This is a genomic window from Pseudacidovorax sp. DMC4 (assembly GCF_056314265.1).
On record NZ_JBQUYR010000004.1, the window covers coordinates 334693 to 390201 of the forward strand.

Genomic DNA, 55509 nt, shown 5'->3' on the forward strand with positions numbered 1-55509 from the left:
TCGGACCCTAGGCTGCCTCCATGCGGATCCTGCTGGTCGAAGACGATGCCTCGCTGGGCGCCACCGTGCAGTCGTGGCTGCAGATGGATGGCCACGCGGTGGACTGGCTGCTGCGCGGCGACCAGGCCGTGACGGCGCTGGCCACGCACGACTACCAGTGCGTGCTGCTCGACCGGGGCCTGCCCGGGCTCGATGGCGACGGCGTGCTGCAGGCCCTGCGCGCCCGTGGCGCCACATTGCCCGTCCTGCTCATCACCGCTCGCGACACCCTGGCCGACCGCGTCGAAGGCCTGGACCTGGGCGCCGACGACTACCTGGTCAAGCCCTTCGACCTCGAAGAACTTTCCGCCCGTGTGCGCGCGGCGCTGCGGCGCGAAGCCCGGCAGCCCACGCCAGTGCTGCAGCATGGGGGCGTCACGCTCGACCCGGTCGCCAAGCGCGCGACGCGGGACGGCGCCCCCGTGTCGCTGACGGCGCGCGAGTTCGCCGTGCTCGAAGCGCTGATGCGCCGACCCACCCACATCCTCAGCCGCGCGCAGATCGAGGAGGCGCTCTACGGCTGGGGCGAAGAGGTGGAAAGCAACGCCATCGAGGTCCACATCTACAACCTGCGGCGCAAGCTGGGCAGCGGCTTCATCACGACGGTGCGCAACCAGGGCTACGGCCTGGCGCCCGCATGAGGGCGGACCGCCCCTGGTCCCTGCGCCGCCGCCTGCTGGCCACCGTCGTGGCCGCCAGCGTGGTGGTCTGGCTGGTCAGTCTGGCCATCGTCATCCAGGTGGCCTGGCATGGCGTGAGCGAGACCTTCGACGAGGCGCTGGAGGAAAGCGCCCAGCTCGTGCTGCGCCTGGGCCGCGAGCCCGCCACGGCGGCGGCCGGCGCGCGCAGCGATGGGTTGCGCCTGCGCATCTACTACCAGCTGGTGTCGCCCGACGGCCGCGTGCTGCAGCGTGGCAAGGACGCGCCGGCGACGCCCTTCGTCGCACAACTCGCGGGTGACGACGAGCACTACAACGTGCGGGTGGACGGCCACTACTGGCGCGTGCATGTGCGGCGCGACCCCGCCACCGGTCTGCAGGCCCAGGTCGGCCAGCCCTGGGAGGAGCGACTGGACCTGCTGGAGGACATCGCCGAGCGACTGGCCTGGCCGGCGTTGGGCCTGCTGCTGCTGCTGGTGGCCGTGTGCTGGTTCGCCATCCGCCGGTTTCTGCGGCCGCTGGAGACGGCCGCCGCCGGCATCGCCGCCAAGTCGCCGCAGGACCTGACGCCCGTCGACGCGCAAGGCATGCCGCAGGAGCTGCGTCCCATCCTCGGCGCGCTGGACGGCCTGCTGGCCCGCCTGGGGATGGCGATGGAAAACGAGCGCCGCTTCACCAGTGACGCCGCGCACGAGCTGCGCACGCCGCTGGCCGCCCTGCGCAACCGCGTGCAACTGCTCGCCCGCCAAGGCCACCTGCCGGCGGAGGAAGCGCAGCAGTTGCGGGCCGACGTGGACCGCAGCACGCAGCTGGTCGAAAGCCTGCTGGCGCTGGCGCGGCTGGACCCGGTGAAGACGTTGGAGGCGGTCGAGCCGGTGTCGCTGGCGCCCCTGGTGGACGAGGCGCTGGCCGGCGCCGGGCCGGGCCGTGGCGGCCCCGGCGCGGCGCCTGCCGACACTGTGCGCGTCGGGACGGCACTGTCGGTTCCGGTCATCGTCGGCCATCCAGCGCTGCTGGCCACGCTGGTGCGCAACCTGATCGACAACGCCCGCCGCTACGGCGGCCCCGACACGCGCATCCGCGTGGAAAGCACCGCCTTGCCTGGCGGCGGCGCGCGCCTGGCCGTGCGCGACGACGGGCCCGGCGTGCCGCCTGCGCAGCGCCGGCGGCTGGGCGAGCGCTTCTTCCGCGTGCTGGGCAGCGGCCAGCCGGGCAACGGGCTGGGCCTGTCCATCGTGGCGCGCATCGCGGCGCTGCACGGGGCGCGGCTGCATTTCGAGGAAGGGTTGGACGGGCAGGGGCTCTCGGCCATCGTGGACTTCCCGCCACGCTGACACGCACCGAGGCCATCAGTTGGCCTTCATCTTCGGGCCGCCCAATGGCTTCACTGGCCCGGGATTCCGGGCACAGCCTTCGTCCCGTCGGATTCGTCCAGCCGAACCGGCTTCGTCCCACCCTCTTCAGGAGCCTTGCACCATGCGTTCTTCCATCCTCGCCTCGACCCTCGCCCTCTCGCTGCTGGCCGCCGGTACGGCCGGCGCCGCAGGCAGTGCCGCCTCCGCACAGAGCGCCGCGCCGACCCTGGTGGCCGCAGCGACCGGCGGCTACAGCGGCCCCAGCACCGTGCCCGTCAGCACCGTGCGCCAGTTGCTCGACAGCGGCCGTGACGACCAGCAGGTGCGGCTGCAGGGCCGCATCGTGTCGCACGATGGTGGCGAGAACTACACCTTCGCCGACGACACCGGCCGCATCCGCGTGGAAATCGAGCCACAGCACTTCCCGGCCGGCCGCACGCTGGGCGCCGAGCAGCGCGTGGAACTGCACGGCGAATTCGAGAAGGGCCTGCGCACCACCGAGGTGGAGGTCGAGCGCCTGATCGTCCTCAACTGAGGAAGTCGCGCAGCGCGAACAGCACCGCGTCGGGCGCCTCGCTCATCAGGGCATGGCCGGCCTTCACCGTCACCACGCGGGCCCCCGGCGCCTTGTCGCGCAGCGCCTTGGTGGCGCGCGGCGGTGTCATCTGGTCGGCGCCGCCCAGCAGGAAGAGCACCGGGCAGCGTACCTTCTCCATCGCCGCCTCCCCGCCCGCATAGTCGTTGCAGGCCTTGAAGCCGGTGTGGAAGACGTTGACGGCCGTGTTGCTCGCCAGCACCCGCCGCATCAGCGCCCGCGATCCGCCCATCAGCCAGGTGCCCGGTCCGAGCGAGGAGGGCGGCGGCGCCAACATGGAATGCGAGAACACGTTGACCATGTCGATGGCCTTCTGCGGCGCGTTCAGCGAACTCTCCAGCAGCGCTGGCGACACCACCATCGGATAGGCCGTGCCCACCAGTGCCAGATGCGTGATGCGATCCGGCGCCCGCGCCGCCGCCTCCAGGGCGATCAGCGAGCCGAAGCTGTGGCCCACCAGCGCGGCGCGCCCCACGCCAGCGGCATCGAGCAGCGCGAGCACGAAGTCGGCCGCCGCCTCCACCGAGGCGGGCGGCGCGCCCTCACTCCGGCAGTGGCCGGGAAGGTCCACCGCCAGCACGTTCCAGCCGTGGTGCGCGAACCAGCGGCTCTGCAGGATCCACACGCTGTGGTCGTTGAGCACACCGTGGATGAAGACGACGGTGGGCCTGGCGGCGTCGAAGGGCTTGCCGCCGGTATAGGCATAGGCGCGGTGGCCGTTGACCTGCAATTCCATCTCAGGCTCCCGCTTTCTCGGCAGCCTTGAGGGCGCGCTTGAGGTCGTCGATCAGGTCGTCCGCATCCTCCAGACCGATCGACAGGCGGATCGTCCCCTGGCCGATGCCGGCGCCTGCCAGCGCCTCGTCGCTCATGCGGAAGTGCGTGGTGCTGGCCGGATGGATCACCAGCGAGCGGCAGTCGCCCACGTTGGCCAGGTGGCTGAACAGCCGCAGCGCCTCGATGAAGGCCTTGCCCTGCGCCCGGCTGCCCTTGATGTCGAAGCTGAACACCGCCCCCGCGCCGCGCGCGCCGCCGCGCAGCAGGCGACCGGCCAGTGCATGGCTGGGGTGCGATTCCAGCAGCGGATGCCCCACGCGCGAGACGAAGGGGTGGCTGGCCAGGAACTGCACGACGCGCTCGGTGTTGGCCACGTGGCGCTCCATGCGCAGCGGCAGCGTCTCGATGCCCTGCAGGATCAGCCATGCCGTGTGCGGGCTCATGGCCGCGCCGAAGTCCCGCAGGCCTTCGCGGCGCGCGCGCAGCAGGAAGGCGCCCACGGTGCTCTCCTCGCTGAACACCATGCCGTGGAAGCCGTCGTAGCCTTGCGTCAGCTCGGGAAAGCGGCCGGAGGCCTCCCAGTCGAAGCTGCCGCCGTCGACCAGCACGCCGCCGATCACCGTGCCGTGGCCCGACAGGAACTTGGTGGCGGAGTGGTAGACCAGGTCCGCGCCCCAGTCGAAGGGCTTGATGAGGTAGGGCGAGGTGAGCGTCGAATCGACCAGCAGCGGCACCTTGGCCTCGCGCGCGATCTGGGCGATGGTGGGAATGTCCAGCACATCCAGGCCGGGATTGCCGACGGTCTCGCCGAAGAGCAGCTTCGTCTCGGGGCGGATGGCGGCGCGCCAGCCGTTGATGTCGCCGGGCTTGACGAAGGTGGTCTCGATGCCGAAGCGCCGCATCGTGTAGTGCAGAAGGTTCTGCGAGCCGCCATAGAGCGCCGTGCTGGCCACGATGTGCGAGCCCGCGCCCATCAGCGTGGCCACGGCCAGGTGCAGTGCGGCCTGGCCGCTGGCGGTCGCGATGGCGCCGATGCCGCCTTCGAGCGCCGCCACCCGTTGCTCCAGCACCGCATTGGTCGGGTTGCTGATGCGGCTGTAGACGTGGCCCGCGCGCTCCAGGTTGAACAGCGCCGCCGCATGGTCGCTGGACTCGAAGACGAAGGAGGTCGTCAGGTGGATGGGCACCGCGCGGGCGCCGGTGGCCGGGTCGGGCGCCGCGCCGGCATGCAGCGCCAGGGTGTCGAAGCCGGGGTCGGAATAGCCGCTCATGGCTGGGCTCCGAGCATGGGGCGTGCGCAAAGGCGAGGTATCAAGCGTGTCTCCTTGTCAGTACCTGCGGGCTGGCCCTGAGAAAAGTGTCGAGGCCGGGCGCCAGTCGCAAGGGATTGTGGGCTATATTTTCAGGACGGTTTCTTGAGGAGCATCCCGATGAAAGTCAGCGACATCCTGCGCGTGAAGGGCAACACGCTCTACACGATCGGCCCCGACGATCCGCTGGCCGAGGCGGTGGGCATCATGGCGGACAAGGACATCGGCTCGCTGGTGGTCATGTCCCATGGCGACCTCGTCGGCATGCTCACCTTCCGCGAGGTCATCCTGCAGCTCCAGCGCAACGGCGGCGCCATCGGCGACACCCGGGTGCGTACGGCCATGGACGATGCGCCGCTGACCTGCACCAACGGGACCGACCTCGACGAGGTCCGCCGCATGATGCTGGAGCGCCATGCCCGCTACATGCCGGTGATGGACAAGCGGATGCTGATGGGCGTGATCAGCTTCTACGACGTGGCGAAGGCCGTGGTGGACAGCCAGAACTTCGAGAACAAGATGCTCAAGGCCTACATCCGCGACTGGCCTGCGGAAGAAGAGAACGCGCAGAACCAGCCCTCGCTCTGAGGCGAGGCCGCGTCAAGACAAGCCGCGTCGCCTGCTCGGGTACGCGGCTTTTTTGCGGCCGTGTGGAGGCGACAGAAGGACGTCACCCCAGTTCAGCGGCTTGATGGATTGTTTCGCGCACCTGCGGATAGATCTGCGCATTCCACTTGCTGCCGCTGAACACGCCGTAGTGGCCCACGCCCGCCTGCAGGTGGTGCGCCTTGAGGTAGGGCCGGATGCTGCTGCACAGGTCTTGCGCCGCTACCGTCTGGCCCACGGCGCAGATGTCGTCGCGCTCGCCCTCCACGGTGAGCAGGGCGGTGCGTCGGATGGCCCGCGGGTCGACGCGGCGGCCGGCGACGGTGAGTTCGCCGCGCGGCAGGTCGTAGGTCTGGAAGACCCGCTCCACCGTCTCCAGGTAGAACTCGGCCGGCAGGTCGTTGACGGCGAAGTACTCCTCATAGAAGGTGCGGATCGCCTGGGCCTTGTCCATTTCGCCCTCGACAAGATGGGCATAGAGGCGGCGGAACTGCTCCTTGTGCCGCTCCATGTTCATGCTCATGAACGCCGACAGCTGCACGAAGCCCGGGTAAACCCGGCGCATGAAGCCGGCATGCGGCAGCGGCACATGGCTGATCAGGTTGCGCTCGAACCAGTCGATGGGCCGCTCGGTGGCCAGCCGGTTGACCTGGGTCGGGTTGATGCGGCAATCCACCGGCCCGGCCATCAGCGTCAGGCTGCGCGGGGCGGCGGGGTCGTCGTCCTCGGCCATCAGTGCGGTGGCGGCCAGGGCGGCCACGCAAGGTTGGCACACCGCCACCAGGTGCACGCCAGGCCCGACCGCGCGCAGGAAGTCCATCAGCTGCAGCGTGTACTCGTCCAGGCCGAAGCGGCCATGGGCCAGCGACACATCGCGCGCGTTGTGCCAGTCGGTGATGTAGACGTCGTGGTCGCGCAGCAGGGTGCGCACCGTTTCGCGCAGCAGGGTGGCGAAATGGCCCGACAACGGTGCGGCCAGCAGCACGGGGGGCTCCGCTGGTGCATCGGCCGGCCGCAATTTGCGAAAGCGCAGCAATGTGCCGAAAGGGGCCTGGAGGGCCTTTTCCTCGACCACGGGCACGGCCTCGCCGTTGGTCGTCACCTCGCGGATGCCGTAGTCGGGACGCTGGTGGGTGAGCTTGAGCCGGTCGAAGACGTCCATCGCCGCCGACAGGCGCCGGGGAATGGTGCGCTCGTTGCCCGCGGCAAAGAGGGCATGTCCGAAGAAGTGCGACAGCTGCCGCAGCGGCGACAGCAGGTCGGCCTGCATTTGATAGGCCTGGTACAGCATGCCCCGGTCAAGGCAAGTTGCGGGCCAAGCCGGTGCACAGGCCGGCTGCGGCCCATGCACTGTTCTGGCACAGGCTTTGCACTGCTGCCGGTGGAGTCACCGACTGGAGCATTCGACATGGCCAAGGCCGTTCTCACCATCAGCAGCAAGAACTACGGCGCGTGGGCCCTCCGCGGGTGGCTGATGTGCAGGCTGGCGGGTCTGGATTTCGTCGAGAAGGTCATCCCGCCCGACGATCCGGCCATGAAGGCGGAGATGCTGTTGCTGTCCTCGTCCATGCTCGTGCCCTCGTTGGAGCATCGGGGCATCCGGGTGTGGGACACCATGGCCATCGGCGAGTACCTGCACGAGAACTTCCCCAAGGCCGGCCTGCTGCCAACCGATGCAGCCGCCCGCGCCCACTGCCGGGCGATCTGCGGCGAGATGCATTCGGGCTTCTCAGCCCTGCGCGGCGCCTTGCCCATGAACATCAAGGCCCGCTTCAAGGACTTCAAGGTGTGGTCGCGCGCACAGGCCGACATCGACCGCATCGTGGCGATCTGGCGCGAATGCCTGTCGACCTATGGCGGCCCCTTCCTCTTCGGCGATCGGCCGGGCCTGGCCGATGCGATGTATGCGCCGGTGGTGACGCGCTTTCGCAGCTACGGCGTGGCGCTGGACGACCTGTGCGCGTCCTACAGCCAGCAGGTGCTGGAACTGCCGGCCATGCGCGAATGGATGGCCGCGGCCCTGCAGGAGCCCGAAGAGATCGACGAGCTCGACGCGGAGTTCTGAGCGCGTGCCGGCGCCTGGCGTGGCCAGGCGGGCAGGGAAGAAAAGTGCTCAGTCGCGGGCCGGCCGAATCGCCGACTTGGGCCGGAATGCCTTACAGACGTCGTCGTGCGTTTCGAGGTAGGGCCCGCCGATCAGGTCGATGCAGTAGGGCACGGCCGCGAAGATGCCGGGCACGATCTGGCTGCCATCGGCCGCCTTGAGGCCCTCCAGCGTCTCGGCGATGGACTTGGGCTGGCCGGGCAGGTTGATGATCAGGCTGCGATCGCGGATCACCGCCACCTGGCGCGACAGGATCGCCGTGGGCACGAAACGCAGGCCGATCTGCCGCATCTGTTCGCCGAATCCGGGCATCTCCTTGTGCGCGACGGCCAGCGTGGCCTCGGGCGTGACGTCGCGCAGGGCGGGGCCGGTGCCGCCAGTGGTCAGCACCAGGCTGCAGCCGGCATCCACCAGCTCGACCAGCGCGGCGCTGATGCGCTCGGCCTCGTCAGGAATCAGCCGCGGCTCGAAGGCGATGGGGTTCTTGAGCGCCCGCGTCAGCCAGTCCTGCAGCGCGGGCAGGCCCTTGTCCTCGTAGACGCCGCTGCTGGCGCGGTCGCTGACCGAGACGATGCCGATCCTGACCGGCGCGAAATCGGCGCCGTCCATCAGGCGTCTTCCTCGCGCGACTGGGCCGCGGCCTGGTCGGCATGGTCGTCGTCCCCATGCACCGACAGTTGCTCGCGGATGCGCTGGAACAGCTCGCGGAAGGCCTTGCCCTGGCGGGGCGCCTCGCCGGGCTTGCCGGCCTGGTGGTCCTTGCGGGCTTGGCGCACCAGGGCCCGCATCTGCTGGGCGTCCGTGCCCGGGTGCGTCTCGATCCAGGCGCCCAGGGCATCGTCGTCGGCCAGCAGGCGCTCGCGCCATTGCTCGGCCTCGTGCAGCATGGCGGTGGCATGGGCGGGGCCGCGGGCCTGCTCGTCGAGGGCGGTGCGCACGGCCTCCAGCGTCTCGGGGTCCAGCTTGCGCATCAGCTTGCCTACGAACTGCGACTGCCGCCGGCGGCCTTCGAAGTTGGTGATGCGGCCGAGTTCCTTGAGGGCTTCGATGAGCCGATCGGGCAGTCGCAGGCGCTCGCGGGCTTCGCCGCGCAGCGTGAGCAGGGCCTCGCCCAGCGCCTGCACTTCGGCGCTTTCGCGCTTGAGGTCGGTCTTGCTGGTCTCGATGCCGCCCTTGAGCTCGCGCTTGTATTCGATGTCGAGTTCGCTGCCTTCGGCGACGAACTGGCCACGGACGAAGTAGCCTTTTTTGGGTTTGCGGGGCATGGCGGGGGAATTGGGTGCGCCGCCCGGCCATCGGGGGCGCGTCGCTATCATTGTCCCTCACATGAGCACCACCACTTCGCGCGCGGAAAGCGGCTTCGCCTACAGCCGAGATTACTTCGAGAACCTGGTCGACACCGCCCTGGCCCATGCCAAGAAGCTGGGTGCCACCGATGCCGGCGCCGAGGCGTCCGAAGGCTGCGGACTGAGCGTCTCGGTGCGCAAGGGTCAGCTCGAGAACGTGGAGCGCAACCGCGACAAGTCGCTGGGCGTCACCGTCTACGTGGGGAACCGGCGCGGCAACGCCAGCACCTCCGACTTCTCGGAAGCGGCCATCCGCCAGACGGTGCAGGCGGCCTACGACATCGCGCGCTTCACCGCCGAGGACCCGGTCGGGGGCCTGCCCGACGAAGCGGACATCGCCAAGGACCATCCGGAGCTCGACCTCTTCCATCCCTGGGCCATCGACAGCGAAGGCGCCGCCAGGCTGGCGCTCGAATGCGAGGCGGCGGCCCTGGCCACCGACCGGCGCATCACCAACAGCGAAGGCGCGGGCGTGTCGGCCCAGCAAAGCCATTTCTTCAGTGCGCACACGCATGGCTTCCGCGGCGGCTATGCCAGCTCGCGCCATTCGATCTCGGTCGCGCCCATCGCTGGGCGCGGCGACGACATGCAGCGCGACGCCTGGTACAGCTCAATGCGCTCGGCGGACGAACTGGCCTCGCCGCAGGCCGTGGGCCGCTATGCGGCCGAGCGGGCGCTCAGCCGCCTGAAGTCGCGCAAGATCAAGACCACCGAATGTCCGGTGCTGTTCGAGTCGCCCCTGGCTGCGGGCCTGCTGGGCGGCCTGGTGCAGGCCGTCAGCGGCGGCGCGCTGTACCGGCGCAGTACGTTCCTGCTGGATTCGCTGGGCAAGGACGTGCTGCCCTCGCACATCGACGTGACGGAAGACCCCCACATCCGCCGCGGCAAGGGCAGCGCGCCCTTCGATGACGAGGGTGTGATCACCCGCGCGCGCACCGTGGTCGACGCCGGACGGCTGGAGGGCTACTTCCTGTCGACCTATTCGGCCCGCAAGCTGGGCATGAAGACCACGGGCAATGCCGGTGGCTCGCACAACCTGACGCTGCGCTCGCGCCTGACCGACCCGGCCGACGACCTGGACGCCATGCTGCGCAAGCTGGGCACCGGCCTGTTCGTCATCGAGCTGATGGGCCAGGGCGTCAACTACGTCACCGGCGACTATTCGCGCGGCGCGAGCGGCTTCTGGGTCGAGAACGGGCAGATCGCCTTCCCGGTGCAGGAGATCACCATCGCCGGCAACCTCAAGTCGATGCTGATGGGCATCCAGGCCGTGGGGGCCGACGCCTACAACTACGGCGCCAAGACGGTCGGGTCGATGCTGATCGACCGCATGAAGGTGGCCGGGGCCTGAGGGTTCAGGCGCTGCGCGCCGCCTCCGGCAGGGCCGTGAGGTGCGCGAGCAGCGTGCGCGCCTGAGGCGACAGCGTCGCCTCGTCGCGCACGCAGGCCCGCAGTTGGCGGCCTGCCCATTCATCTGCCAAGGGCACCCGCGCCAGTGCCATGGTGCGCGCGCACCGCGCTGCCGCCGTGTGCGGCACCACCCCGGCGCCGATGCCCTGCGCGGCCATGCGGCACACCGCGTCGAAACTGCGCACCCGCGCCCGGTAGCGCGACGGCAGCCCGGCTGCACGGATCTGGCGGCTGATGTGTTCCTGCAGCGGATTGCCGGCGGCCAATCCCACCCATTCCGCATCGCCCAGCTCGGAGAGCGCTGCGCGGCGCCGACGGGCCAGCGCATGGCCGCGCGGCAGCACCAGCACCAGGTCGTCGCGGCGGAAGGCGTGGTCTTCCAGGCCGCCGAAGTCGGCGAGCTGCGAGGCAATGCCGATGTCCGCCAGGCCGGCGCGCACCGCATCCGCTACATCGGCGCTGGCGCGTTCGTCCAGGTCCACCGAGACCTGCGGATGCGCCGCCAGGAAGTCGGCCAGGGGACCCGGCAGGTGCTCCATCAGCGCGGCGGTGTTGGCCAGCAGGCGCACGCGGCTGCGCAGGCCCTGGCCGTGCTCGGCCATCTCGCCATACAGGCACTGCATCTGCGCCAGCACTGTGCGGGCATGGTGCAGCAACGTGCGGCCCGCCTCGGTGGGTGTCACGCCCGCCGCATGGCGATGCAGCAGCGGGCCGCCCAGCGCCTGCTCCATGCCGCGCACCCGCTGGCTGGCGGAGGCCAGCGTCATGGGGGCTCGGTCGGCGCCGCGGGTGAGGCTGCCGGCCTCGACCACGTGGACGAAGAGGCGCAGGTCGGTCAGGTCGAATCGCATGGGGCACAAGTTAGCACGCGAGGGCGGCCGCGGGGGTGGCCGGCGGCCGCCCTCAGGCATGGCCATAGGGGGCTGCGTTTCTTCCGCATTGGCGGGGAGCGGCCGGGGCGGCCAGACTTCGGGCCTTCACCCACTGCGTCGCCCTTGCCGACCCTCACGCCATGGCCCGTCCTTGCCACCCGCCGACTGCTGCATCGACCGGCCACGTGCGCCATGTCGGCTGAGCTGTCCTCGGGCCCATTCTGGGCGCTGACCGCCGGCGTCTTCGTGCTCGCCGGGGCCGTGAAGGGGCTGCTCGGCCTGGGCCTGCCCACGCTGTCGATGGCCCTGCTCGCGCTCTGGATGCCGCCGGCCCAGGCGGCGGCGCTGCTGGTGCTGCCGTCGCTGGTGACCAATCTCTGGCAGGCCGGACCCTGGCGCGAGGCCTTGGCGCTGCTGCGCTGCACGATGGGTCTGCAGGTCGGCATGGCTGCAGGCACGCTGGGCGGACTGGCGGTTTGGGGCCCGCCTTCGGGTCGCAGCGGCGTGCTGCTGCTGGGGCTGGCGCTGATGGCCTATGCCGCCTGGGGCCTCGCCGGCCGTGCGGCGAGCTTGACGCCTGCGCAGGCGCGCTGGATGGGGCCGGCGGCCGGCTTGTTCACCGGCGTTCTGACAGCGCTCACCGGCGTGTTCGTGTTGCCCGTGGTGCCCTATCTGCAGGGCCTGGGGCTGCCGCGGGCCGCGTTGATGCGGGCGATGGGCCTGTCTTTCAGCACCTGCACACTGGCGCTGGGCATCGGGCTGGCGGGCAATTCGGACGGCGTGCCGGCCGCGTCGTGGTGGCCTTCGCTGGCCTTGCTGGTGCCGGCCTGGCTCGGCATGGCGCTGGGGCGGCGTCTGCAGGCGCGCCTGCCGTTGCCGGTGTTCCGGCGCTGCTTCTTCGCCGGGCTCGCGCTGCTGGGCGGATGGATGGTGCTGCGCGGGGCAGTCTGAGCGGATGCGGACTGGGCGCAGGCCCCGAACGGCGGCGCGCGTTCAGGCCCGCAGCGCCTGCCAGACCCGCTCGATGGCCTGCCGGTAGGGCAGGGTAAAGCCGTCCAGCGGCTCCTGCGGCGTGAGCCAGCGGAAGTCGAACACCAGACCGTCCTCTTCCGGGCTTCCGTGGGCGGTGTGTTCGAAGCGCTCGGGCAGCGGCGCGTCGATGCGCAGCAGGAACAGATGCCACAGCTGCTCGTGCGTGTGGTCGTTGCCCTCGTGGCCTGCGGCGCAATGGCGCAGCAGCGTGCCCAGAGGCTGGAGCGGGCCGTCGAAGCGCAGGCCGGATTCCTCCAGCAGTTCGCGGCGGACTGCTTCTTCGGGTGACTCGCCGGGCTCGATGGTGCCCTTGACCAGTTGCATGCCGCGGTCCCCCGGATGGTGGAAGACCAGCAGCCGGCCGCGCGCGTCCACCACGCAGGCGCAGGCCTTGCCGATGGGGGCGACGGCCGGCGTGTCCATGCAATCAGCCGGCGAGTGCGGCCTTGACCGCGGCACTGACCTGGCCCATCTCGGCCTTGCCCGCCAGGCGCTGCTTGGCGGCGCCCATCACCTTGCCCATGTCGCCGGGCCCGCTGGCGCCCAGCTCGGCCACGATGGCCTTGACCTCGGCGTCGATTTCGTCGGCGCCCAGGCGCTGGGGCAGGTAGGCCTCGAGCACGGCGACCTCGGCGGCTTCCTTGTCGGCCAGTTCGGTGCGGCCGGCCTGGGTGAAGGCGGTGATGGAGTCCTTGCGCTGCTTGATCATCTTGTCGATCACGGCCACGACGGCGGCGTCATCCAGCTCGATGCGCTCGTCCACTTCCTTCTGCTTCATCGCGGCCAGCAGCAGGCGGATGGTGCCCAGGCGCTCGGCTTCCTTGGCGCGCATGGCGGTCTTCATGTCTTCGGTGATGCGGGCCTTGAGGCTCATGGTGCGTCCTTGCTGGGTGAAGAAGAGGGAGTGGGAAAAAGACGAAAGCCGCGGCAGGTTTCCCCGGCGCGGCTTGCTTGGTGCGCGACCGGCGGCGTCGAGGACGTGCCGGTGTTGCCTGCAGATCGATCAGTACAGCTTCTTGGGCAGCTGCATGCTGCGCACGCGCTTGTAGTGGCGCTTGACGGCCGCGGCCTTCTTGCGCTTGCGCTCGGCGGTCGGCTTTTCGTAGAACTCGCGGGCGCGCAGGTCGGTCAGCAGGCCGAGCTTTTCGATGGTGCGCTTGAAGCGGCGCAGCGCGACGTCGAAGGGCTCGTTTTCTTTAACGCGGATGGTGGTCATTGATTCAAAGAGATGTTGAATGTGACCAGGGAAGATCGAGGCCCCCGGCCGGTGGTCCTCAACTCGAAAGATTTGCGGCCCGCTGAGGGGTAGGCCAAAGTTAGCCGGCTAATGTAGCAGATTTAGGAGCGCCGCTCAAGCTGCCTCGGGTGCTTGGCGGCGCGTGCCTGGCGCGACGCCGGAGACGATGGGGCTGAGGCGCCGTATCCCCGGCAACCCGCGTCGTCGTGCTGCGCCAGCGGTGGCCCGGCGCGCTCAGCCGGCCTGCAGCGCCTGCGCGCAGGCGTGTGCGCTGGCCCAGGCCCACTGGAAGTTGTAGCCGCCCAGCCAGCCGGTCACGTCCACCGTCTCGCCGATGAAGAAGAGGCCGGCCTGGCGCGCGGCTTCCAGGGTCTGCGAGGACAGCTCGCGCGTGTCCACGCCGCCGGCCGTGACCTCGGCCTTCTTGTAGCCCTCGGTGCCGTCGGGCACCAGCGACCAGCGGCTGATGCGCTCGGCCAAGCGGGCCAGTGACTTGTCGGCCGCCTCGTTGATGGGCCGCTGCAGGCCCGGGTCCTCGCCGGTCCAGGCATCGGCCAGTCGCGAGGGCACCAGCGTCGCCAGTTCGTTCGCCACCCGCTTGCGCGAATCGCGCTTCGCCTCGGTCAGGCGGGCCTGCACGTCGGTGCCCGGTGCGAAGTCCAGCGTCAGCGGCGTGCCGGGCTGCCAGTAGCTGGAGATCTGCAGGATGGCCGGCCCCGAAAGCCCGCGGTGGGTGAACAGCAGGTCCTCGTCGAAGCGCATCCGCGCCTTGCCGCTGCCGGTGCTGATGGCGACCGGCAGCGCCAGGCCGGCGAGTTGCGCATAGGGCGCCCAGGCCTGGCCGCCGAAGGTCAGCGGCACCAGCGCGGGCCGCGGGGCGATGGTCCGCAGGCCGAACTGCGCCGCGATGCGCCAGCCGAAGTCGGTGGCGCCGATCTGCGGGATGGCCAAGCCGCCCGTGGCGATGACCAGTTGTGGCGCCTCCACCGGCCCCCGTGCGGTCTGCAGCCAGTAGCGGCCAGCCCCGGCGTCGAAGGCGACCGACTGCACGGCGCAGGGCTGCCAGCGTTCGACCCGGCCGTCGGCGCATTCGGCCAGCAGCAGATCGATGATCTGCTGCGAGGGCCCGTCGCAGAAGAGCTGGCCCTTGTGCTTCTCGTGCCAGGCGATGCCGTGGCGGTCCACCAGCGCGATGAAGTCGGCGGGCGTGTAGCGGGCCAGGGCCGAGCGGCAGAAATGCGGGTTCTCGCCCAGGTAATGGCGCTGCGGCGCGCGCGGGTCGAGTTCGCGGTTGGTGAAGTTGCAGCGGCCACCGCCGGAGACGCGGATCTTCTCGGCCACGCGCTCGGCATGGTCGATGAGCAGCACGCGCAGGCCGCGCTGGCCGGCCTGCGCCGCGCAGAAGAGGCCGGCGGCACCGGCGCCGATGACGATGGCGTCGAAGTTGGAGGACATGGGGCGCGCAGTATCCGTTGCCCGGCGGGGCTGCAAGTTGCTGAGGTCGGCGTCGCCCGGCGCGAAGTCGGCCGCGCAGGTCCTCATCGATGCCGGCCGAGGCTGACCTCTGCCGGAGCGGCGCGGAACGCTTCGGTTCAGGTCCCGAAGCGTGACGAGGCCGTGTCGCCGACCGCCACCATGCCGCGCAGCACATCCCCCACCACGATGATCGACGGGCTGCCCAGGCCACTGTGCGCCAGGTCGGCGGCCAGCGTGCCCAGCGTGCTGCCCATCTGACGCTGCTGGGGCAGGCTGGCGTGTTGAACCACCGCCACCGGCGTGGCGGCCGGCAGGCCGCCGGCCAGTAACTGCTGCTGGATGTGGGCCGCGCCGGCCACGCCCATGTAGATGACCAGCGTCAGGCGTGCATCCCGGGCCGTGGCGGCCAGGGCGGCCCAGTCGGTGCTGTCGTGGCGCGCGGCGTCGACCGCGCCGGTCTTGGCATGGCCGGTGACGAACACCACGCCCGCCGCATGGTCGCGGTGGGTCAGGGGCACGCCCAGCGCCGTCACCGCGGCCAGGCCGGCGGTGATGCCGTTGACCACCTCGCAGGCGATGCCGGCCTCGCGCAGGTGCTCGACCTCCTCCCCGCCGCGGCCGAAGACGAAGGGATCGCCGCCCTTGAGGCGCACCACGGTCTCGCCTTCCTGCACGGCGGTGATCATCAGCTTCTCGATGAAGGCCTGCGGCGTGCTCTTGCAGCCGCCGCGCTTGCCGACGTGCACGATGCGCGCGTCGGGCCGGGCCCACTGCAGGATCTCGTCGTTGACCAGGTCGTCCACCAGCAGCACGGTCGCGGCCTGGATGGCCTTCACGGCCTTGAGGGTGAGCAGTTCCGGATCGCCCGGGCCAGCACCGACGAGGGTGCAGCGGCCAAGGGGGCGGGAGGCGTTCGTGGGCGTGTTCATGCGTGGGCGGCCAGCTGGCGGATGTGCGCGACCTGGGCGGCGATCGCATCGGGAAGGGGCAATTCGCCCGCCAGCACGCGGCGGGTGTAGGCGGCGGTGGCGACGGCGTCGAGTTCGGCCGGCAGGCCGGGGATCTCGGCCAGTGTGCCGGGCTGCTGCGTCTGCAGCGCCTGGCGCTGGCCGCGCACGAAACCTTCGACGTGCAGGGTGCGGCGCGGATCCACCACCACCTCGCCTTCGAGGCCGCGCGAGAGCATGGCTGTCATGCCCAGCAACTCGAACAGCTCGGTCATCACCGTGCCGAAGGCGGGATGGGTGTAGCTGCCCACCACCACCGCCGGGCCGGCCACCGGCTGCATCAGCTTGACCACGCTGTGGCCCGCGTTGCGCAGGCCGACCACGCGGCGCACTTCCAGCAGGCGCTTGAGGCCGCCGTGCAGCAGGCCGGTGTCGACCACGGCGATCTGGCCGGTGTCCAGCGGCGTCAGCGTCGTCGCTTCGGCATGGCCCAGTTCGGCCAGCACCTCGGCGGCCGTGACCCGGCTGCTTTCGGTGCGGCTGCCGTGCACCAGCACCGGCAGGCCTTCGCGGGCCAGCAGCAGCGCCAGCAGGGGCGTGAGCACGGGCAGCCGGCGCGCGCCGTTGTAGCTGGGTAGCACGACCACCGGGCCGGCCAGGCTCTGCAGGCAGGCCAGCCGCGCATGGGTGGCGTCGAGAAAGCCGGCCATCTCCTGCGTGGTCTCGCCCTTGACGCGCATGGCCAGGCAGAACGCACCGATCTCCAGGTCGGTGACGCTGCCGTCCAGCACTTGGCCGAAGAGGTCCGCCGCCTGTTCGCGGGCGAGGGGCTTCGCACCGCGGGCGCCGCGGCCGATGTCCTTGATGTAGTGCGCAATGCTTCCCATGGGTGTCCGGATTGTCCCGCAGCGCTTATGCCGGAATGCGAGGGCGCTTATGCCGCCTGGCGATGCAGGCGCACCGGCGTCTCGCGCACCATGCGGCGCAGTTCGGGCACGCAGGAGCCGCAGTGGGTGCCGCAGCGCAGCGCCTGTTGCAGGCTGGCCAGGCGCTCGCCCTCGCTGCCGTCGCAGGCCGCCAGGTGCTCGCCGATGGTCTGCTCGGCCACGCCGAAGCAGTTGCACACGGTCTTGCCGCGCGACACCACCGCCACCGGCGCCGTCGCCTGGTACGACAGCAGGCGACGGCCGAAGGCCTGAGCCGGCAGCCGGTCCTGGATCAGCGTCTTGAGCCAGCCCTCGGCGCGGGTGTCGCCAGCCAGCAGCACGGCGCGCACATGGGCGATTTCACCGTCGCGCTGCAGCCGCACGGCGCGGCGGTGGCCGCGGGCCGGGTCGGCGTAGCGCAGGGCCTGACCGTCGCCCAGGCCGAGCAGGGCCTCGATGCGGTCGACCAGCGCGGCGGGCGGTGGCCTGTCGGCTGCGGCGCGCAGCAGCACTCCGCCTTCGCCGCCACCGGCACCTTCGTCGCCGAAGGGCACGCAGCTGACGAAGCGCAGGTCGCGGGCCGCTTCGCGCAGCGCCTGCCGCACGGCCAGGGCCCGGTCGGCCGGCAGCCAGGCGATGCCCAGCAGCGTCCAGGGCAGGGCCAGGCGGCGGATGCGCACGGCCGCGTGCTTGAGTTCGGGCTGCTTGGAGGTGGGGCAGAAGGTGGGCGTCGTCAGGCCGTTGACGCCGGTCATCTCCCGGCCCTGCGGGTCCCGGCCGCCGAGGAACTCCTCGCCCCAGTGCATCGCGAGGAAGGTCTGCGCCGGCGCCAGCGTGGCATCGGGCTGCACCGGCAGCACCGCGCTGCCGCGGCGGGAGCTGACCTCGACCAGGTCGCCGGCCGCCAGGCCTTCGCGGGCCATGTCCTGCGGGGCCATCTGCAGCGCCGGCTCGGCCACATGGCCGAACAGCCGGCCGAGCGTGCCGGTGCGGCTCATGCCGTGCCACTGGTCGCGCAGGCGGCCGGTGTTGAGTGCATAGGGCCAGTCGGCGTCGCGTGCCTCGGCCAGCGGGCGCCAGGGCTCGGGGCTGAAGCGGGCGCGGCCGTCGGGCGTGGCGAAGACGCCGTCCTGGTACAGGCGCGCCGTGCCGGCCGCTTGCCCTTCCGGCATGGGCCACTGCTGCGGGCCGAGTTCGTCCAGCAGGGCGTAGGAAAGGCCGGTGATGTCCAGGTCGCGGCCACGGGTGGTGGCGCGGTGCTCGTTCCAGACCTGCTCGGGCGTGTCGTAGGCGGTGAGGGCGTGCGTGGCGGGTGCCAGTGCCTGCAGGGCCAGCCGCGACTGCAGCCGCCGGCCGAAGTCGGCCGCGATGGCCCAGTCGTGGCGCGCCTCGCCGGGCGCCGCGACGGCGGGCCGCACGCGCGAGATGCGCCGCTCGCTGTTGGTGACGGTGCCGTCCTTCTCGCCCCAGGTGGTGGCGGGCAGCAGCAGGTCGGCGAAGGCAACCGTGGCGGTGGTGGCGAAGGCTTCCTGCAGCACGACGAATTCGCAGCGCTCCAGCGCCCGACGCACCAGCGCCTGGTCGGGCATGGACTGGGCGGGGTTGGTGCAGGCGATCCACAGCGCGCGCACCCGGCCTTCGGCGGCGGCACGGAACATCTCGATGGCGCTCAGGCCCGGCGTGGCCGGGATGGTCGGAACGCCCCAGAAGGCAGCCACCTCGGCCCGGTGATCGGCATTGGCCATGTCGCGGTGAGCGGGAAGCAGGTTCGACAGACCACCCACCTCGCGCCCGCCCATGGCATTGGGCTGGCCGGTCAGCGAGAAGGGGCCGGCACCCGGTTGGCCGATCTGGCCCGTGGCAAGGTGCAGATTGATGAGCGCCGCGTTCTTGTCCGTGCCGTGCGAGGACTGGTTCAGTCCCATGCAATACAGGCTGAGCGTGGGCGCACGGCGCGCCGCATCGCCGGTGCCGCCGGTGGCGAACAGGCGCGCGGCTTCCACGATGTCGGCAATGGGCAGGCCACAGATCTCGCTCACGCGCTCGGGGGTGCAGTCCTGCACCGTTGCGCGCAGCGCCTCTAAGCCATGGGTGTGGGCGTCGATGAAGGCGGCGTCGGTCCAGCCTTCGCGCAGCATCACATGCAGCAGGCCGTGGAAGAGCATGACGTCGCTGCCCGGTTGCAGCGCCAGGTGCAGGTCGGCGATCTCGCAGGTGTCGGTGCGGCGCGGGTCGACCACCACGATCTTCATGGCCGGATTGGCGCGCCTGGTCTCCTCGATGCGGCGGAAGAAGATGGGATGGGCCCAGGCCGTGTTGCTGCCGGCGATGAACAGGCAGCCGGCGTCCTTCACGTCGTCGTAGCAGGCAGGCGGAGCGTCGGCGCCCAGTGTCCTCTTGTAGCCGGCCACGGCGCTGCTCATGCACAGGCGCGAGTTGGTGTCGAGGTTGTTGGTGCCGATGAGGCCCTTGGCCAGCTTGTTGAAGACGTAGTAGTCCTCGGTGAGCAGCTGGCCCGACAGGTAGAAGCCGACGGCATCCGGGCCGTCCTCGGCGATCACGCGCGCGAAGCGATCGGCGGCGAGGTCCAGCGCCTCGTTCCAGCCGATGGCGTGGGGCGCTTTGCCGCGCGCGGGTCGCAGCGCCGGTGCCAGCAGCCGCGTCTGCTGCGCGATGGCGGGCGAGGCCGTCAGGTGCAGCGTGCTGCCCTTGGTGCACAGGCGGCCGAAGTTGGCAGGGTGGGACGGGTCGCCGCGCACGCCGGTGATGCGGTCGCCTTCGGTCTGGATGAGCACACCACAGCCCACGCCGCAGTACGGACAGGTGGAGCGCGTTTCCTCAGCCATGCGCCGGCTCCCCGAAGATCAACTGCTCGCGCAACTCCGCCACGCTGCGGCCTTCGCGCAGCAGGTCCAGGTACCAGCCGCCGCCCTCGGCATCGCCGTAGAGGCAGGCGCCGACCAGCCGCTCGTCCTTGAGCACCAGCTTGCGGTAGACACCGCCTTCGGGGTCGCGCAGCACCAGCATCTCAGTGCCTTCGCCGCCCATGAAGTCGCCGGCCGACAGCAGTTCCACCCCCGTCACTTTGAGCTTGGCCGAGACGGTGCTGCCCTCGTAGCGGCCGATGCCCATCTGTGCGAGGTGGTTGGCCGCCACGCGGCCCTGCTCGAACAGCGGCGCAACCAGCCCGTAGGCCACGCCGCGGTGCTGGGCGCATTCGCCCACGGCGTAGATGCGGCCGTCGGTCACGGTCTGCAGCGTGTCGCTGACCACGATGCCGCGCTCGCAATACAGCCGCATCTGCTGCGCCAGCGCGATGTGCGGCCGGATGCCGATGGCCATCACCACCAGGTCCGCGGGCAGCTCGCTGCCGTCCGTGAGGCGCACCGCGCGCACGCGGCCCTGGCCGTCGTCCAGCAGCGCCTCGGTCTGTGCGCCCAGGCGGAAGTTCAGGCCTTGTTGTGTTTCCAGCGTCTGGCGCAGCAGCATGGCGGCCTCGGCGTCGAGTTGGCGCTCCATCAGCCAGTCGTTGCGGTGCACCACCGTCACGGCCATGCCGCGCCGGGCCAGGCCGCTGGCGGCTTCCAGTCCCAGCACGCCGCCGCCGATCACCACGGCATGGCGGTGCGTGCGGGCGGCCTCGATCATGGCCTCGGTGTCGGCGATGTCGCGGTGGGCGAGCACGCCGCGCAGGCCGGCGCCCGGCACCGGCAGCACCACGGGCTGCGAGCCGGTGGCCAGCAGCAGCCGGTCGTAGGCGGCCTCGGTGCCGTCGTCGGCGCGCACGATGCGGCGGGCGCGGTCCACCTGCGTGACGGTGCGGCCCGCATGCAGGGTGATGCCCTGCTCGCGGTACCAGTCCCAGTCGTTCAGCACGATGTCCTGCAGGCTGCGCTCGCCGGCCAGCACCGGCGACAGCAGGATGCGGTTGTAGTGCGGATGCGGCTCGGCACCGAACACCGTGATGTCGTAGAGCCCCGGCGCGATGGCCAGCAGCTCCTGCACCGTGCGCATGCCGGCCATGCCGTTGCCGATCACCACCAGTTTCTGCCGCATCCTTGTCTCCTGCGTGCCGTGTTCCTGCGTGGCCGCCCTCAGGCGGCCTGCTTCTCCACGTGGCCTTGCCGGGTGTAGAGGAAGTCGATCACCGCCTTGCGGTAGTGCACGTAGTCGCGGTCCTCGGCCAGTTCCACGCGATTGCGAGGGCGGGGCAGGTCCACCGCCAGCACTTCGCCGATGGTGGCGGCAGGGCCGTTGGTCATCATCACGATCTTGTCGGACAGCAGCACGGCTTCGTCCACGTCGTGCGTGACCATCACCACGGTGCTGTGCGTCTTCTGCACGATGGCCAGCAGCTCGTCCTGCAGCTTGGCGCGGGTCAGGGCGTCGAGGGCGCCGAAGGGCTCGTCCATCAGCAGCACCTTGGGCTCCATGGCCAGGGCGCGGGCGATGCCCACGCGCTGCTTCATGCCGCCGGAGATCTCGCCGGGGCGCTTGTGCGCGGCATGTGCCAGGCTGACCAGGGCCAGCGCGTCGGTGGTGCGCTGGCGCAACTGCGCCTTCGACTCGCTGCCGCCGAAAACACGCTCCACGCCCAGGTAGATGTTCTCGAAGCAGGTCAGCCAGGGCAGCAGCGAATGGTTCTGGAACACCACCGCGCGCTCGGGGCCGGGGCCGGCGATCTCCTTGTTGGCGCACAGCAGCGCGCCCTGCGTGGGCCGGGTGAGGCCGGCGATGAGGTTCAGCAGCGTGCTCTTGCCGCAGCCGGAGTGGCCGATCAGCGCCACGAACTCGCCCTTGGCCACCGTGAGGTCGATGTTCTGCAGCGCGACGAAGCGGCCCTTGGGCGTCTTGAAGGCCTGCTCGACGCCCTGGATCTGGATGAACCTGGCATCGGCAGCGGAGTTGGAAACGGCGGTGTTCACGACTTGACCTCTTCGAAGGTGAATGCGGTGGCGAGCTTGACCAGGGCCATCTCCAGCAGCAGGCCCACGATGCCGATCACGAAGATGGCGATGATGATGTTCTTGACGTTGAGGTTGTTCCACTCGTCCCAGACCCAGAAGCCGATGCCCACGCCGCCGGTCAGCATCTCGGCCGCCACGATCACCAGCCAGGCGGTGCCCACGGCCAGGCGCACGCCGGTGAGCATGTAGGGCAGCACGGCGGGGAAGAGGATGCGGGTGAGGATCTTCCATTCCGACAGGTCCAGCACGCGGGCCACGTTCATGTAGTCCTGCGGCACGCGCTGCACGCCCACGGCGGTGTTGATGACCATCGGCCAGATCGAGCAGATGAAGATGGTCCAGATGGCGGCCGGGTTGGCGCCCTTGAAGACCAGCAGGCCGATGGGCAGCCAGGCCAGCGGCGACACCGGGCGCAGCAGGCTGATCAGCGGGTTGAACATGCGCGCCAGGAACACCGAGCGGCCGACGGCGAAGCCCGCCGGAATGCCGACCAGCGCCGCCAGGCCGAAGCCCACCGCCACGCGCTGCAGCGAAGCCAGCACGTTCCAGCCCACGCCCTGGTCGTTGGGGCCGTTGCTGTAGAAGGGGGCGGCGAAGACCTGCACCGCCTGCTTCCAGGTCTCGGCCGGGCCCGGAAAGCTGCCGCCGCTGCGCGCGGCCACCAGCTCCCACACCAGCAGCAGCAGGCCAAAGCCCAGCAGCGGCGGGACGATGCGCAGCCACAAGCCGCTGAAGTCGCGCGAGGCACGCGCCGCCTTGGCCGGCTGGGCGGGCGCCGCCGGCACATCGGGCGCAGACACCACGGTCAGCGGCTTGGCCGGCACATGCACGGACGGGGACGGGGCCGCGATGTCGGCCTCGCGCGGAAGATGGAAGACGGCGGCAACCATGGTGATGGGCTCCTGGTGGATGGAGGGTGCGGCCTCAGGCGCGGACCTTGAACGAATCGGCGTACTTGGCCGGCTCCTTGCCGTCCCACACCACGCCGTCGATGAGCTTGCTGCTGCGCATCGGGCTGGCGGGCACCGGCGTCTTGGTGGCGGCGGCGGCCTGCTTGTAGATGTCGATGCGGTTGATCTCGGTGGCCACCTTCAGGTAGTCCGGATGCTCCTTGAGCAGGCCCCAGCGCTTGTGCTGGGTGAGGAACCACATGCCGTCGGACAGGTATGGGAAGTTCACCGCGCCGTCGTTGTAGAACTTCATGTAGTTCGGGTCGTCCCAGGTCTTGCCCAGGCCGTTCTGGTAGCGGCCCAGGATGCGCTGGTTGATGGCGTCCACGCTGGTGTTGACGTAGCTCTTCTCGGCGATGGTCTCGGCCATCTTGTTCTTGTTCGAGAGGCCGCCGTCGATCCACTTGCCGGCCTCCAGGATGGCGGCCGTCACGGCGCGGGCCGTGTTGGGGTACTTCTTGACGAAGTCGGCCGAGGTGCCCAGCACCTTCTCGGGGTGGTCCTTCCAGATGTCCTGCGTGGTCACGGCGGTGATGCCGATGCCGTCCATGATGGCCCGGTGGCCCCAGGGCTCGCCCACACAGAAGCCGTCCATGTTGCCCACGCGCATGTTGGCCACCATCTGCGGCGGCGGCACCACGATGGACTTGGCGTCCTTCATCGGGTTGATGCCGTTGGCCGCCAGCCAGTAGTACAGCCACATGGCATGGGTGCCGGTGGGGAAGGTCTGGGCGAAGGTGTATTCGCGCTTGTCGGTGGCCATCAGCTTGGCGAGCGAAGCGCCGTCCACCGCGCCCTTGTCGGCCAGCTTTTTCGACAGCGTGATGGCCTGGCCGTTGTTGTTGAGGGTCATGAGCACGGCCATGTCCTTCTTGGGGCCGCCGATGCCGAGGTGCACGCCGTAGATCAGGCCGTAGAGCACGTGGGCGAAGTCCAGATCGCCATTGACCAGCTTGTCGCGCACGCCGGCCCAACTGGCTTCCTTGCTGGGGACGATCTTCACGCCGTACTTCTTGTCGATGCCCAGCACCGAGGCCATGACGACGCTCGCGCAATCGGTCAGCGGGATGAAGCCGATCTTGACCTCCTCCTTCTCGGGTTTGTCAGAGCCCTGGGCCCAGACGCAGGCGCGCAGGGCAGGATCGATGGTCAGGGCGCTGGCAGCGGCGGCCTGCAGCACGCGGCGGCGGCTCAGCGGGGCGGGGCGGTTGGCGTCGGTCATGGGCAGACTCCGGGGCAAGAAGGGCGGCGAAGGGGAAAAACAAAAAGGCGTCCTCGCCGCGCCGGCTCCATCGCATGCGGTGCATGCCATGGAGCCAGCGGGAGAGGACGCCTTTGTCCTGTGTCCGGCCTGCCTTGCCCGCCTTTGGGCGCCGCCTGCCGGACGACCGTTTCCGGTCTGTGGTCAGGACTACGCAAGCGGTGTGCCAGGATGGGCTGATGGGCGGTCCAAGGTGGCTTCGTCAGAGGGAGAAGGGCCGGACAGGGCTTGCCGAGCCCACTGCTGCAGGCGTCCCCGGGCGACCGTCATGCGCCACGGACGTGCGCCGCGGATTGCTGCTGTGCACCAAAAGCAGCTGTGGTGCGGGCGTCAGCGCCGGTTCTGTGTCAACCTGGGGCGCGGCTGCGCAGGGGCCCGGCTCAGCGCGGGGCGCTGCCGCCCAGCGGCAGGAAGTCGGCCATGGCCAGCACCGACTCCGCCACATCCACCAGGCGGCGGTTCTGGTTCATGGCGGTCTGGCGCAGCATCTTGTGCGCCTCTTCCTCGCTGAGCTGGCGGTGGGCCATCAGCAGGCCCTTGGCGCGCTCGACCACCTTGCGCTCGTTGAGCGAGGCGCGCACGGTCTGCAGTTCGTCGTTCATGGCCTGCAGGCGGCGCGACTGCTCCTGCACCATCTGCAGCACCGAACGCTCGAGGTTGCGACCGTAGCCGGTGGCGGGCGCTTCGGCGGTCTCGGCCGTGGCGTCGGCGAAGAAATCGCCGGGCGTCACGGCCTTGGCCTGCAGCGCCTCGTAGCGTTGCAGCTCGGCGCTGGCCTGCTCGATCTTCCGGCCGCACAGGGCGCGCAGCTCGCGCGCCAGGCCGTCCTCGATGGCCTGCATGGCGTCGATGCGGCGGGTGCAGCCCTCGAACCACAGCGGGCTGAGGTTGGCGTCCAGCACCGTGCCGGCGGGCGAGGTGCAGCCGATGCGGCGCAGGCGTTCCAGTTCGGCCAACTGGGTGGGTGCCTGGCTGGCCTGCCACTGGGCGCGCAGCGTCTCGTCGCTGAACTCGCAGAACAGGCCGAAGCAGCGCTCCTGCGATTCGATCAGGTGCAGCCACTGCTGGCGCTGGGCATCGTCGTTGCCGCCGCGCAGGAAGGCGGCGGCGCCAAAGGCGCGCTCCTGGCCGGCGAATTCCTTGCCCTGCATGAAATTGAACATGGCGACCAGCCAGCGAGAGATGTCCGGGTCGGTGGCGCCATCGGCCGCCTCGAACACCACCGCCAGCAGGCCGGCGATCAGCTTCACGAAGGCGGCGGTGGAGACGTCCGGCCCGATCGACAGCGCCTCGATGCGCGCGCGCAGGGCAGGCAGGGCGTCCAGCCCCTGCAGCACATAGGCAACCCGGGGAAAGAGGCGCGAGCCGCCCGCCAGCCGCCGCGGGTCGTCCACCAGCGGATCGAGGGCGGCGCGGACCTGCTGTTCCTTCGCGCGGCAATCGGCCATCTGTGCGGCCCGCTCGGCGGCGAAGCGCTGGCCGCCCGAGCCCAGGAAGACATTGGTGATGCCGCGCTCGCGCTGCAGGGCATGCACCAGCCGGCCCAGGGTGCCCACCAGCTCGCTGGTGCGGGCGAGCTGGTCGAGCTCGTCGATCTCGCAACGGCGGGCGGCGATCAGGAAGCCAAGGCTGGTCGTCATGGGTGAGGCGGCAATGAAGCAGGAAAACGCGGGGGCGAGAGCATGCCGCAAATTCCATGCCCCTCGGCCTGCAACCCCGCTGGCTCGCCGGCCTTGCACGCCGGGCCGGCGCAGGGGCATGGGGTTGCCGCCCGGCCCCGCGCGGGAGCGCCGCCTACACTGCCGCGATGCGCATCCTGGGCATCGAATCCTCCTGCGACGAAACGGGCGTGGCCCTCGTCGAGACCCTGTCCGACGGCGGCGTGCCGCGCCTGGCCGCCCACGCCCTGCACAGCCAGATCGCCATGCACCAGGCCTATGGCGGCGTGGTGCCCGAGCTGGCCAGCCGCGACCACATCCGCCGCGTGCTGCCCCTGACCGAGGCCGTGCTGGCCGAAGCCGGCTGGACGCGCGCCGACATCGACGTCGTCGCCTTCACCCGCGGCCCCGGCCTGGCCGGCGCGCTGTTGGTGGGCGCGGGCGTGGCCTGTGCGCTGGGCGCGGCGCTGGGCCGGCCGGTGCTGGGCGTGCATCACCTGGAAGGGCATCTGCTCTCGCCCTTCCTCAGCGTCGATCCGCCGCAGTTTCCCTTCGTCGCGCTGCTGGTGTCCGGCGGCCACACGCAGCTGATGCGGGTGGAAGGCGTCGGGCGCTACGAGCTGCTGGGCGAAACCATCGACGACGCTGCCGGCGAGGCCTTCGACAAAAGCGCCAAGCTGATGGGCCTGCCTTATCCGGGCGGGCCCTGGCTGTCGAAACTGGCGGAGGGCGGCGATGCGCAGGCCTTCAAGCTGCCACGGCCGCTGCTGCACAGCGGCGACCTGGATTTTTCCTTCGCCGGCCTCAAGACGGCGGTGCTCACGCAGACCAAGAAGCTGGGTGCCGAACTGGAAGCCCGCAAGGCCGACCTGGCCGCCTCGACCCAGGCGGCCATCGTCGAGGTGCTCGTGCGCAAGTCGTTCGCGGCGCTGGAGCGTACTGGCCTCAAGCGCCTGGTGGTGGCCGGTGGCGTCGGTGCCAACCGGCTGCTGCGCGAGCAGCTGAATGCCGCCTGTGCCAGGCGCAAGGTGCGCGTGCACTACCCGGAGCTGGCGCTGTGCACCGACAACGGCGCCATGATCGCGCTGGCCGCGGCCATGCGCATCCAGTCCGGCCTGTCGCAGCCGGAGGCGCGCTACGCCTTCGACGTCAAGCCGCGCTGGCCGCTGGATGCGCTGGCCGAGGCGGCGCCACCGTCGCCGACGGCCTGAGCACGCTCGATCCGCGCACCAGCAGCTCGCCTTCGAGCACGATGCGCCGCGGCGGCCGGCCGGGTTCGGCCATGCGCTGCAGCAGCAGTTCGGCCGCGGTCCGGCCGATGTCGGCGGTGGGCTGGGCCATCACGGTGACGGCCGGCTCGGGCAGGGTGGTCCAGTCGTTGTTGTCGAAGCCGGCGATGGCCACGTCCTCGGGCATGGCCAGGCTGGCCTCGCGCACCGCCTTCCAGGCCCCTAATAGAAGAAGGCCGTTGGTGGCCAGCAATGCGTCCGGGCGCTCGGCCTGGGCCAGCAGCGTGGCGGCGGCCGCCTGGCCTTCGGCCGCCAGGGGGCGCAGGGCCACCACCTGCGGCTGCAGGCCGGCCTCGCGCATGGCGGCCTCGTAGCCGGCCTGGCGCTCGCGGCCGGTGCTGCTGCGCGAGCCTGCCAGCAGCGCGATGCGGCGGCAGCCCTGCGCGATCAGGTGCTCGGTCAGGCGACGGGCGGCAGGGGCGTTGTCCAGCAGCACCAGGTCGCTGGGCGTGCTGCCTTCGGGCGCCCGGTCGACCATCACCACGGGAAAGGGGTGCTGCCCCGCGCGGAATCGCCGCGTCAGCTCCAGCGTGGGCGAGAGGATCACGCCGCTGGCCTGCTCGTCTGCCATCAGCTCCAGGTAGGACTGTTCCTTGGCCGGGTCTTCGTCGCTGTTGCACAGGATCAGGCGCAGGCCGTGGCGGTAGGCGATGTCTTCCACCGCCCGGCTGATCTCGGTGAAGAAGGGGTTGCGGATGTCCGAGACGATCAGCCCGATGAGCGAGGCCCGCTGCTGCCGCAGCCGCCGCGCGGCCAGGTTGGGCCGGTAGCCCAGCTCGTCGATGGCCTGCTGCACGCGCTGGCGCAGGTCGGGTCGCACCGCCTCGGGGTGGCTCAGCACCCGCGAGACGGTGGTGGTGGAGGCGCCGGCGCGTTCGGCGACGTCCTTGATGCTGGCGCTCTGGCGATGCGGCAGGGGCTGCGTCATGGGTGAAGGCTGAAATCGATACCAGGATTCTGCATTCCGAGGACGGCGAGGCGATGAAGGTTCTATCGCCTGAATCTCGGTGTTTACCCTGATTTTTGAGACATATCAGCGGGTTTTGGTGGACAGCCGGGCGCCCGTTTCGATAATTCCATCATTGGTATCGATTCCAAAACTTTCAGGAGACGGTATGGATCTTCCCGTGCAAGTCCAACTCGCCGCCACGGTCGCCGACCGTGAGGCTGCCATCCGCGCCGCCGGCGCCCTGCTGGTCCAGGCCGGCTTCTGCGACCCCGCCTATGCCGACAGCCTGCTGCGTCGCGAGCAGGTCGCCACCACCTACATGGGCCGCGGCCTCGCCGTGCCGCACGGCATGGTGGAAGACAAGGGCCTGGTGCGCCGCACCGGCCTGGCCGTGGTGCAGATTCCGGGCGGCGTCGCCTGGGACGCCCCCGACCACCGCGTGCAGCTCGTGGTGGCGGTGGCCGCCGCCTCCGACCAGCACATCGCCGTGCTGCGCCGCCTGACGCGGCTGATGGCCGACTGCCAGCGCCTCGAAACCCTGGCCGCCACGGCCAATGCGGACGAGATCGTGGCCGCGCTCACCCGCGACGGCGCCGCCCCCGTCGCCACCGCCGTGCCCGAAGACCTGCCGATGGCGCAGGACGTGGTGCTCGACTACCCGAACGGCCTGCATGCCCGCCCTGCCACGCAGTGGGCGCAGGTGGCCTCGCGCTTTCTGGCCGAGCTGCGCGTGCGCCATGGCGACACCGTAGCCGACGCGCGCAGCATGCCCGCGCTGCTGGGCCTGGGCGCAGGCCGCGGCGCGCGCCTGCGCATCTCGGCCGCCGGCCCGGACGCCGCGCAGGCGCTGGCCGCCCTCAAGGACGTGATCGTCCGTCTGGCGCAGGACGAAAAACGCCAGGCCGAGCAGGCCGCCGCCCGTGAGAAGCAGGCCCACGGCCTGGGCCGCGAACTGGCCGGCTGGCAGCCCGAGGCACGCCAGCACATCGGCGGCATCGCCGCCAGCCCGGGCCTGGTGATCGGCACGCTGGTGATGGCTGACGCGCCCGCGCTGGAGGTGCCCGACCAGCCCGGCCAGGGCGTGGCCGCCGCCGCCGCGGCGCTCGACGAGGCCCTGGCCGCTGCCGAGGCCGAGCTGGTTGCGCTGGCCGAAGGCGCGCGCCGCAAGAACGCCGCCGAGCAGGCCGGCATCTTCGAGGCGCACCGCCAGATCCTGGCCAACCCGGAACTGCTGCGCGACGCCACCCGCTTGGTCGTGCAGGGCCACGGCGCCGCCTGGTCCTGGCGCCACGCGTTGGCCGGCCATGTGGCGGCCCAGCGCGCCGTCGCCGACCCGGTGCTCGCCGCCCGCGCCGCCGACCTGCAGGACGTTGGCGACCGCGTGCTGCGCGCCCTGGTGGGCGAGGCCGGCGCCGCCGCGCACGACCCGTCGCGCTGGCCCGCCGACAGCCTGCTGCTGGCCGACGACCTCTCGCCCTCGGTCACGGCGCAGATCGACGTGCAGCGCGTCAAGGGGTTCTGCACTGCCCGCGGCGGCCCGACCGCCCACACCGCCATCCTGGCGCGCGCCCTGGGTCTGCCGGCCGTGGTGGCCGCCGGTCCCGGCGTGCTCGCGGCCCGCAGTGGCGAGCGCGCCATCCTCGACGGCTACCGTGGCCAGCTGCACATCGGCCCCAGCGACGAAGCGCTGGCCCAGGCCCAGGCCATGATCGACCGCCTGGCCCGCCGCCAGGCGGAAGAGGCCCGCAGCCGCCTGCAGCCCGTGACTACGCTGGACGGCCACGGCCTGGAGATCGCCGCCAACATCAACAAGCCCGAGCAGGTGGCCAAGGCACTGGACCACGGCGCCGAGAGCGTGGGCCTGATGCGCACCGAATTCCTCTTCCTGGAGCGCGACCATGTGCCCGATGAAGAGGAGCAGTACGCGGTCTACCGCGACATGGTGCGCGCCCTGGGCGGCCGTCCGCTGATCGTCCGTACGCTGGACATCGGCGGCGACAAGCAGGTGCCGCACCTGGACCTGCCGGTGGAGGAGAACCCCTTCCTCGGCCTGCGCGGCGCCCGCCTGTGCCTGGCCCGCGACGACCTGATGCTGCCGCAGCTGCGCGCTCTGGTGCGCGCCGCGCAGGAAGGGCCGCTGTCGCTGATGTTCCCCATGATCAGCACCCTCGACGAAGTGCGCCGCCTGCGCGAGCGCCTGGCCGAGGTGCAGCAGTCGCTGGGCCTGGCGCCCGAGCAGGGCGGCCGGCGCATTCCGGTGGGCATCATGATCGAGGTGCCCTCGGCCGCCATGATGGCCGACCGCCTGGCGGCGCACGTGGACTTCTTCTCCATCGGCACCAACGACCTGACGCAGTACGCGCTGGCGGTGGACCGCCAGCATCCGCAACTGGCCACCATGGCCGACAGCCTGCATCCGGCCGTGCTGCGCCTCGTTGCGCAAACCGTGGAAGGCGCCCGCCGCCACGGCCGCTGGGTGGGCGTGTGCGGCGGCCTGGCCGGCGAGCCGCTGGGCGCGGCCTTGCTGGCCGGCCTGGGCGTGCAGGAATTGAGCATGAGCGTGGGCGACATCGCCGGAGTCAAGGCGCTGCTGCGCCGCCACAGCCTGGCCGAGCTGCAGGCGCTGGCGAAGTCGGCGCTGGACATGGACGACGGCGGCGCCGTGCGCGCCCTGGCCGCGCAACTGCGCGACACCGCGCCGGCTGGCGACGAGGTGGCGGCATGACGTCCACCGCGATGCAGCTGATCACGGTCACGCCCAACCCGGCGATCGACCACACCGTCTCGCTCGACCGGCTGGAGCCCGGCGCCGTGCACCGGGCCCGTGCCGAGCAGTTCGAGGCCGGCGGCAAGGGGATCGGCGTGGCGGCCGTCGCCGCAGCGCTGGGCCTGCGCACGGCCGCCTCGGGCTGGCTGGGCGACCAGAACCCGCATCTCTTCGAGCACGCCTTCGCCGAGCGCGGCATCGCCGACGCCATGGTGCGCGTGCCGGGCCGCACCCGCACCAACATCAAGCTGGCCGACGCCGCGCGCGGCGACAGCACCGACATCAACCTGGCCGGCATCGCCTTCGACGCCCAAGCTACCGCGCAGGCCGAAGCCGCGCTGCTGGCGCGCCTGGCGCCGCTGGTGGGCGAGGGCACCTGGTGCACCCTGGCCGGCAGCCTGCCGCCCGGCGTGGGCGTCGAGAGCCTGCTGCGCCTGGCCGAGGCGCTGCGCGCCAGCGGCGCCCGCCTGATGGTGGACACCGGCGGCAAGGTGCTGGGCGAGCTGCTCGACCGCCTGCCCGCCGCGCCCGACTTCCTCAAGCCCAACCGCGCCGAACTGGAAGAGCTGGTCGGCCAGCCGCTGCCCGCTGCGGCCGACGTGGCGCGCGCCGCACTGGCGCTGCGCGCGCGCGGTGTCGGCCGGGTGGTCATCTCGCTGGGTGGCGACGGCGCCGTCATCGCGGGCGAGGGCGGCTGCTGGCTGGCCCGGCCGCCGCGCGTGCCGGTGGCCACCACCGTTGGCGCCGGCGATGCGCTGGTGGCCGGCACGCTGGCGGCGCTGGTCGAAGGCCGCGACTTCCCCGAAGCCGGGGTCTTCGGCATGGCCTGCGCCGCTGCACGCATCCAGCGCATCGCGCCCGGGCTGCCGCCGCGGGCCGAGATCGAGGTCCTGGCCGCGCGCATCGCGCTGCAGCCGGTCTGACCGGCATCGAAGCCGCCGACGCCCCATTCAAGATTCCGTTATCCCTTCTGTCACTCACCCCACCAAGACCCCGCCAGGAGACACCATGGCCTCACTCATCGCCATTGCCGCCAGCCAGGCCGGACCCGCGCACAGCTTCATGCTGGGCGAGGTGCTGGCCGACGCCGCCCGCCAGCTCGGGCACGACCTGAAGCTGCAGGTGCAGAGCTCGCTCGGCACCCAGGGCCAGCTCTCGGCCGCGGAACTCGCCCAGGCTTCGGCCGTCATCGTGGCGGCTGACGCCGGTGCCGCCGTGGACCGCAGCGCGCTGCCCGCCGGCCGTGTGCTGGACGTGGCGCCCGACGCCGTGTTCCGCGATGCCGGCGCCGTGCTCCGCCAGGCGCTGGCCCTGGCCGGTGCGCCGGCTTCTGCGCCTGTTTCCGCTGCGCCCGTGGCAGCCGCAGCAGCCAGGCCGCTGAAGATCGTCGCCATCACCTCCTGTCCCACCGGCGTGGCCCACACCTTCATGGCCGCCGAGGCGCTGGAGCAGGGCGCCCGCGCGCTGGGCCACCAGATCCAGGTGGAGACGCAGGGCTCGGTGGGCGCGCAGAACACGCTGGGCGCGCAGGCCATCGACGAGGCCGACCTGGTGCTGATCGCCGCCGACACCCAGGTGGACCGCAGCCGCTTCGCCGGCAAGCGCCTGCATTCCTCGGGCACCAAGGCCGCCATCCACGATGCGCAGGGCCTGATCGCCAAGGCACAGGCCGAGGCGGCCGTCTGGGGCGGGGAGGGCGCCGCGGCTGCCGCATCCACCGCCGCAGCCGGCGCCAAGCCGGCGGGCAAGGTCGCGGCCACCGGCCCCTACAAGCACCTGATGACCGGCGTCTCCTTCATGCTGCCCTTCGTGGTGGCGGGCGGCCTGCTGATCGCGCTCGCCTTCGCGCTGGGCGGCATCTATGTCTACGACGACGCGCACAAGGGCACGCTGGGCTGGACGCTGTTCCAGATCGGCGCCAAGGGCGGCTTCGCGCTGATGGTGCCGGCGCTGGCCGGCTACATCGCCTTCTCCATCGCCGACCGGCCCGGGATCGCGCCCGGCATGATCGGCGGCCTGCTGGCGGGTACCGTCGGCGCCGGCTTCCTGGGCGGCATCGCCGCGGGCTTCATCGCCGGCTACTCGGTCAACGCGCTCAACCGCTGGATCCGCCTGCCACGCGGATTGGAGGGCCTCAAGCCGGTGCTGCTGCTGCCACTGCTGGGTGCGGCCATCACGGGCGTGGCCATGATGCTGGTCATCGGCCAGCCGGTGGCGGCCATCATGGCGGCGCTGACCGACTGGCTCAAGGGCATGCAGACCAGCAGCGCCGTGCTGCTGGGCATCACGCTGGGCGCCATGATGGCGGCCGACATGGGCGGGCCGATCAACAAGGCGGCCTATGTGTTCTCCACCACGCTGATCGCCTCGGGCGTGGCCACCCCGATGGCCGCGGCCATGGCCGCCGGCATGGTGCCACCGCTGGGCATCGCGCTGGCCTGCCGCCTCTTCGCCAGCCGCTTCACGCCCGATGAGCGCGAGGCCAGCAAGGCCGCCGCGGTGCTGGGCCTGGCCTTCATCACCGAGGGCGCGATTCCCTATGTGGCGCGCGATCCGCTGCGCGTGATTCCGGCCTGTGTACTGGGCTCGGCCACCGCCGGCGCGCTGTCGATGATGTGGGGCATCGCCCTGCAGGCGCCGCATGGTGGCGTGTTCGTGCTGGCCATTCCCAATGCGGTCAACCATGTCGTCCTGTATGCGCTGGCCATCCTGATCGGCAGTGTGGTGACGGCGCTGGCGCTGGGTGCGTTCAAGAAGAAGGTGGTGGTGGCGGCCTGATTCAGCGCACACCGCCTTCCGCCAGCGGCGGGCCTGTGCATGCGCAGGCCCGCCGCCTTTTTTTGGCGCGTTAAGCTGCGCCGCCTGATTTCCAAGGAGAGCCATCCATGAGTGCTGCGAAGGACATGCGCCTGACCCTCAGCCGCGACACCAGACTGTGCATGTCGCTGTCGGGCCGGCCGAGCAACTTCGGCACCCGGCTGCACAACCACCTGTACCAGGCGCTGGGCCTGGACTATGTCTACAAGGCCTTCACCACCACCGACCTGCCGGCCGCCATCGGCGGCGTGCGCGCCCTGGGCGTGCGGGGCTGCGCGGTGTCCATGCCCTTCAAGGAGGCCTGCATTCCGTTGCTGGACGAGCTGACACCCTCGGCCGCGCGGCTGCAGTCGGTCAACACCATCGTCAACACGGACGGGCGGCTGGTGGCCTACAACACCGACTACATCGCCGTGGCGGCGCTGCTGAAGTCGCACGGCGTGCCGCCGGGCACGCCCTTCGTGCTGCGCGGCAGCGGCGGCATGGGCCGGGCGGTGGCCGCGGCCCTGGTGGACCATGGCCTGGGCCCCGGCATGCTGGTGGCGCGCAACGCCGACAGCGGCCGGGCCGTGGCCAATCTGCATGGCCTGAAGTGGCAGCCCGAGTTGCCGGCGGAGGCACCGGGCGCGGTGCTGGTCAATGTCACGCCGCTGGGCATGGCGGGCGCGCCGGAGTCCGAAACGCAGGCCTTTCCCGATGCGCTGATCGCCGAGGCGGCCTGGGTGTTCGACGTGGTGGCGCTGCCCTCCGAGACACCGCTGGTGCGCGCCACACGCCGGCTGGGCCGGCCGGTGATCACGGGCGAGGAGGTGATGGTGCTGCAGGCGGTGGAGCAGTTTGCGCTCTACACGGGTGTGCGGCCGGATGCGGCGCGGGTGGCCGAGGCCGCCGCCTTCGCGCGGGCCGGCTGAGCGACACGCATGCAGCGCCTGCGCTGACCACGAAGAAGCGGCCTCCGAGGAGGCCGTTCTTCATGGGGTGCGCTGAGCGCCCCCGTCCAACGTAAGACTCAGGCGATGGTCAGCTGCGTGACCTTGCTCACCGGCGCCAGGCGGGCCAGCTTCAGGGTCAGAACGCCGTTTTCCAGCTTGGCTTCGCTGGCGGCGGTGTCAATCTCCTGCGGCAGCTCGTAGGCGGCCTTGTACTGGCGCTTGGCTTCGGCGCGGGTCTCGATGCGCACCACCTGGCCTTCGATGCCCACGCCCAGGTCTTCACGGGCGATGCCGGGCACGTCCAGGCTCAGGGTCCAGCCCTGCTCGGTGCTTTCGACCTGCACGCCGCGGGCGGTCGGGAAGAAGGCGTCGTTGACGAAGCGCTCGAAGCCGCGGTCGAAGCTGCGGGGCGAGGCGAGGGCGGCGGAACGGATGGCGGGTGCGAACAGCATGTGTTTCTCCAGTCTGAAAGAGGGTCGATCCAGGGGCGCAGGATGCGCCCCTCAGGGGCGCAGGATGCGCCCCTTACACTGCGCGGCCTTTCAGTCGTGAGTGCCGCTTGATGCCTATCTAGGCACCCTCCCAGCGGCTTTCAAGAGCATGTCCCAGACCTATATTTCTCGTCGTCGCGTCTTGAAAAGCGGCGCGGCGGCGCTATGTGCATCGACCCTCGGCGGCCTGGCCCGCGCGCAGGGCGGGGCGCCCATCCGGCTGGCCCTGGTCGAGAGCCTGAGCGGCCCCTTCGCCAACACGGGCGAGGCCGTCTTCCGCAACCTGCTGTGGGCCGTGGAGCGCGTCAACGCCCGCGGCGGCGTCCCGCTGCCGGGCGGTGCGCGTCCGCTGCAGCTGGACCGCTACGACAGCAAGGGCCAGACCGAAGAGGCGCTGTCGGCCCTGCGCGCTGCCATCGACAACGGCGCGCAGGCGGTGCTGCAGGGCAACTCCTCGGCCACCGCCGCAGCCATCCTGGATGCGGTGGACAAGCACAACGAGCGGGACGCGCGCCGGCGGCTGCTCTTCCTCAACTACTCGGCGGTGGACCCGATCCTCACCAACGAGCGCTGCAGCTTCTGGCACTTCCGCTTCGACGCCCATGCCGACATGCGCGTGGCGGCGCTGATGGCCGTGTTCAAGGAAGACCGGGCCGTCGGCAGCGCCTACCTGATTGGCCAGGACTACAGCTTCGGCCAGGCCGTGCTGCGCGAGAGCCGCCGCCGCATCGCCGAGCTGCGGCCGGACGTGCGCATCGTGGGCGAGGAACTGCACCCCATGGGCAAGGTGAAGGACTTCGCGCCCTACGCCGTGAAGATCAAGGCGAGCGGCGCCCAGGCCGTGTTCACCGGCAACTGGGGCAACGACCTGACGCTGCTGGTCAAGGCGGCGCGCGAGGTCGGCTTCGAGGGCAAGTTCTACACCTTCTACGGCAATGCGCTGGGCGCGCCGGCGGCGCTGGGCGATGCCGGCGTGGGCAAGGTGATCGCCGTGGCGGACTGGCTGCCCAACGTGCCCACGCCGGAGTCGGCGGCCTTCTACAAGAGCTTCCGCGCGCGCTTCCCGAGCCCGGCGGACGACTATGTGCACATGCGCATGCAGCTGATGGTCGAGGCGCTGGCGCAGTCCATCGCCCAGGCCGGCAGCACCGAGGCGGCCGCCGTCGCGGCCAAACTGGAGAACGCCAAGGTGTCGATGGCTGGCCGCAGCGGCCGCATGCGGGCGGCGGACCACCAGTTCCAGCAGCCGCTGGTCGTGGGGCTGATGGACCGCCAGGGCATGCCGGGCGTGGCCTTCGACGTCGAAGGCTCGGGCTACGGCTTCCGCGTCATCAAGGACATCGCGCCTGAAGTGGCCGAGCTCCCGACAACCTGCCGCATGCAGCGGCCCTGATCCCGAGGACACCCATGCGCCAAGCCATCGACAACCTCGAAGCCTCCAAGATCCGCGAAGTCGCCAACGCCGGCATGGGCCGCAGCGACGTGCTGGCCTTCTGGTTCGGCGAGAGCGACGAAGTCACGCCCGAGCCGGTGCGCCGGGCCGCCATCGACTCCATCGAGCGCGGCGAGACCTTCTACGCCCACAACCTGGGCCTGCCCGAGCTGCGCGAAGCCATCGCGCGCTATGCCTCGCGGCTGCACCCGGCCGTGGGCATGGAACGCATCGCCGTCACCTCCGGCGGCGTCAGCGCGCTCATGATCGCCGTGCAGGCACTGGTAGACCCGGGCGACGAGGTGGTCGCGGTGACGCCGGTCTGGCCCAACCTGACGGCGCAGCCCGCCATCCTGGGTGCCACGGTGCGCTGCCTGCCGCTGCAGCCCGTCGACGGCAACTGGACGCTGGACCTGGACGCGCTGCGCGCCGCGGTGACGCCGGCCACGCGCCTGCTGATCCTGAACGCGCCCAACAACCCCACCGGGTGGACGCTGACCCGCGACGAGCAGCAGGCCATCCTGGACCACTGCCGCGCCACCGGCACCTGGATCCTGGCCGACGAGGTCTACGAGCGCCTCTACTACGCCGGCGACACCGTCAACGGCTGCGCGCCCAGCTTCCTGGACATCGCCACCGCCGACGACCGGCTCGTGGTGGCGCACAGCTTCTCCAAGAGCTTCCTCATGACCGGCTGGCGCCTGGGCTGGCTGGTGGTGCCGCCGACGCTGCTGGATGCCGTGGGCAAGCTGATCGAGTTCAACACCTCCTGCGCCAGCGTGTTCAGCCAGCGCGCGGGCATCGCCGCCCTGGCGCACGAGGCGGAGATCACGCCACGGGTGGTGGCCCACCTGCAGTCCTGCCGCGACACGCTGGTGCCGCTGCTGCAGCGCCTGCCGGGCCTGAAGGTGTCGGCCGCCAAGGGCGGCATGTACGCCTTCTTCCAGGTCGAGGGCGCGGCCGATTCGCTGGCGCTGGCCAAGCGCCTGGTGACCGAAGCCGGCCTGGGCCTGGCGCCCGGCAATGCCTTCGCGCCCGAGGCGCAGGGCTGGCTGCGCTGGTGTTTCGCCTCGCGGGACACCGGCCGGCTGGTGCAGGGCGTGGAGCGGCTTTCGGGCTGGCTGACCAGAAACTGCTAGAATTTCAAGGCTTTGCGCGTTGCAAAGCTCCACGGCACCCCCGGTTCCAGGGAGTGCCGCAAGTCAACAACCCCGCGCCACGGCCACGCGTCTCAACCCCGCAGGCCGCCTCAGGTCGGGAATCACAGGACACATCATCATGATTTCTTTCGAAAAGAAGGCCGAGGTCGTCAAGGCCAATGCCCGCGCTGCTAACGACACCGGCAGTCCCGAAGTGCAGGTCGCCCTGCTCACGGCTCGCATCAACGAGCTGACCCCCCACTTCAAGCAGCATGCCAAGGACCACCACGGTCGCCGCGGCCTGCTGCGCATGGTGAGCCGCCGCCGCAAGCTGCTGGACTACCTGAAGTCCAAGGACGCCGAGCGCTACACCGCCCTGATCGCCAAGCTGGGCCTGCGCAAGTAAGCCGCTTCGCATCGCACGAACGCCTGAGTTAGCCCGCTAGCTCAGGCGTTTTTAACTTCGGAGACCGCAGAACGGATCGAAGCTGTGTCATTCCAACAGGCCCCTTGCGCAAGGGCCCCGCTGGAATGGCATCGTGTTCCGCCCCTGCGCTCCGCCATCCGCGGGCCGGCCTCGACGCCGGCACCGCACCACCCAAGGAGCAGAGCATGAGCCTCTTCAACAAAGTCACCAAGTCCTTCCAGTGGGGCGACAAGACCGTCGTCATGGAAACCGGCGAGATCGCCCGCCAGGCCACCGGCGCCGTGCTGGTGGACATCGACGGCACCGTGGTGCTGGCCACCGTCGTCGCCTCCAAGTCGGCCAAGCCCGGCCAGGACTTCTTCCCGCTGACCGTCGACTACATCGAGAAGACCTACGCCGCCGGCAAGATCCCCGGCAGCTTCTTCAAGCGCGAAGCCAAGCCCAGCGAACTCGAGACGCTGACCAGCCGCCTGATCGACCGCCCGATCCGGCCGCTGTTCCCCGAAGGCTTCCTGAACGAAGTGCACGTGGTCATCCACACGCTGTCGCTCAACCCCGAAGTCGACGCCGACATCGCCGCCATGATCGCCGTGAGCGCCGCCCTGTCGGTCTCGGGCATTCCGTTCAGCGGCCCGATCGGTGCCGCGCGCGTGGGCTACATCAACGGCCAGTACGTGCTGAACCCGGGCAAGACCGCCCGTGCCGACTCGCAGATGGATCTGGTGGTCGCCGGTACCGAAGCCGCCGTGCTGATGGTCGAATCCGAAGCGCTGCAACTGTCCGAAGAGATCATGCTGGGCGCCGTGGTCTTCGGCCACGAGCAGGGCAAGATCGCCATCGAGGCCATCCACCAGCTGACCCGTGAAGCCGGCAAGCCGCTGTGGACCGAGAACGGCACCTGGGCGCCCGAAGCCAAGGACGAGGCCTTCGAATCCAAGATCAAGGGCCTGGCTGAAGAGAAGCTGCGTGCCGTCTACCAGATCCGCAGCAAGCAGGCCCGCACGCAGGCCCTGCGCGAAGCCAATGCCAGCGTCTTCGAGGCACTGAAGGCCGAAGGCGCCGAGTTCGACGCCGGCAAGGTCAGCGACCTGCTGTTCGCCATCGAGGCCAACATCGTGCGCAGCCAGATCCTGCAGGGCGAGCCCCGCATCGACGGCCGCGACACGCGCACCGTGCGCCCCATCGAGATCCGCAACAGCGTGCTGCCCCGCACCCACGGCTCGGCCCTGTTCACCCGCGGCGAGACGCAGGCGCTGGTCGTGACCACCCTGGGCACCGAGCGCGACGCGCAGCGCATCGACGCGCTGGCCGGCGAGTTCGAGGACCGCTTCCTGTTTCACTACAACATGCCTCCCTTCGCCACCGGCGAAGTGGGCCGCATGGGCTCCACCAAGCGCCGCGAAGTGGGCCACGGCCGTCTGGCCAAGCGTGCCCTGGTGGCCGTGCTGCCGCAGAAGGACGAGTTCCCCTACACCATCCGCGTGGTCAGCGAGATCACCGAATCCAACGGCTCCTCGTCGATGGCCTCGGTGTGCGGCGGCTGCCTGTCGATGATGGACGCCGGCGTGCCGCTGAAGGCGCACGTGGCCGGCATCGCCATGGGCCTGATCAAGGACGGCAACAAGTTCGCCGTGCTGACCGACATCCTGGGCGATGAAGATCACCTGGGCGACATGGACTTCAAGGTGGCCGGCACGACCAACGGCATCACCGCCCTGCAGATGGACATCAAGATCCAGGGCATCACCAAGGAAATCATGCAGGTCGCCCTGGCCCAGGCCAAGGAAGCGCGCATGCACATCCTGGGCAAGATGCAGGACGCCATGGGCGAGGCCAAGGCCGAGATCTCGTCCTTCGCGCCCAAGCTCTACACGATGAAGATCAACCCCGAGAAGATCCGCGACGTGATCGGCAAGGGCGGCGCCACCATCCGCGCGCTGACCGAAGAGACCGGTTGCCAGATCAACATCGAGGAAGATGGCACCATCACCATCGCGGCGACCGACGCCGCCAAGGCCGACGTGGCCAAGCAGCGCATCGAGCAGATCACGGCCGAAGTCGAGATCGGCAAGATCTACGAAGGCCCGGTCACCAAGATCCTGGACTTCGGCGCGCTGATCAACCTGCTGCCCGGCAAGGACGGCCTGCTGCACATCAGCCAGATCGCCCACGAGCGTGTCGAGAAGGTCACCGACTACCTCAGCGAAGGCCAGATCGTGAAGGTCAAGGTGCTCGAGACCGACGACAAGGGCCGCGTCAAGCTGTCGATGAAGGCGCTGGCCGAGCGTCCGGCCGGCATGCCCGAGTTCGGCGACCGCCCGCCGCGCGAAGACCGTGGCGATCGTCGCGAGCGTGGTGATCGCGGCGACCGTGGTGATCGCCGTGACCGTCCGCCGCGCGAAGAGCGCCAGCCGCGTGTGGAGCCCGGCAACAGCCAGGAGCCCACGGCTGACGCGGCGGCCGCAGCGGCGGCACAACAGCAGCAGGCCGCACCGCAGGGCGCCCAAGGCGGCGCCCTGGCGCCCGATCAGCAAGGCTGATCGGCCTTGACCGGAGGCCGGCAGACCACCTCGCGTGGCCTGCCGGCTTTCGTCCATCACTGCCCTGAACAGGAGATCGCATGAAAGCCGTCGAGATCAGCAGCCATGGCGCCCCCGAGGTGCTGCGCCTGTGCACGCGCGACGATCCGCAGCCGGGCGCCGGCGAGCTGCTGATCCGCGTCGCGGCCAGCGGTGTGAACCGGCCCGATGTGCTGCAGCGCATGGGCCAATACCCGGTGCCGCCGGGTGCGTCGGACCTGCCGGGCCTGGAAGTCGCCGGCGAGATCGTCGGCGGCGATGCGGCCGAGCTGGCGCAGGCCGGCTTCAAGCTGGGTGACCGCGTGTGCGCGCTGGTCGCTGGCGGCGGCTATGCGCAGCTGTGCGTCGCGCCCATCGGCCAATGCCTGCTCGTGCCTGAGGGCTGGTCGGACGTCGAGGCGGCAGCGCTGCCGGAGACCTTCTTCACCGTCTGGAGCAACGTCTTCGACCGCGGTCGACTGCAGCAGGGCGAGACCTTCCTGGTGCAGGGTGGTACGAGCGGCATCGGCGTGACGGCCATTCAGCTGGCCAAGGCATTCGGCGCGACCGTGATCGCCACGGCGGGCAGTGCCGACAAGTGCAAGGCCTGCCTGTCCCTGGGTGCCGATCATGCGATCAACTACCGCGAGCAGGACTTCGCCGAAGAGGTCAAACGCATCACCGGCGGCCGCGGCGCGGACGTGATCCTCGACATGGTCGCTGGCGACTACGTGGCGCGCGAAGTGGGCTGCCTGGCCGAGGACGGCCGGCTGGTGATCATTGCCGTGCAGGGCGGCATCGAGAGCGGTTTCAACGCCGGGCTGGTGCTGCGCCGTCGGCTGACGATCACGGGCTCCACGCTGCGCCCGCGTCCGGTCGCCTTCAAGGCGGCCATCGCGCGCAGCCTGCGCGAGAAGGTCTGGCCGCTGCTGGCTACGCGCAAAGGCGTGCAGCCGGTGATCCATTCCACATTCGAGGCCGCGGATGCGGCCAAGGCCCATGCGCTGATGCAGTCCAATCAGCACATCGGCAAGATCGTGCTGACCTGGTGAGGGGCAAGCAGGTTATCCATCAAGAACCATGAGCAAGAAAAAACAACTCATTGCTGGCAACTGGAAGATGAATGGCGGCCTGGCCGCCAACGAGGCGCTCATCGGTGCGCTTCGTCAGGGAGTAGTCCAGCCGGTGTGCGATGTCGCGGTGTGCGTGCCCGCGCCCTATCTGGCGCAGGTGCAGGTGCTGACGCAGGGCTCGCCCATCGCGCTCGGCGCGCAGGACGTGTCGGCCCATGTGCAGGGCGCCTACACGGGCGAGCAGTCCGTGTCCATGCTGAAGGACTTCGGCGTGGGCTATGCCATCGTCGGCCATTCAGAGCGCCGCCAGTACCACGGCGAGACCGACGAAGTGGTGGCCGCCAAGGCCGCCGCCGCGCTGGCCGGCGGCATCACGCCCATCGTGTGCGTGGGCGAGACCTTGGCCGAGCGCGAAGCCGGCCAGACGGAAGACGTGGTTCGGCGCCAACTGGCTGCCGTGATCCATGCCAACGGCCACTGCATCAGCGAGATCGTCGTCGCCTACGAGCCCGTCTGGGCCATCGGTACGGGCAAGACCGCCACGCCGGAAGAGGCGCAGGCTGTGCACGCCGTGCTGCGCGCGCAACTGCAGCATGCGGCCGGCGATGCCGCCGCACGGATCCGCATCCTCTACGGCGGCAGCATGAACGCCGCCAATGCCGCGTCGTTGCTGGCGCAGCCGGACATCGACGGCGGTCTCATCGGCGGTGCCTCGCTCAAGGCGCCCGACTTCCTCCAGATCATCGCGGCCGCTTGCTGACGCGCCCGCACCCTTCAAGGAGTTCTCCAGACATGACCATCCTCCACAACATCCTCATCGCCGTGCAGATCCTGGCCGCCATCGCCATGGTGGGCCTGATCCTCCTGCAGCACGGCAAGGGCGCCGACATGGGCGCCGCGTTCGGCAGCGGCAGCGCCGGCAGCCTGTTCGGTGCCAGCGGCAGTGCCAACTTCCTGTCGCGGACCACGGCCGTGCTGGCCGCCCTGTTCTTCGCCTGCACGCTGCTGCTGGCCTATTTCGGCACGCCGCGGGCGGCCGGCGGCGACAGCCTGCTCGAGCGGGCACCCCTCACGGCGCCGGCTTCTCAGATCCCGGCCGGCAATGCCGTGCCCGCACCTGCTGCGCCCGCTTCGGACGCGGCACAGATCCCGGCCAAGTGACACAGGCATGCCCCGGGCATTACTTTGTGATGCAGTCCTGTCCAAATCGGGGCATTTCAGGGTAAACTCCAAGGCTGCCCCGGAAAGCCAATAACCTTCTTGGTTCCTCATGCCATCCGGGGCAAGCGTAAACCGCCGTCGTGGTGAAATTGGTAGACACGCTATCTTGAGGGGGTAGTGGCGAAAGCTGTGCGAGTTCGAGTCTCGCCGACGGCACCAATCTGCACCGGCTGATGCGCCGCCCGCAACGGGTCAGGGCATCAGTCGGTGGCAAGCGGTGATAGAGCCCCCCGATGAACCTCGCGACCTACCTTCCCGTTCTGTTGTTCATTCTGGTGGGGGTGGCGGTAGGCATACTCCCGCAAGTTCTGGGTTTCGTTCTGGGCCCGAACCGGCCCGACGCGGCCAAGAATTCCCCTTACGAGTGCGGCTTCGAGGCGTTCGAGAACGCCCGCATGCAGTTCGACGTCCGCTACTACCTCGTCGCCATTCTCTTCATCCTCTTCGACCTGGAAATCGCCTTCCTCTTCCCGTGGGCCGTCGCCTTCAAGGAAGTGGGTCCGCTGGGCTTCTGGGCGGCGGTGGTGTTCCTGGCCATCCTCGTCGTGGGCTTTGCCTACGAGTGGAAAAAGGGCGCGCTGGACTGGGAATGAGGCGAAGCAACCCGAGAGGAAAAGCTGGCCATGGCCATTGAAGGTGTATTCAAGGAAGGCTTCATCACCACGTCCTATGACGCAGTGGTGAACTGGGCGAAGACGGGCTCTCTGTGGCCCATGACCTTCGGTCTTGCGTGCTGCGCGGTCGAGATGATGCACGCGGCCGCGGCCCGCTACGACATCGGCCGCTTCGGCGCCGAAGTGTTCCGGGCCAGTCCGCGCCAATCCGATCTGATGATCGTGGCCGGCACGCTGTGCAACAAGATGGCGCCTGCCCTGCGCAAGGTGTATGACCAGATGGCCGAGCCGCGCTGGGTGCTCTCCATGGGTTCCTGCGCCAACGGCGGCGGCTACTACCACTACAGCTATTCGGTGGTGCGCGGCTGCGATCGCATCGTGCCGGTCGACGTCTACGTGCCCGGCTGCCCGCCGACGGCCGAGGCGCTGATCTACGGGATCATCCAGCTGCAGCAGAAGGTGCGCCGCACCAACACCATCGCGCGTGCCTGAGCGCGCCCCTCCCATGACATCGATTGCCATTGATCCGCAGGTCCTGAAGGACCAGCTTGCACTCGCCCTGGGCGACAAGGTGCGCGAGGTCAGCCTCGCGTTGGGCGAGGTGACGATCATCGTCAGCGCCGCCAATTACCTGGACGTGATGAAGACGCTGCGCGACACCGCCGGCATGCAGTTCGAGCAGCTCATCGACCTGTGCGGGCTGGACTATTCCGCCTGGCGCGACGAGGTGTGGGAAGGCCCGCGCTTCGCCGTGGTGGCGCACCTGCTGTCGGTGAGTCTCAACCAGCGCGTGCGCGTGCGCGCCTTCTGCCCCGACGACGACCTGCCTGTGATCGCCTCCGTCAACGAACTGTGGGCCGCGGCCAACTGGTTCGAGCGCGAGGCCTTCGACCTGTATGGCATCGTCTTCGACGGCCACCCGGACCTGCGCCGAATCCTGACCGACTACGGCTTCATCGGCCACCCGTTCCGCAAAGACTTCCCGCTGTCGGGCCATGTCGAGATGCGCTACGACGAGCAGATGCAGCGCGTGGTCTATCAGCCGGTGACCATCGAGCCGCGCGAGATCACGCCGCGCGTGATCCGCGAAGAGCACTACGGCGGCCTGCACTGAACCCCCGACCGACCCATGGCTGAAATCAAGAACTACACGCTCAATTTCGGGCCGCAGCACCCGGCCGCGCACGGTGTGCTGCGGCTGGTGCTGGAGCTCGATGGCGAAGTGGTGCAACGCGCCGACCCGCACATCGGCCTGCTGCACCGCGCCACCGAGAAGCTGGCCGAGCACAAGACCTTCATCCAGTCGCTGCCCTACATGGACCGTCTCGATTACGTGTCCATGATGTGCAACGAGCATGCCTACTGCCTGGCCATCGAGAAGCTGCTCGGCCTGGAAGTGCCGATCCGCGCCCAGTACATCCGCGTGATGTTCTCGGAGATCACGCGCATGCTCAACCACCTGATGTGGCTGGGCTCGCACGGCAACGACTGCGGCAGCTCCACGATCCTGATCTACGCCTTCCGCGAGCGCGAAGACCTGTTCGACGCCTACGAGGCCGTCTCTGGCGCGCGGATGCACGCGGCCTACTTCCGTCCGGGCGGCGTGTACCGCGACCTGCCGGACACCATGCCGCAGTACAAGCACAGCAAGATCAAGAACGCCAAGGCCCTCGCTCGCATGAACGAGAACCGCCAGGGTTCGCTGCTGGACTTCCTCGAAGACTTCACCAAGCGCTTCGATACCTACCTGGCCGAGTACCACACGCTGCTGACCGACAACCGCATCTGGAAGCAGCGGACCGTGGGCATCGGCGTCATGGACGCCGATCGTGCGCTCAACCTGGGCCTGACCGGCCCGATGCTGCGCGGCTCGGGCATCGCCTGGGACCTGCGCAAGACCCAGCCCTACGATGTCTACGACCAGCTTGACTTCGACATCCCGGTGGGCAAGACCGGCGACTGCTACGACCGCTACCTCGTGCGCATGGAGGAGCTCCACCAGTCGAACCGCATCATTGCCCAGTGCGTGAAGTGGCTCAAGGCCAACCCCGGCCCGGTGATCACCGACAACCACAAGGTGGCGGCTCCCAAGCGCGAGGCCATGAAGGCCAACATGGAAGAGCTGATCCACCACTTCAAGCTCTTCACCGAGGGCTTCCGCGTGCCCGAGGGCGAGGCCTATGCCGCCGTCGAGCATCCCAAGGGCGAGTTCGGCATCTACCTGGTCAGCGACGGTGCCAACAAGCCTTATCGCCTGAAGATCCGGCCGCCGGGCTTCGTGCACCTGGCCGCGCTCGACGAGATGGCGCGCGGCCACATGCTGGCCGACACCGTGGCCATCATCGGCACGCTGGACATCGTCTTCGGAGAGATCGATCGATGAGCGACTCCCTCAACAATCCTCCCATCGCCCCTGCGGCTCTGCCGCAGGACGTGCTGGACCGCTTCGCCCGCGAAGTGGCCAAGTACCCCGACAGCGACGCTGGTCGCCAGTCTGCCGTGATGGCCTGCCTGTCCATCGTGCAGCAGGTCTATGGCTGGGTGAGCGACGAGAACGAGGCCGCCGTGGCCGCCTACCTGGGCATGCCCCAGATCGCGGCGCGCGAGGTGACCACGTTCTACAACATGTACAACCAGCACCCGGTCGGCAAGTTCAAGCTGAACGTCTGCACCAACCTGCCGTGCCAGCTGCGCGACGGCTACAAGGCCCTGCACCACCTCGAAGCCAAGCTGGGCATCAAGATGGGCGAGACCACCGCCGACGGCATGTTCACGCTGCAGCAGAGCGAATGCCTGGGCGCCTGCGCCGATTCCCCGGTGATGCTGGTGAACGACCGCACCATGTGCAGCTTCATGAGCAACGAGAAGCTCGATCAACTGGTCGACGGCCTGCGTGCCGCCGAGCCCAAAGGGGAGACGCGCTGATGACCCCCGACCAAGTCCTATCGCAGTTCCGCGCCACCGGCGTGCAGACCTGCTTCCACGGCCGCCACATCGATCCGCAGATCTATGCCGGCCTGGACGGCACCAACTGGAGCATCGCCGACTATGAGGCGCGCGGCGGCTACCAGGCGCTGCGCAAGATCCTCACCGAGGGCCTGACGCAGGACCAAGTGATCGCCGAGGTCAAGACCTCCGGCCTGCGCGGCCGCGGCGGCGCCGGCTTTCCGACGGGTCTGAAGTGGAGCTTCATGCCCCGCCAGTTCCCGGGCCAGAAGTACCTGGTCTGCAACTCGGACGAAGGCGAGCCCGGCACCTGCAAGGACCGCGACATCCTCATGTTCAACCCGCATATCGTCATCGAAGGCATGGCGATCGCGGCGTATGCCATGGGCATCAGCGTGGGCTACAACTACATCCACGGCGAGATCTTCGAGGTGTACGAACGCTTCGAGGCGGCCCTGGAGGAAGCGCGTGCCGCCGGCTACCTGGGCGGCAACATCATGGGCAGCAACTTCAGCTTCCAGCTGCATGCGCACCATGGCTTCGGCGCCTACATCTGCGGTGAAGAGACGGCGCTGCTCGAGTCGCTGGAAGGCAAGAAGGGCCAGCCGCGCTTCAAGCCGCCTTTCCCGGCCAGCTTCGGCCTGTACGGCAAGCCGACCACCATCAACAACACCGAGACCTTCGCGGCGGTGCCCTGGATCATCCGCAATGGCGGCCAGGCCTACCTGGAGTGCGGCAAGCCCAACAACGGCGGCACCAAGATCTACTCGGTCTCGGGCGACGTCGAGCTGCCCGGCAACTATGAAGTGCCGATGGGCACGCCCTTCTCCAAGCTGCTGGAGCTGGCGGGCGGCGTGCGCAAGGGCCGCAAGCTCAAGGCGGTGATCCCGGGCGGCTCGTCCGCCCCGGTGCTGCCGGCCGACATCATGATGTCGTGCACGATGGACTACGACTCCATCGCCAAGGCCGGCTCCATGCTGGGCTCGGGCGCTGTCATCGTGATGGACGACAGCCGCTGCATGGTCGAGTCGCTCAAGCGCCTGTCGTACTTCTACATGCACGAGTCCTGCGGCCAGTGCACGCCCTGCCGCGAAGGCACGGGCTGGCTGTGGCGCGTGGTCGACCGCATCCACCATGGCGAAGGCCGGGCCTCCGACATGGACCTGCTGAATTCCGTGGCCGACAACATCCAGGGCCGCACGATCTGTGCGCTGGGCGATGCCGCGGCCATGCCCGTGCGCGCCATGCTGAAGCACTTCCGTCACGAGTTCGAGGCCATGGTGCCCGGCTACGTGCCGAAGACGCCGGCCCAGGCCTGAGCGGGGAGCGAGAACCTCACATGATCGAAATCGAACTCGACGGCAAGAAGGTCGAAGTGGCCGAAGGCAGCATGGTCATGCATGCGGCCGACAAGGCCGGGACCTACATCCCGCATTTCTGCTACCACAAGAAGCTCTCCATCGCCGCCAACTGCCGCATGTGCCTGGTGGACGTGGAGAAGGCGCCCAAGCCGATGCCGGCCTGCGCCACGCCCGTGACGCAGGGCATGATCGTGCGCACCCAGTCCGACAAGGCCGTCAAGGCCCAGAAGTCGGTCATGGAGTTCCTGCTGATCAACCATCCGCTGGACTGCCCCATCTGCGACCAGGGCGGCGAATGCCAGCTGCAAGATCTGGCGGTGGGCTACGGCGGTGGCGCCTCGCGCTACCAGGAAGAAAAGCGCGTGGTGTTCCACAAGGACGTCGGCCCGCTGATCTCCATGGAGGAGATGAGCCGCTGCATCCACTGCACCCGCTGTGTGCGTTTTGGCCAGGAAGTGGCCGGCATCATGGAACTGGGCATGGTGAACCGGGGCGAGCACTCCGAGATCACCACCGTGGTCGGCGACACCGTCGACTCCGAGCTGTCGGGCAACATGATCGACATCTGCCCGGTCGGTGCGCTCACGAGCAAGCCCTTCCGCTACAGCGCCCGCACTTGGGAACTGTCGCGCCGCAAGTCGGTGAGCCCGCACGATTCCACCGGCGCCAACCTGATCGTCCAGGTCAAGAACAACCGTGTGATGCGCGTTCTGCCGATGGAGAACGAGGACGTCAACGAGTGCTGGATCGCCGACCGCGACCGCTTCTCCTATGAAGCCCTCGGCAGCGAACAACGCCTGACGCAGCCCATGCTGAAGCAGGGCGGCCAGTGGCAGGCCGTGGACTGGCAGACGGCCCTCGAGTACGTCGCCAACGGCCTCAAGCAGATCAAGGGCGATCACGGCGCCGCTGCCATCGGCGCGCTGGTGAGTCCGCACAGCACCGTGGAAGAACTGGCCCTGGCCGGCGCGCTGGTGCGTGGCCTCGGCAGCGAGAACATCGACCACCGCCTGCGCCATGCCGATTTCGGCAACGTGGGCAGTGGCATCCGCTGGCTGGGCACCCCCATCGCCTCGCTGTCGAACCTGCAGCGCGTGCTGGTTGTCGGCAGCAACCTGCGCAAGGACCATCCGCTGTTCGCGCAGCGCATCCGCCAGTCGGTGCGCAAGGGCGGCAAGCTGTTTGCCATCGCATCAGCCGAGCAACTGGCGGCCGACGCCTCGTGGGCCATTCCGCTGGCCGGCTTCCAGCAGGTCGACGCGGCCGACTGGTACGGCGCTCTGGCCCGGATCGCCGCTGCCGTGGCGGCAGAGAAGGGCGTCGCCGCACCCGCCCAGGCTGATGTGACCGATGCCGCGCGCGGTGTGGCGCAGGCTCTGGTGGGCGGCGAGCGCAAGGCCATCCTGCTGGGCAACGGCGCCGCGCACCATGCCGAGGCTTCGCGGCTGTTGGCACTGGCCCAGTGGATCGGCGCCCAGACCGGCGCCAGCGTCGGCTACCTGACGGAAGCGGCCAACACCGTCGGCGCGCAGTGGGTCAACGCCCAGCCCGGCGCCAAGGGCCTGAACGCCGGCCAGATGCTGGCAGGCGGCCTCAAGGCGGCGCTACTGCTCAACACCGAGCCGGTGTTCGATTCGGCCGCCGGTGCGCGTGCCGCGGACGCACTCGGTCAGGCGCAGATGGTGGTCACCCTGAGCCCCTTCAAGGCCAACCTCGAATTCAGCGACGTGCTGCTGCCCATCGCGCCGTTCAGCGAGACGCCGGGCACCTTCGTCAATGCCGAAGGCCGCATCCAGAGCTTCCATGCCGTGGTGCGCCCCCTGGGCGAGGCACGTCCCGCGTGGAAGGTGCTACGCGTGCTGGGCAACCTGCTGGGGCTGTCGGGTTTCGACTTCGAGTCGACGCAGGACGTGATGGCCAAGGTGCGTGGTTCGTCCGCTGCAGACTTCGTCGCCGCGGAGCGCCTGAGCAACGACGCCCCGGCCGTCGACTTGGCTTCTGCCCCGGCCGCCGGACAGGCCGCACCGGTCACCGCCGCCATCTACCAACTGGACTCGCTGGTGCGCCGCGCACCGTCGCTGCAACTGACGACCGACGGCCGCCGCGCCGCCGCCGCACAGGAGGTGTCGGCATGATCGACGCGCTGTACAACGCCGGCTACGGCCTCATCGGCGCCCACTGGTGGACGGCCGGCGGCTGGCCCGTCATCTGGGCGCTGCTCAAGATCATTGCGGTGCTGCTGCCCGTGCTGGGCGCCGTGGCCTACGCCACGCTGTGGGAGCGCAAGTTCCTCGGCTGGATCCAGGTCCGCCACGGACCCAACCGGGTCGGCCCCTTCGGCCTGCTGCAGCCGATCGCCGACGCGGTCAAACTGCTGACCAAGGAACTGATCAACCCGACGGCGGCCAGCTCCGGCCTGTTCCGCCTCGGCCCGGTCATGGCCATCATGCCGGCCCTGGCGGCCTGGGTGGCCATTCCCTTCGGCCCTGACGCAGTCATCGCCAACGTCAACGCCGGCCTCCTGCTGATCATGGCCATCACCTCCATCGAGGTGTACGGCGTGATCATCGCCGGCTGGGCCTCGAACTCGAAGTACGCCTTTCTGGGCGCGCTGCGCGCCTCGGCCCAGATGGTGAGCTACGAGATCGCGATGGGCTTCTGCTTCGTCGTGGTGATCATGGTGTCGGGCAGCCTGAGCCTGGGCGACATCGTCGCCGTGCAGGGCAAGGGCACCTTTGCCGACATGGGGCTGTCCTTCCTGTCCTGGAACTGGCTGCCGCTGCTGCCCATCTTCATCGTCTACCTGATCTCGGGCGTGGCCGAAACCAACCGTCACCCCTTCGATGTGGTGGAAGGCGAGGCCGAGATCGTGGCCGGCCACATGGTCGAATACTCGGGCATGGGCTTCGCGATCTTCTTCCTGGCCGAGTACGCCAGCATGTGGCTCGTGTCGATCCTGGCCGTGCTCATGTTCCTGGGCGGCTGGCTGCCCCCGGTGGGCTTCCTGGCCTTCATCCCCGGCTGGATCTGGCTGGGCCTGAAGACCTTCTTCGTGCTGTCGCTGTTCATCTGGATCCGCGGCACGTTCCCGCGCTTCCGCTACGACCAGATCATGCGCCTGGGCTGGAAGATCTTCATCCCCGTCACGCTGGTCTGGCTGCTGATCGTCGGCGGCTGGATGCAGACGCCCTGGAACATCTGGAAATAAGGTGGACCACGAATGACTGCCGTCGCTGCTTCTCCTTTTTCGATCAAGGACTTCTTCAAGAGCTTCATGCTCGTGGAACTGTTCAAGGGCATGGCCCTGACGGGGCGCTATGCGCTGCGCCGCAAGGTGACCGTCCAGTTCCCGGAAGAAAAGACCCCCCTGTCGCCGCGCTTCCGCGGCCTGCATGCCCTGCGCCGCTACGAGAACGGCGAGGAGCGCTGCATCGCCTGCAAGCTCTGCGAAGCCGTGTGCCCCGCCGTGGCCATCACCATCGAGTCCGCCGTGCGCGACGATGGCACCCGCCGCACCACCCGCTACGACATCGACCTGACCAAGTGCATCTTCTGCGGCTTCTGCGAAGAGAGCTGCCCGGTCGACTCGATTGTCGAGACGCACATCCTGGAGTACCACGGCGAGAAGCGCGGTGACCTGTACTTCACCAAGGACATGCTGCTGGCGGTGGGCGACCGCTACGAGCAAGAGATCGCGGCCAGCAAGGCGGCCGACGCCAAGTACCGCTGAACCGGCGAAGCGAAAAGAAAAACCCATGGACGCCAAGACCGGCTTCTTCTACCTGTTCTCGGTCGTGCTGCTGTTTGCAGCCTTCCGGGTTGTGACCGCCCGCAATCCTGTGCATGCGGTGCTGTACCTGATGCTCGCCTTCTCGCAGGCCGCCGCTGTGTGGCTGCTGCTCAAGGCCGAGTTCCTGGCCATCGTGCTCGTGCTGGTGTACCTCGGCGCGGTGATGGTGCTCTTCCTCTTCGTGGTGATGATGCTTGACCTCAACGTCGACCATCTGCGCCAGAACTTCTGGAAGCACTTCCCGCTGGCCGCTCTCGTCGGCGTGGTGATCGCGCTCGAGATGGCCTATGTGCTGATGGGCGGCTTCCGCCTGCAGACCTCCGCGGCCGACACCGTGGCGGCCGCGAATCAGGTGTCCAACACCAAGGCCCTGGGCCTTCTGCTCTACAGCGAGTACGTGTACCCGGTGCAGGTCGCGGCCGTGATCCTGGTCGTCGCCATGATCGCCGCCATCGCCCTCACGCTGCGCCGCCGCAAGGACACGCGCTACGTGGACGTGAAGGACCAGATCCATGTGAGGGCCAGCGACCGCCTGCAGGTGATCAAGGTGTCGCCCACCCAGGCCCCGCAGCCCGCCGCGCCTGCCGCGGAAGGGGAGAGCAAGTGATGACATTGACCCTTGGCCACTATCTGTCGCTCGGCGCCATCCTGTTTGCGCTGGCCGTCATCGGCATCTTCCTCAACCGCAAGAACCTCATCGTGCTGCTGATGTGCATCGAACTGATGCTGTTGGCGGTCAACATGAACTTCGTCGCCTTCTCCTCCTACCTCGGCGACCTGCACGGACAGATCTTCGTGTTCTTCATCCTCACCGTGGCAGCGGCCGAATCGGCCATCGGCCTGGCACTGCTGGTGCTGCTGTTCCGCAACAAGTCGACCATCAACGTCGATGAACTCGACACGCTGAAGGGATAACGATGGCCACGACCTTGTCTGCATCCACCCTGCTGGCGGTGCCGCTGGCGCCGCTCGTCGGCTGCGTGCTCGCCGGTATCCTGGGGACGCAATTCGGCGGCAACCGCATCGGCCGAGCCGCCTCGCACACGCTGACCATCCTGGGCGTGTTCGTCGCCTTCGTGCTGTCGGCTTGGACGCTCTACAGCGTGGCCGTCGACGGCGCCCGCTTCAACGCCACCATCTACGAATGGATGGTCGTGGGCGGCCTGAAGATGGAAGTCGGCTTCATGATCGACAGCCTGACGGCCATGATGATGTGCGTCGTCACCTTCGTGTCGCTGATGGTGCACATCTACACCATCGGCTACATGGAAGAGGACGAGGGCTACAACCGCTTCTTCGCCTACATCTCGCTCTTCACCTTCTCCATGCTGATGCTGGTGATGAGCAACAACCTGCTGCAGCTGTTCTTCGGCTGGGAAGCGGTGGGCCTGGTGTCGTACCTGCTGATCGGCTTCTGGTACAACAAGCCGACGGCCATCTTCGCCAACATGAAGGCCTTCCTGGTCAACCGCGTGGGTGACTTCGGCTTCATCCTCGGCATCGGCCTGATTGCCGCGTACACCGGCACGCTCAACTACACCGAGATCTTTGCCAAGTCGGGCGAGCTGGGCAAGATGGGCTTCCCGGGCACCGACTGGATGCTGATCACCGTGATCTGCATCTGCCTGTTCATCGGCGCGATGGGCAAGAGCGCGCAGTTCCCGCTGCACGTCTGGCTGCCGGACTCGATGGAAGGCCCGACGCCCATCTCCGCGCTGATCCACGCCGCGACGATGGTGACCGCCGGTATCTTCATGGTGTCGCGCATGTCGCCGCTGTTCGAGCTGTCGGACACGGCCCTGAACTTCATCCTGGTGATCGGTTCGATCACGGCCTTGTTCATGGGCTTCCTGGGGATCATCCAGAACGACATCAAGCGCGTGGTGGCGTACTCGACGCTGTCGCAGCTGGGCTACATGACCGTTGCGCTGGGCGTGTCGGCCTATCCGGTCGCCGTGTTCCACCTGATGACGCACGCATTCTTCAAGGCGCTGCTGTTCCTCGGCGCCGGCTCGGTGATCATGGGCATGCACCACAACCAGGACATCCGCTGGATGGGCGGCGTGCGCAAGTACATGCCCATCACCTGGATCACCTTCCTGCTGGCGTCGCTGGCCCTGATCGGCACGCCCTTCTTCTCGGGCTTCTATTCGAAGGACGCCATCATCGAGGCCGTGCACGCCAGCCACCTGCCGGCCGCGGGCTTCGCCTATTTCTCGGTGGTTGCAGGCGTGTTCGTCACGGCCTTCTACTCGTTCCGCCTGTACTTCCTGGTGTTCCATGGCAAGGAGCGCTACGACCAGAACCCGGACGCGCACCACGACGACGCCCACGGTCATGGCCATGGCGACCATCACGGCCATGGTCACCACAAGCCTCACGAGTCGCCCGGTGTGGTGACCGTGCCGCTGCTTCTGTTGATGATCCCGTCGGTGGTGATCGGCTTTTTCACGCTGATGCCGATGCTGAACAGCTTCTTCGACGGCGTGATCTTCGTCGACACGGCCCGCCACCATGCGATGGCCGAGCTGCGTGAGGACATCCACGGTCCGGTTGCCATGGCCCTGCATTCGCTGACCAGCCTGCCACTGTGGCTGGCCATCGCCGGCGTCGCGCTGTCGTACTACATGTACATGGTCAACCCGGCACTGCCGGCTGCCATCAAGCGTGCCTGCATGCCGATCTACAACCTGCTCGAGAACAAGTACTACCTCGACTGGATCAACGAGAACATCCTGGCCCGTGGCGCCCGTGCGCTGGGCACCGGCCTCTGGAAGGGCGGCGACCAGGCCATCATCGACGGCGCGCTGGTCAATGGCTCGTGGAAGCTGGTGGGCCGCATCTCGGCGGCCATCCGCTGGATGCAGTCTGGCTACATCTATCACTACGCCTTCGCGATGCTGCTGGGGGTGTTCCTTCTCATGACGTATTTCGTCTGGTTCAAGCGCTGACGCGGGCTGGAGAACAAGAAAAATGGGTTTGCTGAGCCTTGCCATCTGGCTGCCGATCGTGATCGGCGCCTTGCTGCTGGCGTTCGGGCGGGACGACCAGGCGCGCTTCGTGCGCTGGGCGGCACTCGTCGGGTCGGTGGCGAGCTTCCTTGTCACCATTCCGGTGTACACGCGCTTCCAGACCGGCACCGCCGCGATGCAGTTCGTCGAGCGTGCGCCGTGGATCGAGCGCTTCAACATCAACTACCACCTGGGCGTCGATGGCCTGTCGATGTGGTTCGTGCTGCTCACGGCCTTCATCACGGTGATCGTCGTGATCTCGGCCTGGGAGGTGATCACCGAGCGCGTCAACCAGTACATGGGCGCGTTCCTGATCCTGTCGGGCCTGATGATCGGCGTGTTCGCCGCGCTGGACGGCATGCTGTTCTACGTGTTCTTCGAGGCCACGCTGATCCCGATGTATCTGATCATCGGCATCTGGGGCGGTCCGAACCGGATCTACGCGGCCTTCAAGTTCTTCCTGTACACGCTGCTCGGCTCGCTGCTGATGCTGGTGGCCCTGGTGTACCTGTACCGCGCCTCGGGCGGCAGCTTCGACATCGCCACCTGGCATCGGACGCCCCTGGGCTCGACGGCGCAGACGCTGATCTTCTTCGCCTTCTTCGCGGCCTTCGCCGTGAAGGTGCCGATGTGGCCGGTGCACACCTGGCTGCCCGACGTGCACGTCGAGGCGCCCACCGGCGGCTCCGCCGTGCTGGCCGCCATCATGCTGAAGTTGGGCGCCTACGGCTTCCTGCGCTTCTCCATGCCGATCGCGCCCGATGCTGCCCGTGAATGGGCGTGGCTGATGATCGCGCTGTCGATCGTGGCGGTGATCTACGTGGGCCTGGTGGCCATGGTCCAGCGCGATATGAAGAAGCTGGTGGCCTATTCGTCGGTCGCCCACATGGGCTTCGTGACGCTGGGCTTCTTCATCTTCAATCCGCTCGGCGTGGCTGGCGGCATCGTGCAGATGATCGCCCACGGTTTCGTGTCGGGCGCGATGTTCCTGTCCATCGGCGTGCTGTACGACCGCATGCACTCGCGCCAGATCGCCGACTACGGCGGCGTGGTCAACGTCATGCCCAAGTTCGCCGCGTTCGCGCTGCTGTTCGCCATGGCCAACTGCGGCCTGCCTGCCACCGCCGGCTTCGTGGGCGAATGGATGGTGATCCTGGGTGCCGTG

At 69.3% G+C, this 55509-nt stretch carries 51 protein-coding genes, 1 tRNA gene and 1 pseudogene (1 of these 53 only partly in view); 33 read left to right on the forward strand and 20 right to left on the reverse strand.

Translation table 11 applies throughout. From position 1 onward, the window contains the following. Positions 1-20: 20 nt before the first annotated feature. The 3 genes from ACT54X_RS10280 (at position 21) to ACT54X_RS10290 (ending at position 2588) form a co-directional block, all read left to right on the forward strand. Complete coding sequence (locus ACT54X_RS10280) at positions 21-680, forward strand: response regulator transcription factor (protein ID WP_294367472.1); 660 nt, start codon at positions 21-23, stop codon at positions 678-680. Further along, positions 677-2032 carry a sensor histidine kinase gene (locus ACT54X_RS10285; protein WP_294367474.1) on the forward strand — a complete coding sequence of 452 codons (1356 nt, stop codon included), beginning with the start codon at positions 677-679 and terminating at the stop codon, positions 2030-2032. Before ACT54X_RS10280 ends, ACT54X_RS10285 begins: the two co-directional genes overlap by 4 nt. A gap of 142 nt (positions 2033-2174) precedes the next feature. After that, the gene (locus ACT54X_RS10290; protein WP_294367476.1) at positions 2175-2588 is read left to right on the forward strand and encodes a YgiW/YdeI family stress tolerance OB fold protein; all 414 of its coding nucleotides are present in this window, start codon (positions 2175-2177) and stop codon (positions 2586-2588) included. Here ACT54X_RS10290 and ACT54X_RS10295 read toward each other — a convergent pair. Together ACT54X_RS10295 and ACT54X_RS10300 are read right to left on the reverse strand one after the other, a co-directional pair. Further along, positions 2581-3384 carry an alpha/beta fold hydrolase gene (locus ACT54X_RS10295; protein ID WP_294367479.1) on the reverse strand — a complete coding sequence of 268 codons (804 nt, stop codon included), beginning with the start codon at positions 3382-3384 and terminating at the stop codon, positions 2581-2583. The genes ACT54X_RS10290 and ACT54X_RS10295 overlap by 8 nt on opposite strands. Before the next feature lies 1 nt (position 3385). After that, positions 3386-4696, reverse strand: coding sequence for an O-acetylhomoserine aminocarboxypropyltransferase (locus tag ACT54X_RS10300; RefSeq protein WP_294367482.1), 1311 nt, complete (start codon positions 4694-4696; stop codon positions 3386-3388). Positions 4697-4855: 159 nt separating this feature from the next. Between ACT54X_RS10300 and ACT54X_RS10305 the strand changes: the two genes are divergently transcribed. Continuing rightward, on the forward strand, positions 4856-5323 hold the full coding sequence (locus tag ACT54X_RS10305; protein ID WP_294367484.1) for a CBS domain-containing protein: 468 nt from the start codon (positions 4856-4858) through the stop codon (positions 5321-5323). Between the two features lie 82 nt (positions 5324-5405). On the opposite strand, the gene ACT54X_RS10310 is transcribed toward ACT54X_RS10305, so the two are convergent. Beyond that, the gene (locus tag ACT54X_RS10310) at positions 5406-6632 is read right to left on the reverse strand and encodes a polyhydroxyalkanoate depolymerase (protein ID WP_294367486.1); all 1227 of its coding nucleotides are present in this window, start codon (positions 6630-6632) and stop codon (positions 5406-5408) included. Between the two features lie 117 nt (positions 6633-6749). Between ACT54X_RS10310 and ACT54X_RS10315 the strand changes: the two genes are divergently transcribed. After that, the gene (locus ACT54X_RS10315) at positions 6750-7406 is read left to right on the forward strand and encodes a glutathione S-transferase (protein ID WP_234196590.1); all 657 of its coding nucleotides are present in this window, start codon (positions 6750-6752) and stop codon (positions 7404-7406) included. A gap of 48 nt (positions 7407-7454) precedes the next feature. Here ACT54X_RS10315 and mog read toward each other — a convergent pair whose 3' ends face one another. After that, complete coding sequence (gene mog, locus ACT54X_RS10320) at positions 7455-8054, reverse strand: molybdopterin adenylyltransferase (protein WP_294367491.1); 600 nt, start codon at positions 8052-8054, stop codon at positions 7455-7457. Further along, entirely contained in the window at positions 8054-8710 is a 657-nt protein-coding gene (gene yjgA, locus ACT54X_RS10325; RefSeq protein ID WP_294367494.1) for a ribosome biogenesis factor YjgA, read from the reverse strand. The genes mog and yjgA overlap by 1 nt, the downstream gene beginning before the upstream one ends. Positions 8711-8771: 61 nt before the next feature. Between yjgA and pmbA the strand changes: the two genes are divergently transcribed. After that, a complete protein-coding gene (gene pmbA / locus ACT54X_RS10330; RefSeq protein ID WP_476346370.1) occupies positions 8772-10142 on the forward strand; it encodes a metalloprotease PmbA in 1371 nt (456 codons plus the stop codon). Positions 10143-10146: 4 nt separating this feature from the next. On the opposite strand, the gene ACT54X_RS10335 is transcribed toward pmbA, so the two are convergent. Beyond that, entirely contained in the window at positions 10147-11052 is a 906-nt protein-coding gene (locus ACT54X_RS10335) for a LysR substrate-binding domain-containing protein (protein WP_294367499.1), read from the reverse strand. Between the two features lie 213 nt (positions 11053-11265). Here ACT54X_RS10335 and ACT54X_RS10340 point away from each other — a divergent pair, with 213 nt between their 5' ends. Then, a complete protein-coding gene (locus tag ACT54X_RS10340; RefSeq protein ID WP_294367501.1) occupies positions 11266-12024 on the forward strand; it encodes a sulfite exporter TauE/SafE family protein in 759 nt (252 codons plus the stop codon). Between the two features lie 42 nt (positions 12025-12066). Here ACT54X_RS10340 and ACT54X_RS10345 read toward each other — a convergent pair whose 3' ends face one another. The 12 genes and pseudogenes from ACT54X_RS10345 to ACT54X_RS10400 all read right to left on the reverse strand — a co-directional run bounded on the left by ACT54X_RS10345 (position 12067) and on the right by ACT54X_RS10400 (position 25509). After that, positions 12067-12528 (reverse strand): NUDIX domain-containing protein, encoded by a 462-nt coding sequence (locus ACT54X_RS10345; protein WP_294367503.1) that lies wholly within the window; start codon positions 12526-12528, stop codon positions 12067-12069. Positions 12529-12532: 4 nt separating this feature from the next. After that, complete coding sequence (locus tag ACT54X_RS10350; protein WP_294367504.1) at positions 12533-12979, reverse strand: GatB/YqeY domain-containing protein; 447 nt, start codon at positions 12977-12979, stop codon at positions 12533-12535. Positions 12980-13108: 129 nt separating this feature from the next. After that, positions 13109-13321 (reverse strand): 30S ribosomal protein S21, encoded by a 213-nt coding sequence (rpsU, locus tag ACT54X_RS10355; RefSeq protein ID WP_007833691.1) that lies wholly within the window; start codon positions 13319-13321, stop codon positions 13109-13111. 255 nt (positions 13322-13576) lie between these two features. Then, positions 13577-14797, reverse strand: a complete 1221-nt coding sequence (locus ACT54X_RS10360) for a BaiN/RdsA family NAD(P)/FAD-dependent oxidoreductase (protein ID WP_294367507.1) — start codon at positions 14795-14797, stop codon at positions 13577-13579. A gap of 137 nt (positions 14798-14934) precedes the next feature. Next, positions 14935-15747 (reverse strand): uroporphyrinogen-III C-methyltransferase, encoded by an 813-nt coding sequence (gene cobA, locus ACT54X_RS10365; protein ID WP_354318263.1) that lies wholly within the window; start codon positions 15745-15747, stop codon positions 14935-14937. Next, positions 15744-16652, reverse strand: a complete 909-nt coding sequence (ybiB, locus tag ACT54X_RS10370; RefSeq protein ID WP_354318262.1) for a DNA-binding protein YbiB — start codon at positions 16650-16652, stop codon at positions 15744-15746. Before ybiB ends, cobA begins: the two co-directional genes overlap by 4 nt. A gap of 47 nt (positions 16653-16699) precedes the next feature. Beyond that, on the reverse strand, positions 16700-19537 hold the full coding sequence (locus tag ACT54X_RS10375; RefSeq protein WP_476346381.1) for a nitrate reductase: 2838 nt from the start codon (positions 19535-19537) through the stop codon (positions 16700-16702). Positions 19538-19544: 7 nt separating this feature from the next. After that, a pseudogene (locus ACT54X_RS10380) lies at positions 19545-20747 on the reverse strand (NAD(P)/FAD-dependent oxidoreductase); the annotation flags it as partial. A gap of 38 nt (positions 20748-20785) precedes the next feature. Further along, positions 20786-21616 (reverse strand): ABC transporter ATP-binding protein, encoded by an 831-nt coding sequence (locus ACT54X_RS10385; RefSeq protein WP_476346383.1) that lies wholly within the window; start codon positions 21614-21616, stop codon positions 20786-20788. Next, the gene (gene ntrB / locus ACT54X_RS10390) at positions 21613-22548 is read right to left on the reverse strand and encodes a nitrate ABC transporter permease (protein ID WP_476346385.1); all 936 of its coding nucleotides are present in this window, start codon (positions 22546-22548) and stop codon (positions 21613-21615) included. Before ntrB ends, ACT54X_RS10385 begins: the two co-directional genes overlap by 4 nt. A gap of 34 nt (positions 22549-22582) precedes the next feature. Next, complete coding sequence (locus ACT54X_RS10395; RefSeq protein ID WP_294367519.1) at positions 22583-23830, reverse strand: CmpA/NrtA family ABC transporter substrate-binding protein; 1248 nt, start codon at positions 23828-23830, stop codon at positions 22583-22585. A gap of 419 nt (positions 23831-24249) precedes the next feature. Further along, complete coding sequence (locus ACT54X_RS10400; protein WP_354318259.1) at positions 24250-25509, reverse strand: nitrate- and nitrite sensing domain-containing protein; 1260 nt, start codon at positions 25507-25509, stop codon at positions 24250-24252. A gap of 167 nt (positions 25510-25676) precedes the next feature. On the opposite strand from ACT54X_RS10400, the gene tsaD reads away from it, so the two are divergent. After that, positions 25677-26738 carry a tRNA (adenosine(37)-N6)-threonylcarbamoyltransferase complex transferase subunit TsaD gene (gene tsaD, locus ACT54X_RS10405; protein ID WP_476346387.1) on the forward strand — a complete coding sequence of 354 codons (1062 nt, stop codon included), beginning with the start codon at positions 25677-25679 and terminating at the stop codon, positions 26736-26738. Here tsaD and ACT54X_RS10410 read toward each other — a convergent pair. Beyond that, positions 26677-27744 (reverse strand): LacI family DNA-binding transcriptional regulator, encoded by a 1068-nt coding sequence (locus ACT54X_RS10410; protein WP_354318257.1) that lies wholly within the window; start codon positions 27742-27744, stop codon positions 26677-26679. The genes tsaD and ACT54X_RS10410 overlap by 62 nt on opposite strands. A gap of 187 nt (positions 27745-27931) precedes the next feature. Between ACT54X_RS10410 and ptsP the strand changes: the two genes are divergently transcribed. The 4 genes from ptsP to ACT54X_RS10430 all read left to right on the forward strand — a co-directional run bounded on the left by ptsP (position 27932) and on the right by ACT54X_RS10430 (position 34260). After that, positions 27932-30490: a phosphoenolpyruvate--protein phosphotransferase gene (gene ptsP, locus ACT54X_RS10415; protein WP_476346389.1), complete on the forward strand. Its 2559-nt coding sequence runs from the start codon at positions 27932-27934 to the stop codon at positions 30488-30490. After that, complete coding sequence (locus tag ACT54X_RS10420) at positions 30487-31455, forward strand: 1-phosphofructokinase family hexose kinase (RefSeq protein WP_476346391.1); 969 nt, start codon at positions 30487-30489, stop codon at positions 31453-31455. The genes ptsP and ACT54X_RS10420 overlap by 4 nt, the downstream gene beginning before the upstream one ends. A gap of 85 nt (positions 31456-31540) precedes the next feature. After that, positions 31541-33310, forward strand: coding sequence for a PTS fructose-like transporter subunit IIB (locus tag ACT54X_RS10425; protein WP_294367533.1), 1770 nt, complete (start codon positions 31541-31543; stop codon positions 33308-33310). A 107-nt stretch (positions 33311-33417) separates the two neighbouring features. After that, entirely contained in the window at positions 33418-34260 is an 843-nt protein-coding gene (locus ACT54X_RS10430) for a shikimate 5-dehydrogenase (RefSeq protein ID WP_476346393.1), read from the forward strand. Between the two features lie 98 nt (positions 34261-34358). Here ACT54X_RS10430 and ACT54X_RS10435 read toward each other — a convergent pair whose 3' ends face one another. After that, a complete protein-coding gene (locus ACT54X_RS10435; RefSeq protein ID WP_294367537.1) occupies positions 34359-34733 on the reverse strand; it encodes an Hsp20/alpha crystallin family protein in 375 nt (124 codons plus the stop codon). Between the two features lie 148 nt (positions 34734-34881). Between ACT54X_RS10435 and ACT54X_RS10440 the strand changes: the two genes are divergently transcribed. From ACT54X_RS10440 to ACT54X_RS10540, 21 genes are all read left to right on the forward strand, one after another. Beyond that, positions 34882-36165, forward strand: a complete 1284-nt coding sequence (locus ACT54X_RS10440; protein WP_476346396.1) for a branched-chain amino acid ABC transporter substrate-binding protein — start codon at positions 34882-34884, stop codon at positions 36163-36165. A 14-nt stretch (positions 36166-36179) separates the two neighbouring features. Next, on the forward strand, positions 36180-37343 hold the full coding sequence (locus tag ACT54X_RS10445; RefSeq protein WP_476346398.1) for a pyridoxal phosphate-dependent aminotransferase: 1164 nt from the start codon (positions 36180-36182) through the stop codon (positions 37341-37343). A gap of 139 nt (positions 37344-37482) precedes the next feature. Beyond that, the gene (rpsO, locus tag ACT54X_RS10450; protein ID WP_017756937.1) at positions 37483-37749 is read left to right on the forward strand and encodes a 30S ribosomal protein S15; all 267 of its coding nucleotides are present in this window, start codon (positions 37483-37485) and stop codon (positions 37747-37749) included. Between the two features lie 206 nt (positions 37750-37955). Next, positions 37956-40310 (forward strand): polyribonucleotide nucleotidyltransferase, encoded by a 2355-nt coding sequence (gene pnp / locus ACT54X_RS10455; RefSeq protein ID WP_294367546.1) that lies wholly within the window; start codon positions 37956-37958, stop codon positions 40308-40310. Between the two features lie 80 nt (positions 40311-40390). Beyond that, complete coding sequence (locus ACT54X_RS10460; protein WP_476346400.1) at positions 40391-41380, forward strand: NAD(P)H-quinone oxidoreductase; 990 nt, start codon at positions 40391-40393, stop codon at positions 41378-41380. A 28-nt stretch (positions 41381-41408) separates the two neighbouring features. Next, a complete protein-coding gene (tpiA, locus tag ACT54X_RS10465; RefSeq protein ID WP_354318248.1) occupies positions 41409-42161 on the forward strand; it encodes a triose-phosphate isomerase in 753 nt (250 codons plus the stop codon). Positions 42162-42193: 32 nt separating this feature from the next. Beyond that, positions 42194-42562: a preprotein translocase subunit SecG gene (gene secG, locus ACT54X_RS10470; RefSeq protein WP_354318246.1), complete on the forward strand. Its 369-nt coding sequence runs from the start codon at positions 42194-42196 to the stop codon at positions 42560-42562. Positions 42563-42696: 134 nt separating this feature from the next. After that, positions 42697-42781: transfer RNA gene (locus ACT54X_RS10475), tRNA-Leu, on the forward strand. Positions 42782-42855: 74 nt separating this feature from the next. Next, the gene (locus ACT54X_RS10480) at positions 42856-43215 is read left to right on the forward strand and encodes an NADH-quinone oxidoreductase subunit A (RefSeq protein ID WP_017756932.1); all 360 of its coding nucleotides are present in this window, start codon (positions 42856-42858) and stop codon (positions 43213-43215) included. A 30-nt stretch (positions 43216-43245) separates the two neighbouring features. Next, positions 43246-43728, forward strand: a complete 483-nt coding sequence (locus tag ACT54X_RS10485; protein ID WP_017756931.1) for a NuoB/complex I 20 kDa subunit family protein — start codon at positions 43246-43248, stop codon at positions 43726-43728. 13 nt (positions 43729-43741) lie between these two features. After that, positions 43742-44350 (forward strand): NADH-quinone oxidoreductase subunit C, encoded by a 609-nt coding sequence (locus ACT54X_RS10490; protein WP_294367557.1) that lies wholly within the window; start codon positions 43742-43744, stop codon positions 44348-44350. A gap of 15 nt (positions 44351-44365) precedes the next feature. Next, complete coding sequence (locus ACT54X_RS10495) at positions 44366-45619, forward strand: NADH-quinone oxidoreductase subunit D (protein ID WP_294367558.1); 1254 nt, start codon at positions 44366-44368, stop codon at positions 45617-45619. Then, a complete protein-coding gene (locus ACT54X_RS10500) occupies positions 45616-46161 on the forward strand; it encodes an NADH-quinone oxidoreductase subunit NuoE family protein (protein ID WP_288407935.1) in 546 nt (181 codons plus the stop codon). Before ACT54X_RS10495 ends, ACT54X_RS10500 begins: the two co-directional genes overlap by 4 nt. Further along, positions 46161-47501 carry an NADH-quinone oxidoreductase subunit NuoF gene (gene nuoF / locus ACT54X_RS10505; RefSeq protein WP_294367564.1) on the forward strand — a complete coding sequence of 447 codons (1341 nt, stop codon included), beginning with the start codon at positions 46161-46163 and terminating at the stop codon, positions 47499-47501. Before ACT54X_RS10500 ends, nuoF begins: the two co-directional genes overlap by 1 nt. Before the next feature lie 20 nt (positions 47502-47521). Next, positions 47522-49678, forward strand: a complete 2157-nt coding sequence (gene nuoG, locus ACT54X_RS10510) for an NADH-quinone oxidoreductase subunit NuoG (RefSeq protein ID WP_294367567.1) — start codon at positions 47522-47524, stop codon at positions 49676-49678. After that, positions 49675-50751, forward strand: coding sequence for an NADH-quinone oxidoreductase subunit NuoH (gene nuoH / locus ACT54X_RS10515; RefSeq protein WP_234196621.1), 1077 nt, complete (start codon positions 49675-49677; stop codon positions 50749-50751). The genes nuoG and nuoH overlap by 4 nt, the downstream gene beginning before the upstream one ends. Positions 50752-50763: 12 nt before the next feature. Next, positions 50764-51273, forward strand: coding sequence for an NADH-quinone oxidoreductase subunit NuoI (gene nuoI / locus ACT54X_RS10520; RefSeq protein ID WP_058641599.1), 510 nt, complete (start codon positions 50764-50766; stop codon positions 51271-51273). Positions 51274-51298: 25 nt separating this feature from the next. Then, positions 51299-51940, forward strand: a complete 642-nt coding sequence (locus tag ACT54X_RS10525) for an NADH-quinone oxidoreductase subunit J (protein ID WP_294367578.1) — start codon at positions 51299-51301, stop codon at positions 51938-51940. Continuing rightward, positions 51940-52248, forward strand: coding sequence for an NADH-quinone oxidoreductase subunit NuoK (gene nuoK / locus ACT54X_RS10530; protein WP_294367580.1), 309 nt, complete (start codon positions 51940-51942; stop codon positions 52246-52248). Before ACT54X_RS10525 ends, nuoK begins: the two co-directional genes overlap by 1 nt. Before the next feature lie 2 nt (positions 52249-52250). Next, on the forward strand, positions 52251-54284 hold the full coding sequence (gene nuoL, locus ACT54X_RS10535; RefSeq protein WP_294367582.1) for an NADH-quinone oxidoreductase subunit L: 2034 nt from the start codon (positions 52251-52253) through the stop codon (positions 54282-54284). 22 nt (positions 54285-54306) lie between these two features. Continuing rightward, a protein-coding gene (locus tag ACT54X_RS10540; protein ID WP_294367583.1) for an NADH-quinone oxidoreductase subunit M crosses the window boundary here: on the forward strand, positions 54307-55509 show its 5' portion. It continues 273 nt past the right edge of the window; the window shows 1203 of its 1476 coding nt (coding positions 1-1203); it begins with the start codon at positions 54307-54309; the stop codon falls past the right edge of the window.

Coding starts and splice junctions, on each gene's coding strand:
- ACT54X_RS10280 (WP_294367472.1), top strand. CDS start 21: ATGCGGATCCTGCTGGTCGAAGACGATGCCTCGCTGGGCGCCACCGTG.
- ACT54X_RS10285 (WP_294367474.1), top strand. CDS start 677: ATGAGGGCGGACCGCCCCTGGTCCCTGCGCCGCCGCCTGCTGGCCACC.
- ACT54X_RS10290 (WP_294367476.1), top strand. CDS start 2,175: ATGCGTTCTTCCATCCTCGCCTCGACCCTCGCCCTCTCGCTGCTGGCC.
- ACT54X_RS10295 (WP_294367479.1), bottom strand. CDS start 3,384: ATGGAATTGCAGGTCAACGGCCACCGCGCCTATGCCTATACCGGCGGC.
- ACT54X_RS10300 (WP_294367482.1), bottom strand. CDS start 4,696: ATGAGCGGCTATTCCGACCCCGGCTTCGACACCCTGGCGCTGCATGCC.
- ACT54X_RS10305 (WP_294367484.1), top strand. CDS start 4,856: ATGAAAGTCAGCGACATCCTGCGCGTGAAGGGCAACACGCTCTACACG.
- ACT54X_RS10310 (WP_294367486.1), bottom strand. CDS start 6,632: ATGCTGTACCAGGCCTATCAAATGCAGGCCGACCTGCTGTCGCCGCTG.
- ACT54X_RS10315 (WP_234196590.1), top strand. CDS start 6,750: ATGGCCAAGGCCGTTCTCACCATCAGCAGCAAGAACTACGGCGCGTGG.
- mog (WP_294367491.1), bottom strand. CDS start 8,054: ATGGACGGCGCCGATTTCGCGCCGGTCAGGATCGGCATCGTCTCGGTC.
- yjgA (WP_294367494.1), bottom strand. CDS start 8,710: ATGCCCCGCAAACCCAAAAAAGGCTACTTCGTCCGTGGCCAGTTCGTC.
- pmbA (WP_476346370.1), top strand. CDS start 8,772: ATGAGCACCACCACTTCGCGCGCGGAAAGCGGCTTCGCCTACAGCCGA.
- ACT54X_RS10335 (WP_294367499.1), bottom strand. CDS start 11,052: ATGCGATTCGACCTGACCGACCTGCGCCTCTTCGTCCACGTGGTCGAG.
- ACT54X_RS10340 (WP_294367501.1), top strand. CDS start 11,266: ATGTCGGCTGAGCTGTCCTCGGGCCCATTCTGGGCGCTGACCGCCGGC.
- ACT54X_RS10345 (WP_294367503.1), bottom strand. CDS start 12,528: ATGGACACGCCGGCCGTCGCCCCCATCGGCAAGGCCTGCGCCTGCGTG.
- ACT54X_RS10350 (WP_294367504.1), bottom strand. CDS start 12,979: ATGAGCCTCAAGGCCCGCATCACCGAAGACATGAAGACCGCCATGCGC.
- rpsU (WP_007833691.1), bottom strand. CDS start 13,321: ATGACCACCATCCGCGTTAAAGAAAACGAGCCCTTCGACGTCGCGCTG.
- ACT54X_RS10360 (WP_294367507.1), bottom strand. CDS start 14,797: ATGTCCTCCAACTTCGACGCCATCGTCATCGGCGCCGGTGCCGCCGGC.
- cobA (WP_354318263.1), bottom strand. CDS start 15,747: ATGAACACGCCCACGAACGCCTCCCGCCCCCTTGGCCGCTGCACCCTC.
- ybiB (WP_354318262.1), bottom strand. CDS start 16,652: ATGGGAAGCATTGCGCACTACATCAAGGACATCGGCCGCGGCGCCCGC.
- ACT54X_RS10375 (WP_476346381.1), bottom strand. CDS start 19,537: ATGGCTGAGGAAACGCGCTCCACCTGTCCGTACTGCGGCGTGGGCTGT.
- ntrB (WP_476346385.1), bottom strand. CDS start 22,548: ATGGTTGCCGCCGTCTTCCATCTTCCGCGCGAGGCCGACATCGCGGCC.
- ACT54X_RS10395 (WP_294367519.1), bottom strand. CDS start 23,830: ATGACCGACGCCAACCGCCCCGCCCCGCTGAGCCGCCGCCGCGTGCTG.
- ACT54X_RS10400 (WP_354318259.1), bottom strand. CDS start 25,509: ATGACGACCAGCCTTGGCTTCCTGATCGCCGCCCGCCGTTGCGAGATC.
- tsaD (WP_476346387.1), top strand. CDS start 25,677: ATGCGCATCCTGGGCATCGAATCCTCCTGCGACGAAACGGGCGTGGCC.
- ACT54X_RS10410 (WP_354318257.1), bottom strand. CDS start 27,744: ATGACGCAGCCCCTGCCGCATCGCCAGAGCGCCAGCATCAAGGACGTC.
- ptsP (WP_476346389.1), top strand. CDS start 27,932: ATGGATCTTCCCGTGCAAGTCCAACTCGCCGCCACGGTCGCCGACCGT.
- ACT54X_RS10420 (WP_476346391.1), top strand. CDS start 30,487: ATGACGTCCACCGCGATGCAGCTGATCACGGTCACGCCCAACCCGGCG.
- ACT54X_RS10425 (WP_294367533.1), top strand. CDS start 31,541: ATGGCCTCACTCATCGCCATTGCCGCCAGCCAGGCCGGACCCGCGCAC.
- ACT54X_RS10430 (WP_476346393.1), top strand. CDS start 33,418: ATGAGTGCTGCGAAGGACATGCGCCTGACCCTCAGCCGCGACACCAGA.
- ACT54X_RS10435 (WP_294367537.1), bottom strand. CDS start 34,733: ATGCTGTTCGCACCCGCCATCCGTTCCGCCGCCCTCGCCTCGCCCCGC.
- ACT54X_RS10440 (WP_476346396.1), top strand. CDS start 34,882: ATGTCCCAGACCTATATTTCTCGTCGTCGCGTCTTGAAAAGCGGCGCG.
- ACT54X_RS10445 (WP_476346398.1), top strand. CDS start 36,180: ATGCGCCAAGCCATCGACAACCTCGAAGCCTCCAAGATCCGCGAAGTC.
- rpsO (WP_017756937.1), top strand. CDS start 37,483: ATGATTTCTTTCGAAAAGAAGGCCGAGGTCGTCAAGGCCAATGCCCGC.
- pnp (WP_294367546.1), top strand. CDS start 37,956: ATGAGCCTCTTCAACAAAGTCACCAAGTCCTTCCAGTGGGGCGACAAG.
- ACT54X_RS10460 (WP_476346400.1), top strand. CDS start 40,391: ATGAAAGCCGTCGAGATCAGCAGCCATGGCGCCCCCGAGGTGCTGCGC.
- tpiA (WP_354318248.1), top strand. CDS start 41,409: ATGAGCAAGAAAAAACAACTCATTGCTGGCAACTGGAAGATGAATGGC.
- secG (WP_354318246.1), top strand. CDS start 42,194: ATGACCATCCTCCACAACATCCTCATCGCCGTGCAGATCCTGGCCGCC.
- ACT54X_RS10480 (WP_017756932.1), top strand. CDS start 42,856: ATGAACCTCGCGACCTACCTTCCCGTTCTGTTGTTCATTCTGGTGGGG.
- ACT54X_RS10485 (WP_017756931.1), top strand. CDS start 43,246: ATGGCCATTGAAGGTGTATTCAAGGAAGGCTTCATCACCACGTCCTAT.
- ACT54X_RS10490 (WP_294367557.1), top strand. CDS start 43,742: ATGACATCGATTGCCATTGATCCGCAGGTCCTGAAGGACCAGCTTGCA.
- ACT54X_RS10495 (WP_294367558.1), top strand. CDS start 44,366: ATGGCTGAAATCAAGAACTACACGCTCAATTTCGGGCCGCAGCACCCG.
- ACT54X_RS10500 (WP_288407935.1), top strand. CDS start 45,616: ATGAGCGACTCCCTCAACAATCCTCCCATCGCCCCTGCGGCTCTGCCG.
- nuoF (WP_294367564.1), top strand. CDS start 46,161: ATGACCCCCGACCAAGTCCTATCGCAGTTCCGCGCCACCGGCGTGCAG.
- nuoG (WP_294367567.1), top strand. CDS start 47,522: ATGATCGAAATCGAACTCGACGGCAAGAAGGTCGAAGTGGCCGAAGGC.
- nuoH (WP_234196621.1), top strand. CDS start 49,675: ATGATCGACGCGCTGTACAACGCCGGCTACGGCCTCATCGGCGCCCAC.
- nuoI (WP_058641599.1), top strand. CDS start 50,764: ATGACTGCCGTCGCTGCTTCTCCTTTTTCGATCAAGGACTTCTTCAAG.
- ACT54X_RS10525 (WP_294367578.1), top strand. CDS start 51,299: ATGGACGCCAAGACCGGCTTCTTCTACCTGTTCTCGGTCGTGCTGCTG.
- nuoK (WP_294367580.1), top strand. CDS start 51,940: ATGACATTGACCCTTGGCCACTATCTGTCGCTCGGCGCCATCCTGTTT.
- nuoL (WP_294367582.1), top strand. CDS start 52,251: ATGGCCACGACCTTGTCTGCATCCACCCTGCTGGCGGTGCCGCTGGCG.